The following is a 56570-nucleotide window of genomic DNA, read 5'->3' on the forward strand; positions in this document are numbered from 1 at the left end:
TGTGCGGCTTGACAGAGCCCGGCTTGCACAGGACCTGACCACGCTCGACGTCGTCACGCTGAATACCGCGAACCAGGGCGCCGATGTTGTCGCCTGCCTGGCCCTGATCGAGCAGCTTGCGGAACATTTCAACGCCGGTAACCGTCGTCTTCTTCGTATCACGAATGCCGACGAACTCGACTTCTTCGCCAACCTTGACGATACCACGCTCGACGCGGCCCGTCACAACCGTACCACGGCCGGAGATCGAGAACACGTCTTCGACAGGCATCAGGAACGGCTGGTCGATCGGACGCTCAGGCGTCGGGATGTAGGCGTCAACAGCAGCCATCAGCTCGCGGATCGAGTCTTCGCCGATGGTCTTATTGCTGTCATTGAGTGCAGCAAGTGCAGAGCCCTTGACCACCGGGACGTCGTCGCCCGGGAAGTCGTAGGACGACAGAAGTTCGCGAACTTCCATCTCGACGAGCTCGAGAAGCTCGGCGTCGTCAACCTGGTCGACCTTGTTCAGGAACACAACGATCGCCGGAACGCCAACCTGGCGGGCGAGCAGAATGTGTTCGCGCGTCTGCGGCATCGGGCCGTCAGCAGCCGAGCAAACCAGGATCGCGCCGTCCATCTGTGCCGCACCCGTGATCATGTTCTTCACATAGTCAGCGTGGCCGGGGCAGTCGACGTGGGCGTAGTGACGAGCTGGCGTCTCATATTCAACGTGTGCCGTCGAAATCGTGATGCCGCGTGCCTTTTCTTCCGGTGCAGCGTCGATCTGGTCATACGCCTTGAACTCACCGAAGTACTTCGTGATCGCTGCCGTCAGAGACGTCTTGCCGTGGTCAACGTGGCCAATCGTGCCGATGTTAACGTGCGGCTTATTGCGCTCAAACTTACTCTTTGCCATTTGAATGCTTCCTGTGAACGTAAATGAGTGACCCCGGCGAACCGGTTTAGTGCCGCCGTTTAAGGCTTTCATCGCATTTGCGCAAGACTTAATTGCAGGCCCTGTTCTTGGTGAAGTATGGCCGATGACGGGCAGTGAGCGGCCCTCGGCACAGATTCACCGCGAAGGTTTCGCCGGCCGATCCGGAAAGACGTAAAAGCATTTGCCGGTTCAGCAGCTTAGATAGGGATGCCGAGGAAATAGTTCCAGATGCCGGCAGCGGGATTGCACCCGCGCTTATCAAGCCGATGGCGCCCCGCCAACGCAAAGCGCCCTCTCCGATAAAGGGAAAGGGCGCTGAAAGCCACGATCTCAGTGATCGCTTGTCTACAACGTAAACTTATGGCGCCGCTCCAGATGCAGCGCGCCATAAGCCTGCTGCAATCAATCGAGCAGATCGGCCGGCACCTTGCCGCCATTGTCCGAAAGCTTCTTCAGCAGTGCCTTGTGCAGGAAGATGTTCATCTTGGCGGAATCGCCCGCATCGCCGGTATAGCCCAGCTCCTGTGCGAGCTCCTTGCGTTCCGTAAGGCTCGCATCCATCCCGAGCGCCTTCATCAGATCCACGATCGAATGTTTCCAATCGAGTTTCTGACCACTCTTTTTCACGGCCGCGTCGAGGATCGAAGCGATATCCACAGGGGACGCCGATGTCGTTGAGGCCGGCGCGGTTGCAGCTGGCGTCGTCGGCGCGGAAGATGAAGGTGCCGTGCCAGTTGTGGTGGTTGGCGTTGCCGTGGGAGAAACTTCGGCAGCCTTTGCCTCTCCCCAGATTGCATTCTTGATCTTGTCGAAGATACCCATGTGCACTCCCCCTTTTCGGTTGGCTCACAAATATCTACCGCTCATTAAAATATAAGCAACCCCTCACGTCAAAGATGCATAGCTGAATATCTTATGACCTCTGAAGATTCATCAGGACCGGTTCTTGCAAGATCTGCCAGTTACGCCGGATTCATCCGCGTTAAAACCACGGCGATGGCCCTAGGGGCCGACCGCGGGATATCTGCCCTGGATACGGCAGATATCGCCCCGGGGCCACGGCAGCAAAGATCCGCATTGCGATTACTCCGCTATCGACTTTACAAACAGAACGTGCATTGATGAGACATCGACCGTTTGGAGATTTGAGATGGCATTAGCTCAACTGACAAGTGCGGACGTGAGCATTGGCACGATCTACGTAAATCCACATAATGTGGTGTACGTTGCAGCCGGACAGAAATACACCGTTCTCGCCACAACGGTGTCCAATCCAAACGGCGTGCCGCTTCTGCTGTATGTCGCTGATAGCGTCGAGCAAGTGAGGCAGAAGCTCAACATTGCCATGGGCAAAGTGCTCGCTCCCGCTTGATAGCGGCGGATACCTTCGGCACGAGCTTGATCTCATCTGGCATCACCGGATCGACGTGACCCGGGCTGGTTGTCGTTGACCGACCCGAGGCCGAGACCCTATTCGGGAATACGATCCCATCGCTCAAAACGCACAAGACCAACGCTACGACGGCGCGTGATTTGAACGGCTGTCCACTGAAGGCAGCAGCATTGTCAAAAGTCGCAGCCGACATACGACGATACGCGATATAACCAATTGATTGAAAATTCTGGAGCGGGTAGCGGGAATCGAACCCGCGTATTCAGCTTGGAAGGCTGCTGCTCTACCATTGAGCTATACCCGCGGGTGGTCAAGATCCGGTCCGGAATGGTGGAGGGAGTTGGATTTGAACCAACGTAGGCTGAGCCAACGGATTTACAGTCCGTCCCCTTTAACCACTCGGGCATCCCTCCAGTATTCCGACTGGATCTTGCGACCAAGCTTGCTAGACCGGGCGTCGCCGCTGCGATCTGCGCCGCGTATATGACCGGCCCGTTTCCGTCTGTCAACACAAGGAATTGCCAAAAATGGCGAAAAAATTTCAGCCTTGGGAAAAACCCGTGGATGAAAGAGGACTATGCGCTCCGAGGCGCTGCCGCTATAAAGCCGCATGAGCAAAGACAGAACCTCCGGCCCTTCAGGCCCAGAAAACACCGCTGACGACAAATCGGCCAAGGACACACACTACGCCACCCTGCGGCGGGCGCATCGCGACGCCAAGCGCGAGCGCGGCGAAATTCCGACACCTGTGCCGCAGAAACGCAAACGGCCCGGCGCGGACGACTGGAAGCCGCCGGCGCTCGCTCCCGATCAGGTCTATCTCTATGGCCTGCACACGGTTCGCGCGGCCCTTGCCAATCCCGAGCGGAAAAATATCAAGCTTTCGACGACGCAGAATGCGCTGGTACGGCTGGAGATCGGCCCCGTCGACGCACTCGGCATTCCCTTCGAGATCGTCTCGCCGCAGGATATCGACAAGGTGCTCGGTCCTGAAGCCATCCATCAGGGCGTGATGCTGGAAACCCGCCCCCTGCCCGTTCGCCGCCTTGAAGCGCTGAAAGACAGCCCGCTGCTGCTGGTGCTCGACCAGGTGACCGATCCGCACAATGTCGGCGCGATCATGCGCTCGGCCGTCGCGTTCGACGCCGCCGCCGTCATCACCACGCAGCGTCACAGCCCGACCGAATCAGGCGTGCTGGCGAAATCCGCCTCCGGCGCGCTGGAACTCATCCCTTATATACAGATCACCAACCTTGCCGACGCGCTCGGCGAGCTGCATCGCCTCGGCTTCGTCAGCATCGGCCTTGATTCGGAAGGACCGGCGCCGCTTGAAGGCACGTTTTCGGGCGAGAAGGTCGCTCTTGTCCTCGGTTCGGAGGGTAAGGGGCTGCGCCAGAAGACGCGGGAAACCGTGAATGCGCTGGCGCGCCTCGACATGCCGGGCGCGATCAAGTCACTCAACGTCTCGAACGCGGCCGCGATCGCGCTTTATGCGGCACGGTCCTATCTGAGAAGCTAGCGGCACGACGCTGTCGCAGCAGATTTTGGGGGAATTTGCCTTGATCCGTAGTTTTGGTCTCGCGGCGGCCTTTTCCGCCGTCATCCTCGCCGTCGGCCAACCGGCTAGCGCTGCCGATGACGAGCTTGTGCAGGCACAGGCGGGCACTTGGCTGCTAGCGCCCGAGAGCGGCGCCAAGGGCTGCCGCCTCACCTTCGAGACCGCGAAAACGGCCGGTGGCTATGCCATCAGCGGCGCGGATGCCTGCGCAACCGCCCTGCCCGCGCTTGCCAAGGCGAGCGCCTGGAATTTCACCGACGACGGCTCGCTCACCATCAGCGATGCCACGCAGAAGGTGCTGCTTCGCCTTCAGGAAGAGGAAGGCTCGCCCTGGGAAAGCGAAGGGAGTGATCCGATGTGGCTGCTGCCGGCGCTTGGCGATGTCGACCATGTGCCCACCACCGCAAGCCTGAGCGGCGTCTGGCAGGTCCGGCAGCCGGATGGCAAGGCCATGTGCGATGTCACGCTGACCAGCGAGACCGACAAGGACGGCACGCCGAAAATGTCACCAGGCGAAGACTGCCCCGCCAACATTGCCGATCTCAAACTTTCCCTTTGGGCCATGGAAGGTTTCGGGCTGGTGCTGATGGGAGGCGACGGCTCCTCACTCTCCTTCGATATGCAGCCGGACGGCAGCTTCAAGACATCCGACGAGGAAGAGGGAGAACCGATGCTGCTGGTGCGCAAGCAAGGCGGCTAAAAATCCGATACCCAGCTACGGGTTGAAATCCCCGCAATATGACTATCTAACATTAGATAAATCTAAAACTGATTGAGATAAGACATATCGCAAAACGGGCGCGGCGTGCATGATTCCATCGAATATCCGTAAATTCATCTTCCACGATTTGCGAAGTGTTGAAGGATATATCGATCCGCCCGATGCCCTTGTTTATCTGTCCATCCTGGAGCGCCAGCGCGAGCATGGATTGGAAGGCGGCGTCGCTGAAATCGGCGTATATTTCGGCCGCTCCTATTTTCTCCTGAAAAAGATCACCTCGCCGGACGACCGCGTACTCGGCATCGATCTCTTCGACATCGGCGAAATGTCGAACGGCACCTCCGAGCAATACCGCTCGTTCCTACGGAATGGCGACCGTCTTGGCCTGTCAGTCGACAAGGATCTGCTGGTCGTCGGCGATAGCGCGGAACTGTCACCGCAGGACGTATTGGACAAGGTTGGCAAGGTGCGCTTCTTCAGCATAGACGGCGGCCATACATTGGCGAATCTGGAAGCCGACTGCAGACTGGCAAAAGAGACGATCGCCGATCATGGCGTCATAGTCTTCGACGACACCTTCAATCCCGCCTGGCCGGAAGTGACCGTCGGTGTCGCCGATTTCCTGCGCAACAACGATCAGGGCTTCTCGGCCTTCTGCATGACGAAATACAAGACCTACGTCTGCCGGCGCGAATTTTACGACTTCTACCGCGCAGCAATCCTGCGGGCGCCGCATCTCAGAGCCTTCGAACGGGCTGAAACGCACTTCCTGGGATCCGACGCCATCCGCCTGCATAATCCCTTCGGCCGGCGTATTCTCTATGAACTCATGACCCGCTCAGGCATGGGCGCCCTATCGGAGCGCGCCTACCGCTGCCATTAAACAAGGTCTCGCTTAGCGAAGCACAATCGGCTGCGGATGCCAGGCCGATTGTTGCCAAAGGGATCGCTGGGTGACCGGACATCCCTCCTGCAGCTTCGACCAGGAGGTGACGTTGAGGTTCATCTCACACTGGGCAAGATAGCTCTTGCCGTCGACGGTCATGCAGGCGATCTCCCCGATGGCATGCTGTTTTCCATCGCTGTTCTTGCAGTAGCAATCCTGGCCGGCCAGTGCCGGCACACTCGCAATCATCGCGCTCACAACGAGCGGCAGTCCCAAGACGATATGCCTGAATGCCTTGTGCATGGCCATTCCCTCGTCCGCAGTCGGAAGAGAAAGTGTATGCCCATTTCAGGCATTGTAAATACGCCCACATTCGTAGCGGATTCGCGCTGCGTAGGCCGTATCGGGCTTGCGATGCCCGGTTAGTGAACCGCCGGATCGGAATCGTCAAAGAACGTCTTGATGCCGTCGCGGGCGACCGTCGCCAGGAACTCGTCAAACGCCTCGCGATCGGTCGCAAAAGGCTCTTCCCATTCGATCAGGTCTTCATCAGGCGTGATCACTTCCATCCGCCAGTCCTGCTGGGTGCCCGCCGGACGGAAGATATCCACGAGCACGGTCATCCCGTCCTCGGTGAATTCGCCTGAGAGTTCGGAATGTTCAAGTTTGGGCTTCTTGGGCTTACCGGTCATATTTTTTCACACCTAGCAAAAAATAGAATCGCATGTCGGCGATCATCATGAATACCCAAAGGATGACATTTCCAATCATGCCGGCGCAAATGCCTTCTCGCGCTGGGCGATCTGGCAGCCAACTCATGAGATGTTTCGTCACTGGGAAAATGTGGTGCCCCCGCCAGGGTTCGAACCCGGGACCCCCTGATTACAAATCAGGTGCTCTACCAACTGAGCTACAAGGGCACAACGGCATGCCAAGTAGCAGATTTTGATCTCCTGTAAAGAGGAAAATCGGCTCTTCCGCCTCGATCCGGCAGATCGGCCATCCCCTTGTGGATTCACCAGTCTTTGCAAAACGTCTTGTCGCATAGGGGGAATATCATTTACCTAGTATGACCGTTTAAAGGACGTTGCATGTCACGCGCTTTTCAATCTGTTTGTTTTCTCGCCTCGACCGCGCCGGAAGCCCAGGCCGCACAAGAGGAGCTGATTCGCCTCTATGGCCAGACGCCGCAGGCGAATGCCGATATTGTCGTGGCGCTCGGCGGCGATGGCTTCATGCTGCAGACGCTGCACACGACGATGAACTCCGGCAAGCGTGTCTATGGCATGAATCGCGGCTCCATCGGTTTCCTGATGAACGATTATCGCACGGAAAACCTGCTGGAGCGCATTGAGGCCGCGGTCGAGAACGCTTTTCATCCGCTGCAAATGACCACGCGCAATGCGGATGGCAGCAGCTGCGTCGCGCTCGCCATCAACGAGGTGTCGCTGTTTCGCCAGTCCTATCAGACCGCAAAGCTGAAGGTCGAGATCGACGGCCGCGTCCGCCTGCCGGAATTGATCTGCGACGGGCTGATGGTGACGACGCCGGCCGGTTCCACCGCCTATAATCTGTCCGCCCATGGCCCGATCCTGCCCCTGGAAGCGCCGCTGCTCGCCATGACGCCGGTCAGCGCCTTCCGCCCCCGCCGCTGGCGCGGTGCCCTCCTGCCGAACAAGGTAACGGTCGATATCACCGTGCTCGAAGCGGAAAAGCGCCCGGTCAACGCCGCCGCCGATAATACCGAGGTCAAATCGGTCGTCGGCGTTCGGATCACCCAGAGCGAAGACACGACGGCGCGCATCCTGTCCGATCCGGACAGGTCATGGTCCGACAGGATCCTGGCGGAACAGTTTTCGGGTTGAGGATTGCTATAAAAAAAGCCCCGTCTCCGGGGCTTTTCTTTGATCAAACAAATCCTGATCTCAATCCACGTCGTCGACGACGGCATCGGCTGCGCCGCTGATGCGGTGGGCAAGCGCTGCTTCCATGAACTCGTTGAGATCGCCGTCGAGGACGTCGTCCGGAGCGGTGCTGGTGACGCCGGTGCGCAGGTCCTTGACGAGCTGGTAAGGCTGCAGGACGTAGGAGCGGATCTGGTGGCCCCAACCGATATCGGTCTTCGACGCGGCTTCGGCGTTGGCCGCCTCTTCCCGCTTCATCAACTCCGCTTCATACATGCGGGCGCGCAGCATGTCCCACGCCTTGGCGCGGTTCTTGTGCTGCGAGCGTTCCTGCTGGCACTGCACGACGATGCCGGTCGGGATGTGCGTGATACGCACGGCCGAATCGGTCGTATTGACGTGCTGGCCGCCGGCGCCGGACGAACGATAGGTATCGATGCGGCAGTCGCCTTCATTGATATCGATCTGGATCGAGTCGTCGACAACGGGATAGATCCAGATCGACGAGAAGGACGTGTGACGGCGCGCGTTGCTGTCATAGGGCGAGATACGCACCAGGCGATGAACGCCCGATTCGGTCTTCAGCCAGCCATAGGCATTGTGGCCCTTGACCAGAAGCGTCGCGGACTTGATGCCGGCTTCTTCGCCGTCATGAACTTCCAGAAGCTCCACCTTGAAACGCTGGCGCTCGGCCCAGCGTGTGTACATGCGCAGCAGCATGTTCGCCCAGTCCTGGCTCTCGGTGCCGCCAGCGCCGGAATGGACTTCGACGTAAGTGTCGTTGCTGTCGGCTTCGCCTGACAGCATGGCTTCCACCTGCCGCCGCGCAGCCTCGGTCTTCAGCGCCTTCAGTGCCTCTTCGGCCTCGCGGACGACGTCGGCATCGCCCTCTTCTTCGCCAAGCTCGATCAGCTCGACATTGTCGGCAACCTGCTGCTCAAGCGCGCGCACACCGCTGATGCCATCGTCAAGCTGCTGACGCTCGCGCATCAGCTTCTGTGCTTCGGTGGCATCGTTCCAGAGGTTCGGATCCTCTGACTTATTGTTCAACCAGTCCAGTCGTCTTACCGCTTGATCCCAGTCAAAGATGCCTCCTCAGCAGGCTTATGGCCTGCTTGGTTTCGTCGACAATTTTCTCGATTTCCGCTCGCATGTTCCTGCTTCTTTATTCGGCTGTTCGATGTGAACCGCTGTTCAATTCAAAGAGTGCTGGTGACATAGATACACATGCCGCGGCTGTAAAGCCCCGCGGCATGTTCATTAAACAAATCCGATGGGATCAGAAGAGGCCGCCAGAACCTGATGTGACCGCCTGGTTGGCCTGCGGCGAGGTTCTGAGAATCTCCTCGGGCGCAACCTGTGCCGAAGCATCGCCGCCGCCAATGACCGTGAAGGTCGTGGCCGGGCCGGTGCCGGGCTTGAAGGCTTCCATGATGGCGTTCGGATCGCCGGGCTGAGCGGCCATGCCGGTTCCTCGATTGACCGCCGTGATCGTCATGCCCGCCGGAACCTGGAACTTCTGCGGCGGCTGGCCCTGGGTGGCGGCCTGCATGAATTCGTTGAAGATCGGCGCGGCGAGCGAGCCGCCGGTACCGCCGCGGCCGAGCGTGCTCGGCGTATCGTAGCCGATATAGAGGCCTGCAACGAGGCTCGGCGTGTAGCCGACAAACCAGGCGTCCTTCTCGTCATTGGTCGTACCGGTCTTGCCGGCGACATCGGTGTTCAGCTTGATCTTGCCGGCAGCTGTGCCGCGAAGGATCACGCCCTGCATCATCGACGTGACCTGATAGGCCGTCATCGGATCGAGCACCTGTTCGCGATTGTCGGCGATCACGGGCTCGTCCTGGTTTTTCCATTCGCTGACATTGCAGGCTTCGCAGACGCGCTCTTCATGCTTGAAGATGGTGGCGCCATAGCGGTCCTGAATGCGGTCAATCAATGTCGGCTTGATCTGCTTGCCGCCATTGGCAATGACCGAATAGGCCGAAACCATGCGCAGCACCGTCGTTTCTCCAGCGCCGAGCGACATGGCAAGCACCGGATTCATACGGTCGTAGATGCCGAAGCGATTGGCGTACTCGGCAACCAGCGGCATGCCCATATCGGCGGCGAGGCGCACGGTCATCAGGTTGCGCGAATGCTCAATGGCAAAGCGAAGCGTATGGGCACCACCGCCCTCGCCTTCATAGTTCGTCGGTTTCCAAACGTCGCCATTGCTGAGGGTGATCTGCAAGGGGTCATCGAGAATGACCGAAGCCGGCGTGTAGCCATTGTCCATAGCCGCGGCATAGACGAAGGGCTTGAAGGACGAGCCGGGCTGGCGCTTGGCCTGGGTGGCGCGGTTGAATTCGGATTGCGAATAGGAGAAGCCGCCGACCATAGCGAGCACGCGGCCGGTATGCGGATCCATCGCGACGAGGCCACCCTGCACTTTCGGCGGCTGGCGCAGGCGATAGGTGCTGGAATCCGCGCCGCCGGTCTTCTGGGCGAAGATCACATCGCCGGGGCTCAGCACGCCGCTCGGCGATTTCGCCGTCTTGCCGCCCGCCAGGCGAAACGCCCAACGCATATCGGCGGCAGCTATGACACCACGCTTGCGCTCGGTCGCAACCCTGCCGGCGGCATCGACGCTCGGCTGCAAGCCGATATCCACCGCCTGGTCGGATACGGAAAGCACCACGGCAAGCTGCCACTCCGGAACGTCATTCAACGTCGGAATCTTGGCAAGCTCCGGACCCCAGTCCTGCGACGTGGCGATCTGCTTGATCGGGCCATGGAAACCACGGCGCTCGTCATAGTCAATGAGGCCGTCCTGAAGCGCCTTGCGCGCTTCGAGCTGCAATTGCGGATCAAACGAGGTGCGGACGGAAAGGCCGCCCTCATAAAGAGCCTTCTCTCCGTATTGGTCGATCAACTGGCGGCGAACTTCCTCGGCAAAGAAATCCGAGGCGGCAAGCGACGGCCCATTCTTCGGCGGCACGACGCCGAGGGACTGCTTCTTGGCCTCTTCCCCATCGCTCTGGCTGACATAGCCATTCTCGACCATGCGGTCGATCACCCAGTTGCGGCGGGTCATCGCAGCTTCGGGATGGCGGAAAGGATTGTAATTGGCCGGCCCCTTGGGCAGCGAGGCGAGATAGGCCGAATCGGCAATGGTCAGTTCGTTGACCGACTTGTCGAAATAAGTGAGCGCGGCACCGGCGATACCGTAGGAATTCAGGCCAAAATAGATCTCGTTGAGATAGAGCTCGAGGATCTTGTCCTTGCTGTAGGCCTGCTCGATGCGGAAGGACAGGATCGCTTCCTTGATCTTGCGGTCGAAAGTCTGGTCGGCCGAAAGCAGGAAGTTCTTGGCAACCTGCTGCGTGATGGTCGACGCGCCGACAAAGCGGCGGCCGGAACCGATATTCTGCAGGTTGACGGCAACGGCGCGCAGCAAACCACCGACATCGACGCCGGGATGATTGTAGAAATTCTTGTCTTCAGCCGAGAGGAAAGCAGCCTTGAGGCGGTCGGGAATGGCTTGAATCGGGATAAACAGCCGATTTTCCCGCGAATATTCCTTCATCAGCGCGCCGTTGCCGGCGTGGATGCGCGTCGTTACCGGCGGCGCGTACTTCGCCAGGACCTCGTAGTCCGGCAGATCCTTGGAGACGACGCTCAGATAAATGGCCGCCGCAGCCGCAACACCCAGGAACAGGATGCAGCCCAGTCCAAAGAAATATCCTATCAGTCTGACCATATGATGCTACCGGTGCTTCTTCTTCATGCGGCACATATACGAAACCATCGCATATTTACGGGCGTTTTGCACGCTGACGGTGTTAATGCAAGACGGCAACAACACAAAGCCGTGCATGCCGTCCGTGGGCTAACGATACTTCGCTGTAACGGCGGGAATGTGAGCAAAATAGGGCTCCTGCCGGTATTTGCCATTTCATCCCGGCCTATTAGCAGCGGCTGTTACATGGAAGACACGAACCGCGCCCGCCGTCCATACCCTTTTAACCGCCATTCGCAACGATCGAAGCGCGATATTGTTTGACCGCATTGGTCAACTGACCCACCAGCTTCTGCCGCCAATCGGGATCGAGCAGCAGCTTCTCGTCGTCCTTGTTCGACAGGAAACCCAGTTCGAGCAGAATGGAAGGCACGTCCGGCGCCTGCAATACGCGGAATCCGGCGTGACGATGCGGATTGTTGATCATGGCGATCTGGCCGTTGAAGGAGGTCAGCACATCCTGCGCCAGGGATATGGAAAAAGCCTGCGTCTCTCGCCGGGTCAGATCCATGAGGATATCAGCGACGGCGGCGGGCTGGGTCTGTGTCTCGGCGCCGGCGAGCTGATCGGAATTGTTCTCGCGGTCGGCCACTTCGCTGGCGAGCTTGTCGGACGCCTTGTCGGAGATGGTGTAGACCGTCGCGCCGCGAATATCCTTCTGTTTCAACGTATCGGCATGCAAGGATATAAAGAGCGAGGCGTGGTTTTGCCGGGCGATGGTCACCCGTTGCGACAGCGACAGATATTCATCCTTGTCGCGCGTGAGGAACGCCTTGATGCCGGGCTGGGCATTCAGCCTGTCAGCCAGAAGCTTGGCGTAGGCGAGCGTGATTTCCTTTTCCTGCGTGACACCATCGCTGGCGGTCGCGCCAGTGTCGATACCGCCATGGCCCGCATCGACGGCCACGAGGAAGACGCTCGGATCAGGCTTTTCCATTGGAACCACCGGGCCGACATCCTTGGCGGTATCATCATTGGTCCAGCTCTGCTGCTTGACGAGTTCCGCGAATTGGCCGGCCGGCAGCATTTCCGCATCGAGTACAAGACGATGCCCCTTGCCATTTTCGTCGGGCTGCACCTTGGCCATCACCAGCTTTACGGGTTTGGTTGCCGTCAGCACGATGCGGGCGCTGTCCTGATCCATGGTGCCGTAGCGGATATCCTTGAAGAGACCGACCGGCTTCAGGTCGGCAGCCGGAAAGCCAAAGGCGGTTGCCGGAAGATCGATGACGACGCGCACGGGGTTGTCGAGATAGTGCACGGAAAAGCTTGGCTCGCGGTCCATGTCGATGACGATGCGGCTGCGAGCATCATCTCCGGCAATGCGGGCACCATAGGCAAGCACAGGATCGGCAGCGGCCTTAGCCGCCGCAAGCGGCGAAACGACTGAAAGAGCCGTCACAGCGAAAGCCGCTAATGCAATTCGCAAGGCCCTCAAGCCACTCTCCGCTGCATGCCGCTATCCCTTTAACAACTGTCCGTCGCGCCCCATATTGATTCCGACGTTGTTTTTGAAGTCCCAAAACGACGCGAAAGCCATCGGTGGCGCGATATTTGTGATGTGACGCGCGCCGGTTGAGGAATCGGAAACGCAGTCTCCGCACCTTCATCATCCGACGAATCCATCAATATTATGGCATACTTGGCTTTCCCCTTGCTATTGTGACAGATAAAACATACAACGCATATTAGGGTATAAGTGTTGACGGGATAGAGTCGCCGCAAAGGCAGCCGCCTTAGAGTACTAGGCGCCATCCGCGGCCGTCATCCGCCGTCTCCAGTGCTTCTACCCCCATACTGGATATCTGGGTTTCCGGTTTTGCGCGGGAAACTCATCGGTGGATAGCCACCAAACGCTCTTTAGAGAGCACATTCATCGGACCCGATTGTGGGTCTAAGGCATTGTCGATCTCGCTTGGTTACGGATGTTACCGCAGCAGCTTTCTCAAGAAGTGAACAGACCCCGGGGAACTAACGTCCCGGCTGCTGTCTGGCTGTTGTCATCGCAAAACAACCAATCGCGACTTTCATTATCCGGTGCAGCAGTGGTGGATTGCATCCAGCCTGTCTCAATGACAGGCCGGACCCTTTCCGCATGCCGGCGCCGAGGAGCACAACTTTCATGGCAGACAAAATGCTTATCGACGCGTCTCACGAGGAAGAGACGCGCGTTGTTGTCGTTCGCGGGAACCGCATAGAAGAATTTGACTTCGAGTCGCAGCACAAGAAGCAAATCCGCGGCAACATCTATCTCGCCAAGGTAACCAGGGTAGAACCCTCGCTACAGGCTGCTTTCGTGGATTACGGCGGCAACCGGCACGGCTTCCTGGCCTTTGCCGAAATCCATCCCGACTATTACCAGATCCCGCTCGCCGACCGGCAGGCGCTCTTGAGGGCGGAAGCCGAAGAGCATCGCCGCGACGACGACGTCGAGCACGTCGAAACGGCGCTCGATCTTTCGCAGCAGGACCAGCCGGATATCGGCATCGTTGAGAAGGATGAAGCCCCAGCCGCCATCGCGGAAGAAGCCCCTGCCCTCGAGGCAACTGCTCCTGCCGAAGAAGCGGAAGCTCCGGTCAAGAAGGCCAAGCCGCGCCGCAGCCGCAAGAAAGTGGTCGCGGAAACTCCTGCCGACGACGCGCCCGTTGCCGAGGCAAAGGTCGATGCTCCCGGCGAAGACGAGGAAGGCCCCTCCGGCGAAATGGCCGCGATGGTCGAAACCGACTCGATCTCCGAAGATGTCGACGTTTCCAAGCGCCGTCATGATGATGACGACGATGATGATCACGACCATGAAGAGGAAGTGATCGAATCCGTCGGCGCCGAAGACGCGATGGAAGAGGTTCCGGACCGTGTGCAGCGCAAGCCGCGCAAGCAGTATCGCATCCAGGAAGTCATCAAGCGCCGGCAGATCCTGCTGGTGCAGGTTGCCAAGGAAGAGCGTGGCAACAAGGGTGCGGCTCTCACCACCTATCTGTCGCTTGCCGGCCGCTATTCGGTTCTGATGCCGAACACGGCGCGCGGCGGCGGCATTTCCCGCAAGATCACCAATCCGCAGGACCGCAAGCGCCTCAAGGAAATCGCAAAGATGCTCGAAGTGCCGTTGGGCATGGGCGTCATCCTGCGTACCGCTGGCGCTAACCGCACCAAGGTCGAAGTCAAGCGCGACTTCGAATATCTGATGCGCCTGTGGGAAAACGTCCGTACGTTGACGCTCGCTTCGACCGCTCCCTGCCTCGTCTATGAAGAAGGCAGCCTGATCAAGCGCTCGATCCGCGACCTCTACAACAAGGACATCAGCGAAGTCATCGTCTCCGGCGAGGAAGGCTACCGTGAAGCAAAAGACTTCATGAAGATGCTGATGCCGAGCCATGCCAAGGTGGTTCAGCCCTATCGCGACATCCACCCGATCTTCTCCCGCTCCGGCATCGAGGCGCAGCTTGACCGCATGCTGCAGCCGCAGGTCACGCTGAAGTCCGGCGGTTACCTGATCATGAACCAGACGGAAGCGCTGGTTTCGATCGACGTCAACTCCGGCCGCTCGACCCGCGAACATTCGATCGAGGATACGGCGCTTCAGACCAACCTCGAAGCCGCCGATGAAGTGGCTCGCCAGCTTCGCCTGCGCGACCTTGCAGGCCTGATCGTCATCGACTTCATCGACATGGAAGAGAAGCGCAACAACCGCGCTGTCGAGAAGAAGCTGAAGGAATGCCTGAAGAACGACCGCGCCCGCATCCAGGTCGGCCGCATCTCGCATTTCGGTCTTCTGGAAATGTCGCGCCAGCGTATCCGTGCATCGGTTCTGGAAAGCACCACGCAGGTCTGCTCGCATTGCGGCGGCTCCGGCCATGTGCGCTCGCAGTCCTCGGTCGCGCTGCATGTTCTGCGCGGGATCGAAGAGTATCTGCTCAAGAACACGACGCACGACATCACCGTCCGCACGACGCCTGAAATCGCGCTTTACCTGCTCAACCACAAGCGTCAGACGATCGTCGATTATGAGAGCCGCTTCGGCGTTGCCATCATCATCGGCGCAGACAATGCCGTCGGTGCACAGCATTTCGCGATCGATCGCGGCGAGCCGGTGGAAAATCCGGTGAAGATCGAAACCCTGTTCAACTTCGCCGCCATTCCGGAGGATGATGACGACGATATCGTCATCGAGGCCGATGAGGACGAAGACGAAGAACTGGAAGAAAAGGCAGCCAGCGTCGAGCAGGCGCCCGTTGCCCGGTCTTCCGAGACCAATGACGGCAACCGCAAGCGCAAGCGCCGCCGCCGTCGTCGCGGTGGTCGCGGCAACGAAGTCCAGACAGCCTCCCAGCCCGGAGACACCTCCGCCGAAGACGGCGATGAGGATGGAGATGAAGGCGACGAGGACGATAACAACGAGAACAGTGAAGTCTCGGCCGTTTCCGGCAGCGACGAAGACGCTCAGCAGAAGCGCAAGCGCCGCCGCCGTGGCAAGCGTGGTGGTCGCCGCAATCGTGATGGCGAAGGCGAAGGCAATGAATTGGCTGCCGGCGAAGAATCCGGTTCCGACGAAGGCGCTGACGGTGAGGATGATGGCGAAAACGACGTCGCTGTGACAGTCGCCGAAGGCGAAGCTGCCGTCGAAAGCCAGCCGGCCATGGCCGCTGTCGAAACGGCATCCACCGTCACCGAAGACGTAAAGCCCGCCAAGAGCCGCAGCCGTCGCAAGCCGAAGGCGGAAGCATCGCCTGTTGAAGCTCCAGTTGTCGAAGCCGCACCTGTCGCTGACGCCGAAGCTGAAACGGTTACCGAAATCGCAGTCGCTCTCGACACCCCGGCCGAACCGGTCGTAGCCGCGGAACCAGAAGCGGCCAAACCGGCACGTGCCAACCGCGAATCGAACGTCTCGTCCTCCTCCGAGCCGGTGGTCAAGTCCACCCGCACCAACGAGGGCACCGATAGCGACGGCAAGCCGAAGAAGGCTGGCTGGTGGCAGCGCCGCGGCTTCTTCTGAACGCTGCTGTTCGGAACGAATTAAAAAAACCGGCCGTGGTGACACGGCCGGTTTTTTGTTTTGAAAGACTGTAAGAACGTCACGACAGGCCATTTTCCCAAACCCACCCTCGCTCTTCGACAGGCTCAGAGTGAGGGTTAGTCTTTCAAGCTGAGGGCGACGGGCTAACCTTCAAGCTCAGGTGACTGCTGATCTTCAAGCTTGGAAATGGAGCTCTTTTGGACAAGCCAGAACACTCTCCCAGCCTCACCCTGAACTTATCGAAGGGCGATGCGGCCCGATTGGCGGGCCTTCCGCTCCTCACGGTTTGATTCAAGAGCTTCCTGAAATACCTTCAGAACCCATCGCAAGTGACTGATATAGGATTCTATTTCAGCCAGGCCGCCATGCGTTCCACGGCTTCCTCGATCTCCGCATTCGAGCCGGCATAGGATAGGCGCATCGCACGGTGTCCCTCGATCGGATCGAAATCGAGGCCGGGCGTGGCGGCGACGTTGATGTCTGCCAGCATCTTGCGGGCAAAGGCCATGCTGTCGTTGGTAAACCTGGTCACGTCGACATAGGCGTAGAAGGCGCCATCCATCGGCGAGGCGATGGAGAAGCCAATTTCGGGCAGGCGCTGCGTCAGGAAATCGCGGTTGCGGCGATAGCTTTCGCGATAGGTGTCCAGCTCGGCCCCTGCCCCGAGCGCTGCCGTGGCAGCAATCTGCGACAGTTCCGGCGCCGAGATGTAAAGGCTTTGGGCGACGCGCTCGACGGGTCGCACCAGCCGCTCCGGCAGCACCATCCAGCCGATGCGCCAGCCGGTCATGCAATAGTATTTCGAAAAGGAATTGATGACGATCGCCTCGTCGGTCAGTTCCAGCGCGCTCGTCTCCTCGCCGACGAAGGTCAGGCCGTGATAGATCTCGTCGGAGATGAATGCGATCGAGCGATCGGCGCAATAATCGGCAAGCGCCTTCAGCGCCGCCCTGCCCGTCACCGTACCGGTCGGGTTGGCGGGGCTTGCGAGCAGCACGCCCTTCAGCCGCTTGCCGCTGGCCACCTGCGCCGCCTCCAGGCTCTCCGGCGTCAGCGTGAATTGCGTCTCGGCCGTGACAGGCACCTCGACGACATCGAGCCCGAGGGCGGCAAGGATGTTGCGATAGGCCGGATAGCCGGGTCGGGCGATTGCCACACTGTCGCCGGGATCGAACAGCGTCAGGAATGCGAGATTGAAGCCGGCCGAGGAACCGGTGGTAATGGCGATCCGCGCGGGATCGATCTCCAGCCCATGCCGCGTCCGGTAATGGCCGGCGAGCGCCTGCTTCAGCGCGAGCGTGCCGAGCGCATCGGTATAGCCGATGCGGCCATGATCGAGCGCCGTGCGTGCCGCCTCAAGCGCTGCGCGAGGTGTAGGATGCGACGGCTGGCCGACGGCCATGGAGATGACCGCGTGCCCCGCCTGCCGGCGTCGCGTCGCCTCCGCCAGCACGTCCATGGCATGGAAGGGTTCGACATCGCTGCGTTTGGATAGGGAAAACAAGGTCAATTCTCTCTTCATATCGGATTGGCGTGTGACAATTGCCGCAATATCGGCCTGTTCACAATCCCGCGATTGCGGCTTCGCCGTGAAAATTCCTGTTTCTGGAAATAAGCATGCACCGTAAATTGCCGATACCTATTTGCAGACTTTAACCTGCCGGTGCTATGTCGCACGCGACGATGAAGTCTTAGCATCGACTCTAACGAGGACCCAATGACCCTTTTTTCGAAAACCCTGCTGACGGTTTCGGCGGTCGCCATTGCCGCATCGCTCGCCTTCGTCCAGCCCGCCGCCGCGCTGGATGATCAGCAGAAGAAGGAGTTCGGGGAATTCATCAAGGAGTATCTCGTCGAGCACCCGGAAGTCCTGCTGGATGCACAGGCGGCGCTTGAGAAGAAACAGGAGGCAGCGCGCCTCGCCCAGTCGAGCCAGGCAGTCACCCAGAACAAGGACGCCATCTTCAACTCCAAGAACGATGTCTCGATCGGCAATCCGAAGGGCGACATCACCGTCGTCGAGTTCTTCGACTATAATTGCACCTATTGCCGCCACGCGCTTGGCGACATGGATACCCTGCTGAAGCAGGACACGAACGTGCGCTTCGTGCTGAAGGAATTCCCGATCCTCGGACCGGATTCCGTTGCGGCATCAAGGGTCTCCGATGCTTTCCGAAAGCTCGCGCCTGAGAAATATGCCGCATTCCATCGCGCCCTGCTGGGCAGCGACGGCCGAGCATCGGAAGACAGCGCCATTGAAGTCGCGGGTTCGCTCGGCGTCAACGAGTCAGCGATCCGCGCCGAGATGGCCAAGAGCCCGAACACCGATTCGGTCAAGGCCACCTACCAGCTCGCCACCGATCTCAACGTCACCGGTACGCCGGCCTATGTCATCGGCAACGAGACGATCTCGGGCGCCATTGGCCTGGAGGCCATCCAGCAGAAGATTGCCAATGTCCGCAGTTGCGGCAAGACCACCTGCTGAACCAATTGGCCTGACCATCCCGAGCGACCTCAGGCAGGCAGCATGCTGAAGGACGCTCGGGCCTTCACGAAACCGAACCGCTTCCGAATTGAGCGCAAAATCGCCAAAATCGGGGCGTTTCCACATCAGACATGCACACCCTCTTATCTGGGGGCTTTCCTCTAGGCCCTCGGGAGTCTATAGGTTGCGCTGCACTTTGACGGAACCTCTGATGGCGCAAACCATTTTCGTCCTGAACGGACCCAATTTGAATGCCCTTGGCAAGCGCGAGCCGGGCATCTATGGCGGCAAGACACTCAAGGATATCGAAGCCGATTGTAAGTCCGTGGGCGAAAGTCTGGGCTTCGTCATCGATTTCCGCCAAAGTAATCATGAGGGCGTGCTGGTCGATTGGATGCACGAAGCCGGCGACACTGCCGTCGGCGTCGCGATCAATCCTGGAGCCTACGGCCATACGTCGATCGCGCTTCATGATGCAATCCGAGCCATCTCGGTTCCAGTGGTGGAGGTTCATATTTCCAACATCCACGCACGCGAAGAATTCCGGCACAAATCGATGATCGCGCCCGCCGCCAAGGGCATGATCTGCGGTTTCGGGCCTCACAGTTACATCCTGGCGCTGCACGCGCTGAAATCCATCACACAATGACAAGAATTACAGGGCACAAGATCCATGGCTGAAAAGAAAACGGGTATCGACCAGGCGCTGATCCGCGACCTCGCCAATATTCTCAACGAAACCGATCTGACCGAGATCGAAGTCGAGCAGGAAGATCTGCGTATCCGCGTTTCCCGCGCTGGCACGACGCAGTATGTTCAGGCGCCGATCGCAGCCCCGGCCTATGCCGCAGCGGCTCCTGCTGCCGCCCCCGCAGCCGCCGCTCCGGCTGGTAAGGTGCGCAATCCTGATAGCGTCATCAGCGCTCCGATGGTCGGTACAGTCTATCTGGCGTCCGCGCCGGGTGCCGCCGCCTTCATCCAGGTCGGCTCCGTCGTCAAGGAAGGCCAGACGCTGCTCATCATCGAAGCGATGAAGACGATGAACCAGATCCCCGCGCCGAAGTCCGGAACCGTGACCGAAATCCTCATCAAGGATGGAAGCCCGGTCGAATACGGCGAAGCCCTGGTGGTCATCGAGTAAGCCCATGCCCATGATTTCGAAGATACTCATAGCCAATCGCGGAGAGATCGCCCTTCGGGTGCTACGCGCCTGCAAGGAGCTTGGCATCGCGACCGTTGCCGTGCACTCGACAGCCGACGCCGACGCGATGCATGTGCGTCTGGCGGATGAAAGCGTATGCATCGGCCCGCCGCCGTCACGCGAAAGCTATCTCAACATCCATCAGATCGTTGCCGCCTGTGAGATCACCGGCGCCGACGCCGTGCATCCGGGCTATGGGTTCCTGTCGGAGAACGCCAAGTTCGCCGACATCCTCGATGCACATGGGATCACCTTCATCGGCCCGACGGCGGACCATATCCGCATCATGGGCGACAAGATCACCGCCAAGACGACCGCGCAGCAGCTCGGTATTCCCGTCGTTCCGGGTTCGGACGGCGAAGTGAAGACCGAAGAGGAAGCGCTGAAGACGGCCAAGGAAATCGGCTATCCCGTGCTGATCAAAGCGACCGCCGGCGGTGGTGGTCGCGGCATGAAGGTTGCCCGCACGGAAGCGGACGTTCTCGAAGCCTGGTCGACGGCACGTACCGAGGCGGCTGCCGCCTTCGGCAACGAATCCGTCTACATGGAAAAATACCTCGGCAAGCCGCGCCACATCGAAATCCAGGTGTTTGGCGACGGCGAAGGCAATGCCATCCATCTCGGCGAACGCGACTGCTCGCTGCAGCGCCGTCACCAGAAGGTTTGGGAAGAAGCCAATTCACCGGCGCTCAACGTCGAGCAGCGCATGAAGATCGGCCAGATCTGCGCCGACGCCATGATGAAGCTGAAGTATCGCGGCGCCGGCACGATCGAATTCCTCTACGAAAATGGCGAGTTCTATTTCATCGAAATGAACACCCGCCTGCAGGTGGAGCATCCGGTCACGGAAGCGATCACCGGCATCGATCTCGTGCACGAACAGATCCGCGTCGCCTCCGGCGGTGGTCTGTCGGTGACGCAGGACGAAGTGCATTTCCATGGTCATGCCATCGAATGCCGCATCAATGCCGAGGACGCGCGCACCTTCGTACCCTCCCCCGGCACGATCACGCATTTCCATGCCCCCGGCGGCCTTGGCGTGCGTATCGATTCCGGTGCCTATCAGGGCTACAAGATTCCGCCCTACTACGACAGCCTCATCGGCAAGCTGATCGTGCACGGCCGCACCCGCGTCGAATGCATGATGCGCCTGCGCCGCGCGCTGGATGAATTCGTGGTCGATGGCATCAAGACCACCCTGCCGCTGTTCCAGGATCTGGTTTCCAATCAGGATATCGCTAATGGCGATTACGATATCCATTGGCTGGAAGACTACCTGGCGAAGACCTCGGTCTAATCGCCCATGGCACGGCCGCGCGGCAGAAATCCCGGCATTACTCCGGAAATTCTGCTGCGCGCCTATTCCATCGGACTCTTCCCGATGGCGGAATCGGCCGATGACCCGGAAATCTTCTGGGTCGAGCCGGAACTGCGCGGTGTCCTGCCGCTCGACGCCTTCCATATTTCCAAAAGCCTGGCGAAGACCATCCGGCAAAAGCCCTTCGATATCCGCTTCAACACGGATTTCGACGCCGTCATCGCCGCCTGCGCCGAGCAGACCAGCGGCCGGCCCAGCACCTGGATCAACAAGACGATCCGAGCGCTCTATTCGACCCTCCACCATATCGGCCACGCCCATTCCGTCGAGGCATGGGACGGCGACATGCTGGTCGGAGGGCTCTACGGCGTATCGCTCGGTTCGGCCTTCTTCGGCGAGAGCATGTTCTCACGCCGCACGGATGCCTCGAAGATCTGCCTGGTACATCTGGTCGAGCGCCTGAGAGAGCGGAGCTTCACCCTGCTCGACACCCAATTTACCACCGAGCACCTGAAGACATTCGGCGCGATCGATATGCCGAAGGACGAATATGCAAGGATGCTGGAAAAGGCGATGGAATCGCCCAATTTGAGCTTCTCCGACAGTTAAGAATCTCCACTTAAGCATTGATTTAAATCATCAGTCCGCTAGTTTCGGCTCGACAGCCGGGGGTAGTATCTTGAAGAAATATCTTGCAATCGCTTTTCTCGCCGCACTGGCCGCAACGCAGGCCGAGGCGAAATCCTTTCACGACATGTTCGGCGCCGATGTGCCTGAGGGCGACGCAGGCACCGTGCTGAAGGGACTCGATTTCCAACAAGGCGCGATCAAGCTTTCCGGCGCCAACGCCACGCTGAATGTTTCTGATCAGTTCTACTACCTCAATCCGCTGGATACGCGAAAGGTGCTGGTCCAGCTCTGGGGCAACCCGGATAGCGCTGCCAGCAACACGTTCGGCATGATCTTCCCGGCGAAGTATTCGCCGATCGATCCGCGCTCCTGGGGCGCGGTTATCGATTATGACGGCAGTGGCCATGTCTCCGACGACGATGCCGCCTCGACGGATTACACAGCGCTGCTGAAACAGATCCAGGACGGGATCCAGGAGAGCAATCCGGAGCGCGAGAAGGCAGGCTACGATCCAATCACGCTGGTCGGCTGGGCCGAGCCGCCACATTATGACAAGGCGACCCACGCCCTCCACTGGGCGCGCGACCTGATCTTCGGCAAGGATCCGAACGCTCCGCACACACTGAACTATTCCGTGCGTGTCCTTGGCCGCGAGGGCGTGACGGAGCTTGATTTCGTCGCCGGGCTCGAGCAGCTGCCGGAGATTAACGCGGCCATCCCCAGCGTCATCAACACCGTGCAGTACGACAGCGGCAAGCGCTATGCCGACTTCGTCAACGGCGACAAGATTGCCGCCTACAGCATGGCGGGCATGATTGCCGCCGGTGCCGGTGTGAAGATCGCGGCAAAGCTCGGCTTCCTCGCCGTCGTCCTCGGCTTCTTCAAGAGCTTCGGCGTGGCGCTTCTGGCGCTGAAGAAGGGCTTGATCGTCGTCGTCGCCGGCGTCGTTGCAGCCGGGCGTAAACTCCTCGGCCTATTTCGCCGCAACAAGAACACCGACGCGTAAGAACGCTTCCGGCCGGTTTCGTCCACAGAAGGACAGCCGGCCATTCTGCGCCTTCACGACTTCAAATTATGGTTGTGATCTGCTATCGCTCGACGCGAAGAGTGTTGGCGCGTCGAGGTTTCACTTTGCCTTCATAAATACCGGTCTCATCCAATTTCACCCCGTATGTCAGGGCAGCGCATCGCCGCCCGGCGTATGATCATGTTCATCGGGTGGTGGCCTGAGACCGGTTTGGCATTGTTGACATGCGCCTTGCGCAGCCATTGCTGTCTCAGCTCTTCATCTGTCCTAGACATCGCCACACCGCGCCCGTGAAGGGCTTGTCTTGCCGCCAGCTTGGTGAACTTCCGAACGGAAGACCAAGACGGTATGTGCACTATTCTAAAGGTCCGCTGGACCATTAATCCTCGAACTGCGCCTCAGCCATGGATCGCCTGCAGCGGTTGCGGAGGTCTCAAGCCCTTCAGATCCAGCAGCAAGATCAGGCTCAACGCCAACGGCAAGAAACTCGACGCCTGGCTCGTCTACAAATGCTCGGCCTGCGACAAGACATGGAACCGAACGCTCTTCGAGCGCCCAAATGTTCGTGGCATTGCCCCAGCTACGCTTGAGGCACTGCAAAGCAACGATCCCAACTGGATACGGACTCAGGAATTCGATCTCGATGCATTGAGACACAAGGCTCAGCGCATCGACGAATTCGCCGATGCCGATGTTCGAAAGGACGTGTTGGGCGAAACGGACGGCTGGACAAGGCTGGAAATCGAGCTGGTGCTCACGGTTCCCATCAACATGCGCATGGACCGTCTTCTCGCTTTCGAACTCGGCATCTCGCGCTCCCGGCTTCAGGCATTGCACGAAGGCGCGAAGCTACAAATCCATCCGGATCGCGCCGATGCCATGCGGCGAAGGGTCAAGGACGGCATACGTATTGCCCTTGACCTCACGGACGACACCGACCGGCTTCCGATCGGGCAAGCTGCCATGTCGCCGCGAGAGAATGACTAACGACATAACCCGCAGAAGGTCACTTCTGCGGGTGAGACTAACGGCACTATCGATGTTTGAATCAAAGCGCTTTACTTCGCGCCGGCACTATCCGGCGGCGGGATATCCGACTTCTGCTTGCACTCTTTCAGCCAGACGTCATAGATCGGATGCTCGACGGCGTTGAGGCCGGGGCTGTCGGCGAACATCCAGCCGGTGAAGATGCGGCGAATGCGGCGGTCGAGGGTGATCTCGTCTACTTCGACGAAGCCGTCGACCTTCTGCTGCTCGGTGTCATCGCGCGAATAGCAGGCCTTCGGCGTCACCTGCAGGGCGCCGAACTGCACGGTCTCGTTGACATAGACATCGAAGGTGGTGATGCGGCCGGTGATCTTGTCGAGGCCGGAGAAAACGGCGACGGGATTGGAAATACGCGCGGCTTCGGCGGCTTGTGGCAACAGAACTCCCGCGGCAAGGGCAAGAACTGCTGCCGATATCGCACGCAAAGTAGCGCTCCGCGTGAAAAACGTCATATCCGCCAATCTCCGCTTGGTCTCGGTCAAAGCGCCGAGCACGAGCCGGCATGTTCTGCGCCTATAGGCCAATTGTGGCCAAAGGACGAGCCGGCTACCTATGCTCAGTTGCCCGGCGTCCAGGCGTCATAATCGCCGGTCACGCGCGGACGTTCGCCGGCAACGGCGAGCGAGCCCGGAGGACGATAGGCCTGCGGCGAGCCAGTCGGATTGGCGCGATGCGAGATCTGCCATTCCTTGGCGACATAATTGTCCTTGGTCGGCGGAACGTCGGTGCGGTGATGCATCCAGCCGTGCCAGCCCGGAGGAATGGAGGAAGCCTCTGCATAACCCTTGTAGATCACCCAACGCTTGGGAAGACCGTAGGACGACATACCGCCCTCGTAATAGACATTGCCCAATTCATCCTCGCCGACGCGCTTGCCGAACCGCCATGTCGCAAAGCGGGTGCCCATCGTCTGACCATTCCACCAAGTGAAGGTTTGCAGGAGTAAATTCCACATGTCTTTTCCTTGTGCCCGCAAAAAGGCGAGCGATACCAGAATTCGATCCTTCGCTTATGCCGCCACTGGACTTGCTTGTCCAGTGATTCCAGCGGGAAAAGCGGTCATTTCAAAGCCATCTTGAAGCCGAGATGGCTCGGCTTGAAACCCAATCTCTCATAGAAACGATGGGCATCCTTGCGCACGGCGTTCGATGTCAGCTGCACCAGCCGCATACCGCGACTTTTTGCCTCGCCAATGCAGAAATTGATCATCGCGGCGCCGATCCCCTGCCCGCGCAGATCGCCGCGCGTCTGTACGGCTTCAATGATCATTGCGCTGGAGCCACGACCGGTCAGCGACGTCGTGATCATCGTCTGGAACGTGCCGACGACTTCGCCGGCCAGTTCGGCGGCGTAAAGTGTCTGGTCGGACGAGGCTTCGATCGTGCGGAAAGCCCGGAAGTAATCGTCATAGGCGGATGGATTGGTGGTATCGCCGTGGCCGCCGACAGCATCGGCGGCGAAGAGCGCGATCAAGGCGGGAAGGTCAGACTCACGGGCTTCACGAATGATCAAATCGGCGCTGTTCATGATCGACCTGCCTGAGCTTTCAGTGGTTTTCGAGAGGCTTCTCGAATATCAGCGCCGGGATGCCCGATTGTTCATTCCCGCAGTTTTCCGTGCGGCCGACTTCGATGAAGCCATGCGTTTTATAGAAGGCGATCGCCGGATCGTTCTGGGGATCGACTTCGAGCCGCATAACCTCGGCATCCGGAAAGCAGGTTTCCAGTTCAGCGAAGATGTCGCGGCCGATGCCCTGTCGCTGACAGCGCGGGCTGACATAGAGCATGTAGAGCATGACGGTCTTCGCCAGCTCGGTCGACATGGCGGCATAACCCATGCCGCCGATGTTCTTGCCGTCGTCCGCCACGAGAAACTCGGAATTCTTTCCGGCGAGCCGCATCCTCAGAGACTGGAGAGAATGCCAGGAACCATGCAGCTCGCTGACCTTGTCTGCGCCGTAGAGCCGGTCGTAGGTCGCATGCCAGGTTTCGCGCAAGAGAGCACGGACCTTTTCGAGATCCTGCTCGCCGGCGGTGCGGACGAAATACACCCGACTATTCCTCTTCGATGCCGAGCTTGGCCTTGACGAGGGCCTGCACGGCCTGCGGATTGGCCTTGCCGCCGGTCGACTTCATCACCTGGCCGACGAACCAGCCGGCAAGCGTCGGCTTGGCCTTGACTTTGGCGACCTGATCCGGATTTGCGGCGATGATCTCGTCGACAGCCTTTTCAATCGCACCGGTGTCGGTGACCTGCTTCATGCCGCGAGCTTCAACGATCTCGGTGGGATCGCCGCCTTCGGTGAGCACGATCTCGAACAGGTCCTTGGCGATCTTGCCGGAGATGGTTTCGGCCTTGATGAGGTCGATGATCGCGCCGAGCTGGGCGGGCGAAACCGGAGTCTCTTCAATGTCTTTGCCGGTTCTGTTCAAGGCGCCCAGCAAGTCGTTGATCACCCAGTTTGCAGCCATCTTGCCGTCACGGCCAGCCGCGACCGTCTCGAAATAATCGGCAATCGCCTTTTCCGAAACCAGCACGGAGGCATCGTAGATCGACAGGCCGAGGTCGCGCACGAAGCGCTCCTTCTTGTCGTCCGGCAGCTCCGGCAGATGTGCCGCAAGCTCGGTGACGAAGGCATCGTCGAATTCGAGCGGCAACAGGTCCGGATCGGGGAAATAGCGATAATCATGCGCGTCTTCCTTGGAGCGCATAGATTCAGTTCTTCCGGAGCTCGGATCGAACAGGCGGGTTTCCTGGTCGATGGAACCGCCGTCTTCCAGAATGCCGATCTGACGACGGGCTTCGTATTCGATCGCCTGGCCGATGAAGCGGATGGAGTTGACATTCTTGATTTCGCAGCGCGTGCCGAATTCGCCGCCCGGACGACGCACGGAGACGTTAACGTCGGCGCGCATCGAGCCTTCGTCCATGTTGCCGTCGCAGGTGCCGAGGTAGCGCACGATCGAACGCAGCTTGGTCATGTAGGCCTTGGCCTCATCCGACGAGCGCATGTCCGGCTTGGAGACGATTTCCATCAGCGCCACGCCCGAACGGTTGAGATCGATGTAGGACATGGTGACGTGCTGGTCGTGCAGCGACTTGCCGGCGTCCTGCTCCAGATGCAAGCGCTCGATGCCGATCTCGATATCCTCGAACTGGCCCTGGCGGTCTGGGCCGAGCGAGATGACGATCTTGCCCTCGCCGACAATCGGATCCTTGAACTGCGAGATCTGATAGCCCTGCGGCAGGTCAGGATAGAAATAGTTCTTGCGGTCGAAGATCGAACGATTGTTGATCTGCGCCTTCAAGCCAAGACCGGTCCGCACGGCCTGCTTGACGCATTCCTCGTTGATGACGGGCAGCATGCCAGGCATGGCGGCATCGACCAGCGAGACGTTGGAATTCTGCGGCTTGCCGAACTCGGTCGAAGCGCCGGAGAAGAGCTTGGATTTGCTCAACACCTGGGCATGGACTTCCATCCCGATAACAATCTCCCAATCGCCGGTGGCACCGGGAATGAAGCGCTTCGGATCTGGGGTACGGACGTCGACAAGGGTCATGGGAAGCTCTTGAAATGCTGTTCTTCTGAACTTTGTGAGGTAGAGCAATTGGCGGGGCGGCGCAAGACTTTCGGCACCGCTCCGGCGCTATAAGCCCGAACCATATGTCCCGTCGCTGCCGTCAACCAACGCTTTCGAAAGTCCGATCGTCGGCACGTCGCGATCGAGCTTCGGAGAATAGACGACGGAGAGCCAATGGATGGCATAGCCATGGGCCTTGAAGAAACCGATCGCCTCGCCGTTGTCGGCATGGGTCTGCAACGAGACCCTTTCCAGCCCCTGCTCCAGAACATCCTCTTCGATGCGCGCCAGCAACGCCGAGCCGAGCCCCTGGCGCAGATAGTCGGGATCGATCCAGAAATCGGAAATGGTCTCATCCAGCGCTTCGCGCGCCGCCCAGCCGGCGACCTCCCCGTTCAGTTCGACGACGGTGATCGTCAACCAGACATCGCGGGTGAAATTCGAAAAGGCTTCGCTGGCGCTTTCCAGCATCGCCTCGGAGCCGCCGATCGAGCCCATGGCCTTGCGCCACGACCGCAGGCCGATATTGGTCAATACCTCCGTTTCGCCCTCGCGCGCATTGCGAATATGGATCATCGAGCCCCCGATGTTTTCAGCAGTAAAACACCGGCCCGCAGCTTTTGCCAGCCATATGTGAGCAGGCGCACCATAGCAGCCCGTGCCCCACGAGAGCGCAACTTGACCGCCAGCTGCAACCTGTTTTAAAAATGCGGCATCAATGGAGTTTTAATGTCCAACTCGTCTGAGTCCCGGTAAAGGCCCCGCTCGCAAGTCTTCTTGTGCGCTGGGCCAGAAAACGAAGCCCCGGCTTCCCTAAAGGGAGCGCCGGATCGTTTTGTTGCGCCTTGCGGCGCTTTCCGGATCTTGAAAACCATGGACATTTCCCGCGCAGAACAGCGCATCCTGCATCTGCTCGCCCAGGGCGGGCGCATCAAAATCATTCGTTCCGAAACCAAGAAGATCGAGGCGGCGAGCTGCTTCACCCGCGACGGCTGGCTCTATCCCGGCTTCGACCTCACGCTCTTCCGCAAGCTCAAACACTTGAAGGCCATCAAGTCCTCCGGCGGGCATCCCTATCGGATTACCGAACGAGGGCTGAGGCTGGTGAGGGCGCAGTTGGATAATCGATAGAGAAAACGTGAGAGCCGCCCGATCGGGGCGGCTCTTTCCTGCTGATGCGACTCATCTGGCGAAGCGCTCGTGGCGATTAGAACGCCCTGATGATCTCCGCCACCTGGCTGCCCAAACGATCGCTGTCCTTCTGCACCCCGGCGCGTTTTTCACCAACGGCAGCGATTTGGTCTTCGCTGTCCGCCAGAGCCTTCAAATAGCGCTTCTTCAAATCGCTATTCTCCGGCACAGCGCCGATATTCTGTCTTATCCGCTCCTGGTCATTGGTGAGTTTCTCTATTTCGTTATCGAAACTCTCCAGATCATTCTGGGCGGCGACCTGCTGTTTACGCACCTCCGCCAGGTTTGCGAGCTTGTCCGTTAGTGCCGTGTCATGGGCCGAGGCCGACCATCCAAGCAGCATGTCCGGCTGCGCATCGACCAGGGCGTAACTGTTGCTCTGAAGTTGCTCGTCGACCGCCGTCAAAGTTTTTTCCGTAGCCGCCGGAACAACCGTCTTGAGCCGCTGGTGTGTTGCCGTCTTACCGAAGCTTTCGCTCGACGAAAATGACCAACCGTCCCTGATCGGGTGCTCGACGATGACAGTCCTATCGCCGTCAAGCGCCCCCGAAACGGTGTATGTCGTCGTCTGGCGATATTTGACGACCGCTTGCATCACGCCATCCGAAACCTTCAGAGAAGCAATCTCCTCCGTCGGCGTCTGCTGCTCGCTGATCGATACCTTTCGATCGGTCGCAAAACTGGCGAGACGCGTGTCACCCTTGGGCAGCGCGGATAGCTGGGAATCACCGACGTAGCCGATCTTGCTGTCGTACAACGTGAGAATTCCCGCCGGCATGCTGACACCCGCGGTGTTCTTGAGCATCACGGCGGCGATCGGATTGCGGAAGGAGCTGCCCGCTCGATACATGTCCACCATATCCGCATCCAGTTCCACATCCACGATCGGCACCGACAAGGAGTCGCCATTTGCCAGATCGTAAGTCCCTGGAAGTTCAAAAGTCGCCGAGATATCGCTTTCGGTCGCAGCGGTCGGATTGGCTGCAGCCATTTGCATTGGCACCGCCGGCCTTCCCAACTCGTCAGCCATATATGCCGACGCCTGTGCCTTTCTGCGGACACCCCCCATCGTGGCCTCGGCAGGCGCGGGCGCTGCTCGTCCCTCGACATCCGAGGATAGACTCTGCCTGTTGGACAGGTCTCCACTATCGGGATCAGAGACATTGTTCGAAGCCGTGTCGACCGGCACCTCTTGCCGCTCTCGCCAATAGAGCTGGTGCAGGCCCTGCTTCAGCGTCACCGGCTCGGCAGAAGTCAACGTAAGTTTTACGCCCTTCCAATCTTCGCCACTGGCGTTTTCCAGCACGGTCCATGCCTGCAAACGCGCTTTGCCATTTCCTTCGGTCACAACCTTATAAGCTGTTTTCCAGATCGGTGACGGAACGACATAGGTTAGACCGATATCGCCGGCGCTCTTCGCACCGTTCACCCTGATATCGATGGTGCGGGTGCTGTCGTTCTTGGCACGGGCAATGGCTCCTGCCGCTTTGGCAACCTTTGCTCTCATGTCGGCATCGTCAATCCGGACGGACGCATCCTCACCAAGGGCCAGCGTCTCCACCGCACCATCCTTGTCAAGAACGGTCAGCAAGTGAATTGTCGCATTCTCGCCGGCCTTCCTGATCTCGATCCCGAGAATGTCTCCCTCGACGGTTTTTCCGCCGCTGGTTACCGAGACCCTGGCGCCCTGTATCGATGTCAGAAGCGACGGCACAGATGAGAGCGCTTCCGGCGTGAACGGCAGGCCCTTGAAGGTCTCCTGCAACGGCTGCGGCCCTGCCAGCGAAATGCCCGCCACCGAGCCCTCGGTCCCATTGACCACAAGGCTCTTGAGCATGTCGTCGACCTGATCGAGCGGCACCTCGAGCCGGGCTACGCCGTCGCTATCGACCACTGCTGATCGAGAGACCTCGGCAAGGCCGCCCGACGACAGGGTAATGGCACGAATGGCCCCATTGTCGGCCGCCAGCGAAACCACTGGAATTGCCACGCTGAGAAGCAGGATCGCCGAAACTTGCTTGAGCATGAAGAGACCTTCCGAATCGGTTGCAAATGATAAGACCAAGCGGCTCATTGCAATTTATGATCGAATTTCGGTCCAAAGTATGATCCTGCCCGGGCGGAATATTGGCATGTTCGGACAGGCAAAGAATTCGTTACGGGCTGCGTCTATGACGCTGGCGTTCCTGAAATTCGCATCCAGCACATCGTCGCTCAGTCAGCCGGCAAAGCCAACCGCGCCGACAGCTTCATGGTCGGCGACGGTCATGGATCTCGAGTGAGGTTGCTCACCACCACTTCGTAGGCGTGAACTTGCCGGCGGCCTGTTCGATGACATGTGCTGTCTTGAACAGCGTTTCTTCGTCGAACGGCTTGCCGATGACCTGCAGGCCGAGCGGCAGGCCCTTGGAATCAAGGCCGGCGGGAACGGCGATGCCGGGGAGACCAGCCATGTTGACCGTCACCGTGAAGATGTCGTTGAGGTACATCTTGACCGGATCGGAGGCGAGGTCCTCGTCGGCGATGCCGAAGGCGGAGGATGGTGTGGCGGGTGTCAGGATGGCGTCGACACCGGCGTGGAAGGCGAGTTCGAAGTCGCGCTTGATCAGCGTGCGAACCTTCTGGGCGCGCAGGTAATAGGCGTCGTAATAGCCGGCGGAGAGCACGTAGGTGCCGATCATGATGCGGCGCTTGACCTCGTTGCCAAAGCCGGCAGCACGGGTCTTCTCGTACATGTCGGCGATGTTCTCGCCGTCGACGCGCAGGCCGTAGCGCACGCCGTCATAACGGGCGAGGTTCGACGATGCCTCGGCGGGGGCGACGATGTAATAGGCCGGCAAGGCGTATTTCGTATGCGGCAGCGAGATGTTGACGATCTCGGCGCCGGCATCCTTCAGCCAGGCGATACCCTGCTGCCAGAGCGTTTCGATCTCGTCCGGCATGCCGTCGACGCGGTATTCGTTCGGAATTCCGATCTTCATGCCCTTCAGCGACTGGCCGAGCGAGGCTTCGTAGTCCGGCACCGGCAGATCGACCGAGGTCGTGTCCTTGGCGTCGATGCTTGCCATCGACTTCAGGAGGATCGCGGCGTCGCGGACATCGCGAGCAATCGGGCCGGCCTGGTCGAGCGACGAGGCGAAGGCGACGATGCCCCAGCGCGAGCAGCGGCCATAGGTCGGCTTGATGCCGACCGTGCCGGTGAAGGCGGCGGGCTGGCGGATGGAGCCGCCGGTGTCGGTGGCAGTCGCACCTGCGCAAAGGTGTGCGGCAACCGCAGCGGCCGAACCACCCGAAGAACCACCCGGAACGAGCTGCTGGTTCGAGCCGTTGGCGCGCCAAGGGTTGATCACCGGGCCGTAATAGGAGCTCTCGTTGGAGGAGCCCATGGCGAACTCATCCATGTTGAGCTTGCCGAGCATGACAGCGCCGTCGTTCCAGAGGTTCTGGGTCACGGTCGATTCGTAGCGCGGCTCGAAACCGTCGAGAATGTGGCTGCAGGCCTGGGTGTGGATGCCTTCGGTACCGAAGAGATCCTTGATCCCCAGCGGAATGCCTTCCAGCGCACCGGCCTTGCCGGCGGCAAGACGGGCGTCGGAGGCCTTCGCCATATCTCGCGCCTTTTCCGGCGTCACCTTGATGTAGGCATTGAGCTGATCATTAACCGCATCGATCGTCGAGAGATAGGCCTCGGTGAGTTCGGTAGCGGTGATATCCTTGGCGCGCAGCTTGTCGCGGGCTTCGGCAATGGTCAGGCTGGTCAGTTCGCTCATCTTGTTTCGCTTCAGATCTTTAAAAAGGGCAACGGGTCGGAACAGGCTCGAAGCGAGCCCTTATTCGACGACTTTGGGCACCAGGAAGAAATTCTGATCGGTATTCGGCGCATTGGCGACGATGTCGGCGGCCTTGCTGCCGTCGGTGACTTCGTCCGTCCGCTTCTTCATCGCCATCGGTGTGACGGAAGTCATGGCCTCGACGCCATCGACATTCACTTCGGAGAGTTGCTCGACGAAGCCCAGCATGCCATTCAGCTCGCCCACCATCCGCTGCGCTTCGTCTTCATTGACGGCGATGCGGGCAAGATGGGCGACGCGTTTAACGGTGGCAAGATCGACGGACATGGCATTCTCCGGATAGGATTTTTCCTATCGCTATAAAGGCCATGTCCGCCATACGCAACGGGTATCGTTATGCGGAAATGCTCTCGCCCGGCTTCGGCGCCGCGACCGCCGTCTTCGAACCTTCCAGACCGGCGATGAACTTTTCCGGGGTCTGGTCGATGATCGGGAAGGTGCCGTAGTGGCATGGAATGGCGGTCTTGAAATTGAAGAAGCGCTGGCAGGCGAGCGCCGCAACAGCGCCACCCATGGTGAAGCGGTCGCCGATCGGCACGATGCCGATATCGGGCTGATGCAGTTCATTGATCAGGCCCATGTCGGAGAAGATGTCCGTATCGCCCATGTGGAACAGCGACGGCTCGTCGTCGAAATGCAGCATCAGGCCATTCGGATTGCCGAGCGCGTGCGACACGCCGTCTTCGGTGATCTGGGCAGAGGAGTGCAGCGCGTTGGTAAAGGTCGCGCTGAAGCCGCCGAGGGAGACGGTGCCGCCGGTATTGCCCATTTCCAGCTTCTCGACACCCTTGCTGCCGAGCCAGGCGGCAAGATCGGCGTTGGCGAGAACGACAGCGCCGGTATCCTTGGCAATCTGAACGGTATCGCCGACATGGTCGCCATGGCCATGGGTGAGCAGGATATGCGTGACGCCCGCCGTGGCCTCCTTGAGGTCGATCCCGGCGGCGGCAAAGGAGGAGTTATAGCTGAGGAATGGGTCGATAAGAATTTTAGCCTTGGCCGTTTCGAGACGGAAAGCAGAGTGGCCGAGCCAAGTGATCTTCATGGATTTCTCCTTAATACTTGATTTGAAATGCAAGACTGGTGTTAGGACATATCCGAAACCGTCACAAAGAAAAGCAGCATGGACTTCACTTTGTTTTGACGGGGAGACAAGAGCCTATGACCACACTGACCATCGAAGACCTTGCCGTGATGCTGCTGCCCGGACAGGCGATTGCCGGGCTTGATCTCGGCACCAAGACGATCGGCCTTGCCATGTCCGATCTCGGTCGCCGGTTCGCCACGCCGCGCCCGGTCATCAAGCGGGTGAAATTCACCCAGGACGCCCAGACGCTGCTTGCTTTCGCCGAGAAGGAAAAGGTCGCCGCCTTCGTTATCGGACTGCCGATGAACATGGATGGGTCGACGGGGCCGCGCGTCCAGGCGACGCGAGCCTTCGTGCGCAGCATGGCCGACAAGACCGCCCTGCCCTTCGTCTACTGGGATGAGCGGCTGTCAACGGTCGCAGCCGAACGGGCACTACTGGAAATGGACGTATCGCGCGCCAAGCGGGCCGAGCGCATCGACTCGGCCGCCGCAAGCTTCATTCTTCAAGGAGCCTTGGACAGGCTCTCTGCTCTCGGCAGGCCGGCCTTTCCAGACCTCGATTCCTGACGGCGCTTCCACCACGCCAGAATCTCGGCGCGCTTGCGAAAGGCAAGGATCGAGAAAACCAGCAGAGTGTCGAAGGCAATGGCGCGGGCCACCAGCGGCGGAATGCTCTCCGGCGGGATGCCGAGGATATTGCCATAGATATGGAAAACGAGGTCGTGCATCTGGCGCGTGAGCATGAAGATGCCGAAGCTCATGTCGTAGTATGACAGGTAATACCACGCCCCGAGGAACGAGACAGGCGCGGCCCAGAAGATCAGCACCCACTTCATGCGGTTCCCCTTCGACGCTGATAATGCGTCGTTCCAGTCGAAAGGACTAGCCAGTTCGTCAGTGCCATGGCGCTCAACACCAGCGCCGGCACCGTTATATCTAGTGCCAGAATGGCGAAGAACATCATCGCCGCGATGAGAAACGCGATTTTTGCGGGTCTGGACCCCATGGCTGCACACTTATTGGTTAACAATCAGTCTGCGCACAGTGGCGAGTTAACCGATGCGGCGCAATGTAAACCAATTGTTAAGGTTAACGGCCGGGCGCGGCTGTGGATATCTCCCGCACGATCAGAACATCAGCCGTAAACGCCGCGCACGATACGCCTCAATGCCGTGGCCGCCTTCTCCCAATCCTTCGATGTTTTCAGCGCAAGACCGGCGCATTGGTCACCGACGGCAGCGGAGAGCACAAGATGCTGTATGGCCGAGAAGATCAGCGCATTGACGGCGACCGCATCGATCCCCTTCGGTGGCACCAGCGAGCCGCGCATGCGCTCGATCCAACCGCCAAGCGCTTTCGAACGCGCTTCCGAAAGCCGGCGCACCTGCTCGGTGTTCTCGGACACTTCCCAGGCGACGATGCGGCGCATCAGCGGATCGGCGCGCAGCGCATCGAGGAAAAGCAAGGCCAGCCGCTCCATGAGGTCACCATAGGTCAACAGGAACACGCCGCCGGTATCGTCGGGGATACGATCCTTCACCCAGCTTCCGAGATCCGTGCCGATCGCCTCCACCAGCCCGTCGAGGCCGCCGTAATAGCGGTAGATCAGTTGCTTGTCGCAGCCGGCGCCGCGGGCGACCGCGTTGATGCCGAAATTCTGGAACCCCTCTTCCGCCAGCAGCCGTTTGGCGGCATTCAGAATCGCCTGCTCGGTGGCGGCGCGATTGCGGATTCGCTTTTCCGGCTCGACGGGTGTTTCGATCGGTTTTTTCAGAACGGCGTTTGCGCTCGGCATCGTATCGGCTCCAGTCAGTCACCGACCGGTGAATAACAAGCCAAGCACAAGCGAACAATGACGCGACGACCGTGGAGGTGTCTTAAACTCGGGAATCCACAGATTAGAGATATTGGCCGAACCAGACGGTACTCGGCGAGGCAAGTTCCGGCGGCAACTCCACCTGAGTAAACCCACGCGACGCCCAGAATCGAATCCCGCTGTGATTGCCCGCGCTCGCGCCGAGATGAACGCCTTTGACACCCTTGTCGCGGGCGTTCGACAGCCATTTGTCGAGAAGAGCGCTGCCGATGCCCTGCCCCTGCGTGCGTGGCAGAAGGTTCATATGGATATGGGCGGAAAACCGGTCGGTGAGAAAGGCCGGCACTCGTTTCGGATGGTGGATCGCATAAGTGCGCCGCTGATCCGCATTCCAGGTCGAAGGATCGCCCGATGGCTCCGGATAGCGCTCACGCAGCTCCGGCCACCATTCGCGCTCCAGCCTTTCCTCGAAAGCAACCGTGTCGAAGACGCCGGCGATATAACCGCAAACACCCTCATCGTCCTCAACAATAAAGACGGTATGTGGGCTGAGGACCGCATAGGGCACAGAATAAATATGCCCAATCATCCGCCCATCGCGATGAAGCGCTGTGGCATCCTTGCCGGCATCGCCGGTGACCAGCGAGATGATGTAGAGCTGGTTGATGTCGTCGGGTTGGACGGGGCGGAGGTTGATCATGGAGGCCTCTTCCATAGGTCTTAAATTATGCGCGCGACGGATCGATCGGGGCCGATGAGCTCCGTCAGAGATGAAGGCCCACGTCCATTCGCTGATGCAATATACGAATGACGGCAATCTCCGTATCCTGCTGTCGATAGTAGATCACATGGGACCCGACGACGTATTTGAAATAGCCCTCGCGAATGTCAGCATAACGACCAACCTTGAGACCAGACGCAAGGCCCTCAAAGGCATCGAGGATACCGGCATGGTAGGTCTCCGCCTGCTTTACCGACCAGTTTTCAGCGGTGTAGCGCCAGATCTCCTCAAGATCCGCCTCTGCAAGAGGTGATAAGACATACCGGCCCGACTTACTCGCCATATGTAGCGCGCATCCGCTTCAGGAATGCGGCATTGTCGAATGGAGTAGGCTTCCCGGACTCTTCTCCGGCGATCAATGCGCCCTGAAGAGCCTTGACCTTGGCTTCGTGCTCTTCCAGCAAACGCAACCCTGCCCGAACGACATCGCTGGCGGAGCCATATCGGCCCGTCTGCACTTGAGCATCGATGAAGGTATTGAAGTGGTCACCAAGCGAAACAGATGTGTTACGGGCCATGAGCAGCTCCCTTGCTGATACCATTATATAATAATTATTGGCATCACATCAACAGACGCCGCCTCAGACCCGCGGCGTCAGCGGAACGACAGCTCAAGTCGCCGGCGGATACAGCAGATCGACGATGTAGCTCGCATCGAAGCGCGCATCGAGCATGCCGTAGGTCGAGCGCCAGCCGCCTGCTAGGCGGGTTTCGATGAAAGCGTCGGCGATCTTGCCTGCGCCCAGTCGATAGAGTTCGGCGGCACCGGCGGCGAGCGCCATTTGCTCGATCAGCAGGCGGGCAGCACCCTCGTCCTGTTCACACAGCGCCATGGCGGCGCGGAGCACGTCGATGGTTTTCTTGCCGGCCGGGCCGAGATCGCGGGCAAGGCCGGCAAAGACGGTTTCGAACAGGTCCCTGCCCCGGTTCAGCACGCGAAGCACGTCGAGCGCCATGACATTGCCGGAGCCCTCCCAGATCGCATTGACCGGCGCCTCGCGGTAATGCCGTGCGATCGGGCGTTCCTCGATATAGCCGCTGCCGCCGATGCACTCCATCGCCTCGTAGATCAGCGCAGGCGCAATCTTGCAGCACCAGTATTTGGCGACCGGCGTCATGACGCGGGCATAGGCGGCGTCTTCGCTGCTGCTGCTGGCCTTGTCGAAGGATTCGGCCAGGCGGAAGGCGAGCGCGGTCGCGGCCGCGACATCGAGCGCCATATCGGCCAACACACGCGTCATGATCGGCTGCTGGACCAGCGTCTTGCCGAAGACGCTGCGGCCGCGCGTATGATGCACGGCCTCGGCGAGCGATGCCCGCATGATGCCGGCAGAGGCCAGCGCGCAATCGAGGCGCGTCAGCGTCACCATGTCGAGAATGGTGCGGATGCCGCCGTCGGGAGCGCCGAGCAGGAAGCCGAAGGTATCGCTGAACTCGACTTCGGAAGAGGCATTAGAGCGATTGCCGAGCTTGTCCTTCAGCCGCTGGAATTGCAAGCCGTTGGCGGAGCCGTCTTCGAGCAGGCGCGGCACCAGGAAGCAGCCCATGCCGTCCTTGGTTTGCGCCAGCATGATGAAGGCATCGCTCATCGGCGCCGACATGAACCATTTGTGGCCCGAGAGCCGATAGATGCCGTCGCTGACCTTGTCTGCGGTCGTCCTGTTGGCGCGTACATCCGTACCGCCCTGCTTTTCCGTCATGCCCATGCCGATGGTGACGGCGGACTTTTGCATGGCCGGCTTGTTGGACGAATCATACTTGCGCGACAAAACCTTCGGCGCCCAATCCTTCTGGACGGCCGGAGACGCCATCATCGCCGCGACCGAGGCGCTGGTCATGGTGAGCGGGCAGAGATGGCCGCATTCGAGCTGCGCCGTCAGGTAGAAGCGCGCGGCGCGAACCTTGTGCGACTGGCCTTTCGCGTCCGGATCGGCCTGGGCATCCCAGATCGAGGAATGCAGGCCCGCCGACATCGAGCGGCGCATCAGCGCATGCCAGGCCGGATGGAATTCGACCACGTCCAGACGCTCGCCGCGCGGGCCATGGGTGCGCAGTTGCGGCGCGCCCTGGTTTGCCATGCGCGCCAGTTCCTGCGCCTCGTGGGAGGTGACGTAGCGGCCCATCTGCTCCAGGTCTTCGCGCGTCGAGCGCGGCAAGTTGGAGGTCAGATCGACGATCAGCGGATCGGAACGATAGGCATTGATGCCGGACCAGAGGCTCGGTTGGTTCAGTTCGGCAAAAGTATCGTCATTCCGGGTCGATTGGGTCATATTTCGCTTTTAGAGCAAGAGGATTGCAAAAGGAAACCTGAAGTTTCGGCTTTTGAGATTAGCGCTGTAACGAGATTCGAATCAAATTGCATGGGGAACAAATGCGCTTATCCAAAGCCCGCGCTTGCCCCTGAGCCACTCCCTCTTTATAGACCCCCTGACGAAATTCAGAGGGCAGCTTCATGGTCTTCTTTCCCCACCGCCATCTCATCGGCATCAAGGGCCTCACCGAGCAGGATATCACCTATCTTCTCGACAAGGCCGACGAGGCGGTGAAGATCAGCCGTCAGCGCGAAAAGAAGACATCGACGCTTCGCGGGCTGACGCAGATCAATCTCTTTTTCGAGGCCTCGACCCGCACGCAAGCCTCTTTCGAGCTGGCCGGCAAGCGGCTTGGCGCCGACGTGATGAACATGTCGGTCGGCAACTCCTCGGTGAAAAAGGGCGAGACGCTGATCGACACGGCGATGACGCTGAATGCCATGCGCCCCGACGTGCTGGTCATCCGCCATTCCAGCGCCGGCGCGGCGGCACTGCTGGCGCAAAAGGTCTCCTGCTCGGTGGTCAATGCCGGCGACGGACAGCACGAACATCCGACACAGGCGCTGCTCGACGCACTGACCATCCGCCGCGCCAAAGGCAAGCTGTCGCGCATCATCGTCGCGATCTGCGGCGACGTGCTGCATTCACGCGTCGCCCGTTCCAACATTCTGCTGCTGAACGCCATGGGCGCGCGCGTCCGGGTCGTCGCGCCCGCAACGCTCTTGCCCGCTGGGATCGCCGATATGGGCGTAGAGGTCTTCCATTCGATGAAGGAAGGGCTGAAGGACGCTGACGTAGTGATGATGCTGCGCTTGCAGCGCGAGCGCATGTCCGGCGCCTTCGTACCGTCCGTGCGCGAATATTATCATTTCTATGGTCTCGACGCCGAGACGTTGAAGGCGGCCAAGGAGGATGCGCTGGTCATGCATCCCGGTCCGATGAACCGTGGCGTCGAGATTGCCTCGGAAGTCGCCGATGGCCCGCAAAGCGTCATTGCCGAGCAGGTGGAAATGGGTGTCGCGGTGCGTATGGCGGTCATGGAGACGCTGCTGGTCTCGCAGAACCAGGGGCCGCGCACCGAGGGAGCTGGCGCATGAGCAACTCGATCGTCCTCCAGAACGTTCGCATCATCGACCCTTCGCGCAATCTCGACGAGGTCGGCACGATCATCGTCGAAAACGGTCTCATCGTCTCCGCCGGCAAGGATGCGAAAATTCAGGCCGCTCCGAAGGGTGCCGAGGTGCGCGATTGCACCGGCCTTGTCGCCGTTCCCGGCCTGGTCGATGCCCGCGTGCATGTCGGCGAGCCCGGCGGCGAGCATCGCGAGACCATCGCCTCGGCAAGCCGCGCGGCCGCGGCCGGCGGCGTGACTTCCTTTATCATGATGCCGGACACCGATCCGATCATCGACGACATCGCGCTGGTCGAATTCGTCAAGAAGACGGCGCGCGACACGGCTGTCGTCAATGTCTATCCGGCAGCGGCACTCACAAAGGGCCTCGCCGGCGAGGAAATGACGGAAGTGGGGCTCCTGCGCGAAGCCGGCGCCGTCGTCTTCACCGACGCGCATTCCGGCGTCCACGACACGCAGGTTCTCCGTCGGATCATGACCTATGCGCGCGAATTCGGCGCCGTCATCTCCTGCGAGACCCGCGACAAATATCTCGGCGCCAACGGTGTCATGCATGAGGGACTGTTTGCCAGCTGGCTCGGTCTTTCCGGCATTCCGAAGGAAGCCGAACTCATTCCGCTCGAGCGCGATCTGAGGATCGCCGCCCTGACCCGCAGCCATTATCACGCGGCGATGATCTCCGTGCCGGAATCGGCGGAGGCCATCCGCCTCGCCCGCTCGCGCGGCGCAAAGGTTACCTGTGGCATCTCGATCAACAATCTGGCGCTGAACGAAAACGACATCGGCGAATACCGCACCTTCTTCAAGCTTTACCCGCCGCTGCGCTCGGAAGACGACCGCTCGGCGATGATCGAGGCACTGGCGGACGGCACTATCGACATCATCGTCTCGTCGCATGATCCGCAGGATGTGGACACGAAGCGTCTGCCGTTCGGAGAGGCGGAAGACGGTGCGGTCGGGCTGGAAACGTTGCTCGCTGCCGCACTTCGCCTGCATCATAGCGGCCAGGTCAGCCTGATGCGGCTCATCGACGCCCTGTCGACGCGGCCGGCGCAGATCTTCGGCCTCGATGCCGGCACGCTGAAGCCGGGCGCGAAGGCGGATATTGCCCTGATCGATCTCGACGAGCCTTGGCTTGTCGCCAAAGACATGCTTCTGTCGCGCTCGAAGAATACACCGTTCGAAGACGCAAGAATGAGCGGCCGGGCCGTTGCGACCTATGTCGCGGGCAAGCTGGTTCACAGTCTGTAGGCAAAGCTGGGGCTTATGGAGAATAAGACGTGATGGCGCAATTCTGGACATGGCAGCTCTCCCCGCAGACTGCACTCGCAGCAGCCGTCATCGGCTACCTGCTCGGCTCCATTCCTTTCGGTTTGATTCTGACGCGCATGGCCGGTCTGGGCGATGTCCGCAATATCGGCTCGGGCAATATCGGCGCAACGAATGTGCTGCGTACCGGCAACAAGGGTCTGGCAGCGGCAACGCTGCTCCTCGATGCCTTCAAGGGCACGGCGGCCGTGCTGATCGTCTGGCATTTTTTCGGTGAAGACGCGGCCATACTTGCCGGTTTTGCCGCCTTCATCGGCCATATCTTCCCGGTCTGGATTGGGTTCAAGGGCGGCAAGGGCGTTGCGACTTACCTGGGCATTCTGCTCGGTCTCGCGCCATTCATGGCCTTGATCTTTGCCATCATCTGGCTGGTCATCGCCTTCACCACCCGCTACTCCTCTCTTTCCGCGCTGGTTGCAACCCTTGTCATTCCGGTTGCATTGTGGATACTGGGCGCCGACAAGATCGCCGCCGTCATGGCGCTAATGACCGTCATTTCCTGGTACAAGCACCGGGCCAATATCGTCAGGCTGACAGCCGGCAGGGAAACCAAGATCGGAGCGAAGGGATAATGGTCGCAGGCAGCGCAGGACGAACCGGAATTGCGCTGACGGAAAAACAAAGGATCGCCTGGCTCAGGCTCATCCGCTCCGACAATGTCGGCCCCTCGACCTTTCGCGATCTCATCCAGCATTATGGCTCCGCCGAAGCCGCGCTCGCCGCTTTGCCGGACCTTTCGCAACGCGGTGGCGCGACGCGAGTAATCCGCATCGCCAGCGAGCAGGATGCGCTGCGTGAGCTGGAGGCGGTGCACCGTTTCGGCGCCCGCTTCGTCGGCATCGGCGAACCGGGCTATCCGCAGGCCCTGAAAGAGATCGACGGTGCGCCGCCGCTTCTGACTGTCAAAGGCAATCTATCGATGGCGGTTCGGCCAGCCATCGGTATCGTCGGCTCGCGTAACGCCTCGATCAGCGGCGCCAAATTTGCGGCCATGATCACCCGCGCCTGTGGCGAGGCGGGCTATGCCGTCATCTCCGGCCTCGCTCGCGGCATCGATACGGCGGCGCATCGCGCCAGCCTTCAGACCGGCACCATCGCCGCCATGGCCGGTGGGCTCGACCAGCCCTACCCGCCCGAAAATGTCGGCCTGCTGAATGAGATATGGGACGGCAACGGCCTTGCCGTCAGTGAAATGCCATTCGGCTGGGAACCGCGCGCGCGGGATTTCCCACGCCGCAACCGGCTGATCGCAGGCATTTCCCTCGGCCTCGTCGTGGTCGAGGCGGCGACGCGCTCCGGCTCGCTGATCACCGCGCGCCTTGCCGGCGAATTCGGCCGGCTGGTCTTTGCCGTGCCCGGCTCGCCGCTCGATCCGCGCTGTGAGGGCACCAACGGCTTGCTGAAGGACGGCGCGATCATCGTCACCCGCCCGGAGGATATCGTCGAGGCGCTGCGGCCGCTGGCCGAACCCGACCTCTTCCGCCCACAGCTTGCCGAGGCCCCGGTTGAAAAGAACGACAAAGCGCTGTCGCCTCCACCCGACGATACCGACCGCGACCAGATCGTCGACGCGCTCGGGCCGACGCCCGTGGAAATCGACGATATTATCCGGCATACCGGCGCGTCGGTGTCATCGGTTCATTCCGTGTTGCTCGAACTGGACATGGCCGGCCGGCTGCATCGGCATCCTGGCGGGCTGGTGTCTATATCAATGCTGGATTGAAAGCATGACAGATCATCCCGATATGATGGCTACACCGCTTCCGGAAGCGACCACAGACATTCTTTCGGGATGTAACACAGATGCCATCCGGCACGGATCGTGGCATCGAGCCGACGGCAAAAATCGACATCGCCTCTTGACCGCGACGAATTCCCTGTCCATGTCGAAAGGCCGGGGAGCGAAAATACCCGGTCTCTCCCGCGCCTTTTTCCGGCGCGACCTCTTATTCAGAGAATTATGATGAACGTTGTAGTGGTGGAATCGCCTGCCAAGGCCAAGACAATCAACAAATATCTGGGACCCGGATATACGGTTCTTGCTTCCTTTGGCCATGTGCGAGACCTGCCCGCCAAGGACGGCTCGGTCCTGCCCGATCAAGACTTCGAAATGCTGTGGGAAGTCGACCCCGCCTCGCAAAAACGCATGAAGGACATCGCCGACGCGGTGAAATCCTCCGACGGCCTGTTTCTCGCGACCGACCCGGATCGCGAAGGCGAAGCGATTTCCTGGCATGTTCTCGATCTTCTCAACAAGAAGCGCGTCATCAACGGCAAGCCCGTCAAGCGCGTCGTCTTCAATGCCATCACCAAGAAGGCCGTGCTCGACGCAATGGCCGATCCGCGCGATATCGACGTGCCGCTGGTCGACGCCTATCTCGCCCGCCGCGCTCTCGACTATCTCGTCGGCTTTAATCTGTCGCCGGTGCTCTGGCGCAAGCTGCCGGGTGCTCGTTCGGCTGGCCGCGTCCAGTCGGTGGCGCTTCGCCTCGTCTGCGACCGTGAATCCGAAATCGAACGCTTCATCTCGGAAGAATACTGGAATCTCTCGGCGATCTTGAAGACACCGCGTGGTGACGAATTCGAGGCCCGGCTGGTGGCTGCCAACGGCAAGCGGCTGCAGCCGCGCGCTATCGGCAACGGCGAAGAGGCCGGCAATCTGAAGGCGCTTCTGGAAGGTGCCTCCTATGTCGTCGACACCGTCGAGGCAAAGCCGGTCAAGCGCAATCCGAGCCCTCCCTTCACAACCTCCACCCTGCAGCAGGCCGCTTCCTCGAAGCTCGGCTTCTCGGCTTCGCGCACCATGCAGGTGGCGCAGAAGCTGTATGAAGGCGTCGACATCGGCGGCGAAACCGTCGGTCTCATTACCTATATGCGTACGGACGGCGTGCAGATGGCGCCGGAAGCGATCGACGCGGCACGCACCGCCATCGCCGATCAATTCGGCAACCGCTACCTGCCGGAAAAGGCACGCTTGTACTCGACCAAGGCGAAGAACGCCCAGGAAGCGCACGAAGCAATCCGTCCGACCGATTTTGATCGTACGCCGGATCGCGTCCGCAAGTACCTGGATGCCGACCAGCTGCGGCTTTACGATCTCGTCTGGAAGCGTGGCATCGCCAGCCAGATGGCCTCGGCCGAGATCGAACGCACCACCGTCGAGATCCTCGCCGACAATGGCGGCCAGAAGGCTGGCCTTCGCGCAGTCGGTTCGGTGATCCGCTTCGACGGCTTCATTGCCGCCTATACCGACCAGAAGGAAGACGGCGAGCAGAGCGACGATGCCGACGACGAGGATGGTCGTCTGCCGGAGATCAATGCGCGCGAAAACCTCGCCAAGCAGAAGATCAACTCGACGCAGCATTTCACCGAACCGCCGCCGCGCTATTCGGAAGCGTCGCTGATCAAAAAGATGGAAGAGCTCGGCATCGGCCGCCCGTCGACCTATGCGGCGACGCTGGCGACGCTGCGCGACCGCGATTATGTGACGATCGACAAGCGCAAGCTGCTGCCGCAGGCCAAGGGCCGGCTGGTGACCGCCTTCCTCGAAAGCTTCTTCACCAAATACGTCGAGTATGACTTCACCGCCGATCTCGAAGAAAAACTCGACCGCATCTCGGCCGGCGAGTTGAACTGGAAGGACGTGTTGCGCGACTTCTGGCGCGACTTCTTCGCCCAGATCGAGGACACCAAGGAGTTGCGCGTCACCAATGTGCTCGACGCGCTGAACGAGGCGCTGGCGCCGCTGGTCTTCCCGAAGCGCGAGGATGGCAGCGATCCGCGTATCTGCCAGGTCTGTGGCACGGGCAACCTCTCGCTGAAGCTCGGCAAATACGGCGCCTTCGTCGGCTGCTCGAACTATCCGGAATGCAATTATACGCGCCAGCTTTCCTCGGAAGGCGGCACGGAAGCGGAGGCCTCGGGGCTCAACGAACCGAAGGCGCTCGGCACCGATCCGGTGACCAACGAGGAGCTGACGCTGCGTTCGGGCCGTTTCGGACCCTATATCCAGCGCGGCGACGGCAAAGAAGCCAAGCGCGCCTCGCTGCCGAAGGGCTGGAAGCCGGAAGATATCGACTATGAAAAGGCCATGGCGCTGATCTCGCTTCCCCGCGATATCGGCAAGCATCCCGAAAGCGGCAAGATGATCTCGTCCGGCATCGGCCGTTACGGGCCTTTCCTGCTGCACGACGGCAGCTACGCCAATCTCGAGACCGTGGAAGACGTCTTCACCGTCGGCCTCAACCGCGCCGTGACCGTGCTTGCTGAAAAGCAGAGCAAGGCAGGCGGCGGACGCGGCACGCCCGCGGCCTTGAAGGATCTTGGCGCGCATCCCGACGGCGGCGGCTCGATCACCGTTCGCGACGGCAAATACGGCCCCTATGTCAATTGGGGCAAGGTCAACGCCACGCTGCCGAAGGGTTCCGATCCGCAGGCCATCACGGTCGAGGAAGCCCTGGCGCTGATCGTTGCCAAGGCCGGCAAGTCCGGCGGCGGGAAGCCTGCCAGAGCGCCCGCGAAGGCGAAAACCAAGACGGCAGCGGCCGCCAGCAAGACGACGAAGACCACCGCCAAGCCGAAGGCCAAAGCGGCCACCAAGGCGAAGACAACGAAGAAGAGTGCAGAGTGAGCAGAGAACCACGCGGCAGGAATTCATCGCCGGAGCACCGCTCCGGCAAGGTTGGCCGCGTGACAAAGAACAGCGGCGATGCGGAGCCGATGGCAGCGATCATTCACGGCGTCCTGCCGCCGCGCGAAGTTCTCCTGCGCTTTATCGCCGATCATCCGCAGCAGGCGTCCAAGCGTGAACTCGCCAAGGCCTTCGGGCTGAAGGGCGAGGCCCGCATCGAACTCAAGAGCCTCCTGCGCGAGCTTGAACAGGACGGTATGGTGCAGAAGAGCCGCAAGTCGCTCATCCGCCCCGGCGCACTGCCGCCGATCGCCGTTCTCGACATCACCACGCGCGACAAGGACGGCAGCCTGATCGGCCGACCGACCGAATGGCCGGAAGAAAACGGCGTGGCCCCGGCCGTGATGATCAAGCAGTCCTCTTCGCCCGCCGGCCGCAACGGCAAGGGCAAGGCGCCCGTTGCCGGCATGGGCGACCGCATCCTCGCCAAGATCTTTTCGGCCGTCGATCGCGGCGGCCCTGCCTATACCGCGCGTATCATCAAGGTCATCGACAAGCGCCAGGGCGCGTCCATGGGCGTCTTCCGCGAAACGCCGGGCGGCGGCGGGCGGCTGATGCCGATCCAGCGACGCGGCGAGGAAATGGTGATCGATCCGGAATATACCAGCGACGCCAAGGATGGCGATCTGGTCGAAGTCGAAGTGGCGCGCCTTGGCCGTTTCGGCCTGCCCCGCGCCAAGGTTCTGTCGATCGTCGGTTCCGTCGCCTCGGAAAAGGCGATTTCGATGATCGCGATCTATGCACATGGCATTCCGCATGTCTTCCCGCCGGCCGTCATCGCCGAGGCGGATGCGGCCAAGCCCGCCACCATGTCGCATCGCGAGGACTGGCGCAGCCTCCCGCTGATCACCATCGATCCGGCCGACGCCAAGGACCATGACGACGCCGTCTATGCCGAAATGGATCCCTCGCCCGATAATCCCGACGGCGTGATCGTCACCGTCGCCATCGCCGATGTCTCCTGGTATGTGCGCCCCAATTCTCCGCTCGACCGCGAGGCCCTGAAGCGCGGCAATTCGGTCTATTTCCCGGACCGCGTCGTGCCGATGCTGCCCGAGCGCATCTCCAACGATCTCTGCTCCCTCAAGGAAGGTGTCGACCGCCCTGCCCTTGCCGTGCGGATGATCTTTTCCAAGGAAGGCCGCAAAGCTGGCCACACCTTCCATCGCATCATGATGAGGAGTGCCGCCAAGCTGTCCTATCAGCAGGCGCAGGCAGCGATCGACGGCCAGCCGGACGACAAGACCGGACCGATGCTGGAGCCCATCCTGAAGCCGCTCTGGCACGCCTACGGGATCATGCAGCGTGGCCGCGACAGGCGTCAGCCGCTCGAACTCGACATGCCCGAACGCAAGATCCAGCTGAAGCCGGACGGCACGGTCGATCGCGTCATCGTGCCGCCGCGCCTCGACGCTCATAAGCTCATCGAAGAAATGATGATCCAGGCGAACGTGGCCGCCGCTGAGACGCTGGAGAAGAAGAAGCAGGCGCTGATCTATCGCATCCATGACGGCCCGTCACTTGCCAAGCAGGAAGTGCTGCGCGAATTCCTCGCGACGCTCGACATCTCGCTTGCCAAGGGCGGTAATGTCCGCGCCAACAGTTTCAACGGCATTCTGGCCAAGGCCGAGGGCACGCCGCACCAGACCATGGTCAACGAGATGGTGTTGCGCTCGCAGAGCCAGGCGATCTACAGCCCCGACAATATCGGCCATTTCGGCCTGAACCTGATGAAATACGCGCATTTTACTTCGCCGATCCGCCGCTATGCGGATCTGATCGTGCATCGTGCCCTCGTCGGCTCGCTGGGCTTGGGCGAAGGCGGCATCACTCCGGACGAGGAAGCAGCGCTCGACGATATCGCCGCCGAGATCTCCACCTTCGAGCGCCGCGCCATGGCCGCCGAGCGCGAGACGGTCGATCGGCTGATCGCCCATCATCTTGCCGGGCGCGTCGGCGAGGAATTCGAGGCCCGCGTCGGCGGTGTGACCAAGTCGGGACTTTTTGTCACCCTGCCCGACTATGGCGCCGATGGTTTCATCCCTATATCCACACTCGGCTCCGACTATTTCATCTATGACGAGGCACATCAGGCGCTGACGGGTGAAAAGACGGGGCTCGGCTTTCGCCTTGGCGATAGCGTGACGGTGCGGCTGGCGGAAGCGATCCCGCTTGCCGGCGCCCTGCGCTTCGAAATGCTGAGCGACGGCCGCGCCATGCCGACAGCGGTGCGCTCCTTCCACAAGGCGACCCGCCGCAACAAGAGCCCGGCGCGCAAGGCACCGGGAACGAGACCACCGCGCGGCCGCCGATAGACGGCGGCTGCCGGCAGGAAGGAAACGTTCATGACGAGCAGCCCGTCCGATTCCACGATCCGCTACGGCGGTCCCGACGAGGCTGAACGACCGCTGGGACGCTCCATCATGCGCGGTTTACTGAACCGCTGTCCACGCTGCGGCACGGGCAAGCTCTTCCGTGCCTTCCTGAAACCGGTCGACCAGTGCGCGGCCTGCGGCGAGGAGATATTCCACCAGCGCGCCGACGATCTGCCGCCCTATCTGGTGATCCTTGTGCTCGGGCATGTCGTGGTCGGCGGCTTTATGATGACGGACATGGTTTTTCATCTGCCCGTCTGGGTCCATCTCGCCATCTGGGCACCGATCACAGTGATCACCGCGCTGGCGATCATCCAACCGATCAAGGGTGGCGTCATCGGTCTGCAATGGGCGCTCAGGATGCATGGCTTCGGCGGCCATGACGACAGCCCGGATGAGTGGGATCAGGGGAACGGCCGCTCTTGAACACCGTATTCGATCGGATATTGCCAGCCTTGTCGGCCGGCCAGGGTCGGCATGTGCCGCTACGCCCTTCAGCCATGATCGGTATCGAATCATCCCATATTGGTGATTCGCGCGAATTGCCGGATCTCCCACGGCTTGACATCGGCGGCGTTTCTTGTCTGAACATGCCGGGCGTCGAAAGGATCATTCTGGAGGGTACGACCGATCCCATGAAAGCCGAACCGTCACCTGGATTTGGCCGTGCCGTGCCTTTCTATCCCCCCGCGTCGCGAATGATTCGTTCGCCAAATGCTCTAAGGATCAATTCATGACTGAACCGACGAACGGCAAGGCCGGCCATGTCGAAGAAATTCATTGGCCTTCGCTCGTCGCCGCTATTTCGTCCGTTTCCGCTGTCGGCATCGCCATCGGCCTCGGCCTTCCGCTTCTCAGCATCATCCTGGAAAAACGCGGCATTCCCTCGAGCCTGATCGGGCTGAACACGGCGATGATGGGGGTCGCTGCGATGATAGCGGCCCTGATCACCACCAAGCTCGCCCACCGCTTCGGTGTGGTGCAGACGATGATCTGGGCCGTCGTGCTCTCCGCATTGAGCTCGCTCGGCTTCTATTACGCCGAGAGCCTGGTCCTCTGGTTTCCGCTGCGCCTGATCTTTCACGGCTCGACGACGACCCTGTTCATCCTGTCGGAATTCTGGATCAACGCGGCCTCCCCACCCTCCAAGCGCGGCTTCGTGCTCGGCATCTACTCCACGGTCTTCTCGCTCGGCTTTGCCGCCGGTCCCCTGCTGTTCTCGCTGGTCGGCAGCGAGGGACTGATGCCGTTTGCCATCGGCGCCTGCATCATTCTCGCCGCAGCCATCCCGATCTTCATCGCCCGCAACGAGAGCCCGATCGTTGACGAAAAGCCGGAACTGCACTTCGTTCGCTACATCTTCCTGGTGCCGACAGCCACGGCCGCCGTCTTCGTGTTCGGCGCAGTGACGGTCGGCGGCGGATCGTTGTTCACCAGCTATGCGACGCGCCTCGGTTTCAACGAATCACAGGCAGCCCTGCTGCTGACCGTCATGGGCGTCGGCAACTTCATCTTCCAGATCCCGCTTGGGCTGCTTGCCGACCGTATGCGCGACAAGCGGCCATTGCTGTCGATCATGGCAACGATCGGGTTCGTTGGCGCGCTTCTGCTGCCCTCGCTGGCCTCGAACTGGATGCTTCTGGCGGTCATCCTGCTGTTCTGGGGCGGCTGCGTCTCCGGCATGTATACGGTGGGCCTCAGCCACCTGGGAACGCGCCTGACGGGCTCTGATCTGGTCGCCGCCAACGCCGCCTTCGTTTTCTGTTATGCGATCGGCATGGTCCTCGGCCCGCCGACCGTCGGCACCGCCATGGATATTGCCAGCCCCAGCGGTTTTGCTTGGGCGATCGCCTTTTTCTTTGGCCTTTATGTCCTGCTTTCGGGGATACGGCTGCTTTTCATGGGCAACAGAGGTTGACTTTTCGGGCGCGATTTGTATTTTCGCGCCAGAATTTGCCGTGGACCTCCGCACTGGCCGTCCACGGCTTTCATTTTTCTTAAAGGCAGGACGACCATGGCCAAGGCTACCACTATCAAGATCAAGCTGCTGTCGACGGCCGACACCGGTTTCTTCTACGTCACGACGAAGAACAGCCGTACGATGACTGACAAGATGACGAAGACGAAGTACGACCCGGTTGCTAAGAAGCACGTCGAATTCAAGGAAACGAAGATCAAGTAAGTTTCCTAAACTTCTGGTTACAGCAAAAGGCGCAACCGCAAGGTTAGCGCCTTTTTCTTTTTCAGCCCTTCTTCCCTGTGCAAAACTTCGCGAAGACGCCGCTGATCAGCAAAATCTAAAACGCATCCCACTGATATTTATGAGCAAAGAAAAACGCCGCCTTCCATAGGAAGAGCGGCGTTTTAAATCGGGGGCCGGCTAGCCTGCAAAACGGCACGAGGAACCGCTTGAAATTGCCTGCCAGCCGACCGACCCCACGACCCAGGAGATGCGGCGGACCTGAGCATCATGGGGTATTCTCAAACCCTTGCGGGCTATCTCTGTACGGGACTAAATTTGCCCGAAATCGAAAGAAAATCAACAAATTCTTAATGATAAAAAATTCTCGTCTGGCCGAATGGTTAAAATTCCCGGTTTCGCCCAGTTCTATCCCTTGAAAAGATAACAATCCCCAAGCGAGTACATCGCAAAAAACGAAGAGATAATTAGCGTATGCATAGCAAATTCAAGCGAGAGATATTTAAAGACGATTTCATACTATAATGACAGCCATATTATGAGTGGCATACTCATGGTTCTCTATCAGCTCAAACTCCGAGCCATCAAGAATATCGCGCGCAATACACTATTGTGCATTTGATCATTGCCGGCAGGCGGGTATTTCCGTCAAATTATACGACAATTATAGCGTTTATTCTGCAGTACTGATCCGTTCACATATAGCTGTGGACCCATGGTTATAAATTTTAGATCGCTGCTCAAAATTCTGAAAAGCCCGTGGATATTGAGGGGCCAAGGAATTGAGCACTGGATCAGTTCGGATCAGGCTGCCGCAGCAACAACGCGATTGCGGCCTGCCTTCTTAGCTTCGTAAAGGGCGAGATCGGCCTGCTTCATCAACTGCTCGGGCGTCTCTATGGATTCCAGGCGGGACGAAATGCCGAAAGAGGCGGTGATATTAAGCGCGGCTCCCGCTTCCCGCAGCGTGACGGGCGCGGTTTCCACCGCGGCGCGCAGACGCTCGGCAACGGCGGCAGCAACCTCCGGAGGCGTATCCGGCATCACCACGACAAATTCCTCGCCGCCATAGCGACAGGCCAGATCGGCGCCACGAACGGTGGAGCGGATACGAGCGGCAAATTCCTTGAGCACCTCGTCGCCGGCATCATGACCATAGGTATCGTTCACCAGCTTGAAGCGGTCGATATCGGTGATCAGGATTGAGAGCGGCCGGCCACGCGCCAGCGAGCGGTTGAAGAGGATCTTCAGGTGATTGTCGAGATAGCGCCTGTTGTTCAGCCCGGTAAGCGCGTCGGTGACGGCAAGCTCGATCGTATGTTGTACGCTGGCGCGCAGACGGTCGTTGTAGCGCTTGCGGCGGATCTGCGTCAGGCTGCGGGCAACCAATTCGTTCGGATCCAGCGGCCGGACAATGTAATCGTTGACGCCGAGATCGAGCGCCCGGACGATCATCTCGTCGGCCCCCTGCTCCGTCACCAGCAGCACCGGCAGGAAGCGCGTGCGCTCCAGCGAACGAAGCTGTGAGCAAAGCCGCAGCGGATCATAGTCTTCGAAATTGGAATTGACGATGACGAGCTCGAACGGCTTCTCCGCGGCCTCGAACAGGGCCGCCTGCGGATCGGACGTCGCCGTCACCTGGGCGATCGGTTTCAGGGCGCGGACGATGCGCTCCTGCGAATTGGCCCGGCCGTCGACCAGGAGGATATGGCCGGTTTCGTCAATACGGCCATCCCCCAGGCGCAGCAGATCCTCGATGCCGAGATTGCGGGCCGTCTCATTGCGCATGCGCAGCTCGTCGCTCAGCGTCTTCAGCCGCAACAGGCTCTTGACGCGTGAGATGAGCTGCAGGTCGTTCACCGGTTTGGTCAGGAAATCGTCGGCACCGGCCTTCAGGCCGCGCACGCGATCGGCGGGCTGATCCAGCGCCGTGACCATGACAACGGGGATATGCGAGGTGCGCGCATCGGATTTCAGCCGTTCGCAGACGTCGAAACCGTCCATACCGGGCATCATGATGTCGAGCAGGACCAGATCGACCTGCGTGCTGTCGCAGATGGCCAGCGCCTTCAAGCCGTCCTCGGCCGTCAGCACCTCGAAATACTCGGCCAGCAACCGCGCTTCTAGAAGCTTCACATTGGCCGGGATATCGTCAACTACCAGGATGCGCGCCGTCATCAGTCGTTCCCCACGCTCACGCGTCGCCCAGGTAAGTCTTGATGGTCTCGATGAATTTCGGAACGGAGATCGGCTTCGAGACATAGGCCTCACAGCCGCCCTGACGAATGCGCTCTTCGTCCCCCTTCATCGCAAAGGCGGTGACCGCGATCACTGGGATGACATGCAGATCGTCATCCTCCTTCAGCCATTTCGTCACTTCCAGTCCCGAAACTTCGGGAAGCTGGATATCCATGAGGATCAGGTCCGGGCGATGTTTGCGAGCCAGATCAAGGGCTTCCATACCGTTCCGCGTCTGGATCGTCGTGTAGCCTGACGCCTCGATCAGATCGCGAAAGAGCTTCATATTCAGCTCGTTGTCTTCTACAATCATCACTTGCTTAGGCATGGAGAGCTGTCCCTGCATTCGGTATTGCATCCACTTGCTGAAAATATAAGGTCGCGACAAATCGATTCCAAAAATATTTGAATCGGACTTTAGCGGCATTTGGTTGAAAAATAGGTAACTTACCTCTCAAAATGCAAAGTAACTTCAAGAACTCGAAGAAGGCCGCCGCCGACCCGCAAGAGACTGCGATCGCGGTGCTTGGCTGGCTCGCCCACGAGCCTGATATGTTCGGTCGTTTCCTGGCACTGACCGGCGTCGAGCCGGCACAGGTGCGCAACGCCATCAACGAACCGGCCTTTCTCGCGGGCATGCTGGATTTCCTGATGAACCATGAGCCGACCTTGCTTGCCTTCTGCGAGGCAAGCGGGATGGCGCCAGAGGCCGTTATGGCGGCCGCGGCGCATTTCTCGCCGCCTGGCCTCTCCTCGGGGGAATATTGACCATGGACGCCCCGCTCGAACTTGATATGTCGCATGTGCGCCTGGGAGACCGGCCGCTGGTCGTCTGCGACGTCGATGATGTCGTGCTGCATTTCTTCGCGCCTTTCCTGGTCTTTCTTGATGCCGAGGGCCATGAATTCCTGCCGCGTTCCTTCCGGCTGACCGGCAATATCATTTCGAAAGCCAACGGCATCGCTTTGGAGGAAAAGGACGTCCATCGCCTGATCGAGGCCTTTTTCGAGGCGCAGGAGCAGTGGCAGACGCCTCTGGACCGCGTCGTCGATGCCCTCGGTGACTTTTCCAAGAACGCCGACGTCGTTTTTCTCACCGCCATGCCGCCGCAATTCTCGGCCCAGCGCCGCCGCCTTCTCGACAGGCTCGGCCTTATCTATCCGCTCATAGCCTCGCTGCAGCCGAAGGGGCCGATCCTGCAGACCCTGCATGGCGGCCGCCCTCTTCCCGTCGCCTTCGTCGACGATATGGCGCACAATCTGCATTCGGTTCGCGATCATGTCGAAAGCTGCCTGCTGATCAATCTGAGGCCGGATTCGATCGTGCATCGCATGGCCCCGACCGTGGCCGCCGATATTCCCCAGACGAACGACTGGGCTGAGGCGGCGCCATTGATCCACGCCCATATCGCCCGCTGAACCCAGCCGCGGTGCCATCAGAGAACAAGGCGCATCAAGGGTCGCCCATCCTTTCGTTTTGCCACCTCGGAAAATCCGGCCGCCTCGAATATCCGCAGCGATCCGACATAGAGGCCGACGGATTTCGACTGTTTCGTCCGTTCGATGGGACAGCCTTCAAGAATGCGCGCGCCGGATGCCTTGGCGAAATTCACCGCCTCCGACAGCATGCGGTGGCTATATCCCTTGCCGCGATCGCGCGAATTCATGAAGAAACAGCTCACGGCCCAGACCGAGTCGTCTTCGGCATCGGCGGGATCGAGCGGCCGTGACACGGTTTTCGGGGAATTCCATTTCGGCAGTTCCGAGCGCGGGCCGACCTGTGCCCAGGCGACCGGGCGTTCGCCGATATAGCCGAGAATGCCGGGCGACGGACCGGCAGCGACCCTTGCCTGCATGAACGCCTTCTTGGCATCACCATCCATCGTCTTCCGCTCAGATGTCGGAATGCGGAAATGGGTGCACCAGCAACCATAGCAGGCGCCGCTCGGGCCGAAGAGCGTCTCGAAATCACCCCAGCGATCCGACGTCAGGGGCAGCACTTTCAATTCCTCCAACATCCCCTCCTTCGGCGTTTTTCCGCCTTGAGACTCGCGAGCTTAGAACATAAGGTAGCGATGTTCAATTTTTGTTCTCGTTTCATGACCAGCGCGCCCGACAAAATTTCCGGTTTTTGCCGCGATTGCTTGAGCGAGCAATTGAGCGAGCGTGCGCGCTGTCGTGCCTGCGGCAGTCCGCGCCTCGTCTATCACCGCGAACTCTACGACCTGACGCTGGCGCATATCGATTGTGACGCCTTCTATGCCTCAATCGAGAAGCGTGACAATCCGGAGTTGGCCGACAAGCCAGTCATCATCGGCGGCGGCAAGCGCGGTGTCGTATCCACTGCCTGCTATATCGCCCGCATCCATGGTGTCCGATCGGCCATGCCGATGTTCAAGGCGCTGGAGGCCTGTCCGCAGGCGGTCGTCATTCGCCCGAACATGGAGAAATATGTCCGCGTCGGCCGCGAGGTACGCACGCTGATGCAGGAACTGACGCCGCTGGTGCAGCCGCTTTCGATCGACGAGGCCTTTCTCGAGCTTGAGGGCACGCAGCGCCTGCATCATGATCCGCCGGCGCGGATCCTCGCCAAATTCGTCAAGCGTATCGAGAGCGAGATCGGCATCACCATCTCGGTCGGTCTTTCCTATTGCAAGTTTCTCGCCAAGGTCGCCTCCGACTTGCAGAAGCCGCGCGGCTTTTCCGTGATCGGCCGCGAGGAGGCATTGTCGTTTCTGGAGCCGCGTTCGGTGACGACCATCTGGGGCGTCGGCAAGGCCTTTGCCGCGACGCTGGAGCGCGACGGCATCCGCACCATAGGCCAGTTACAAACCATGGAGGAAGGCGACCTGATGCGCCGCTATGGCGTCATCGGCCAGCGACTTTTCCGCCTGTCGCGCGGCGTCGATGACCGCACGGTACATCCGAACGAAGCAGCCAAAAGCGTCTCGGCAGAGACGACCTTCTTTGAGGATATCTCACGCCATGAAGATCTCGTGCCGATCCTGCGCGATCTCTCGGAAAAAGTATCGCGACGCCTGAAACGCGGCGACATTGCCGGGCACACCGTCGTGTTGAAGCTGAAATCGGCGGATTTCAAAAGCCGGACCCGCAACCGCCGCCTGGAAGACCCGACCCAGCTTGCCGACCGCATTTTTCGTACCGGCCTGCGGCTCCTCGAACATGAGACCGATGGCACGAAATTCCGCCTGATCGGCATCGGCGTCACCGATCTCTGCGATGCCGCCCGCGCCGATCCGCCGGATCTGATCGACGAACAGGCGAGCCGCCGCGCGGCAGCCGAGGCGGCAATGGACAAGCTCAGGGAAAAATTCGGCAACAAGACGGTGGAAACCGGCTACACATTCGGCGGCAAGCGCGGGACGTGAGAGAGGGGCGGCAGCATGTCCGGCTCCTCATCGAAAAGTGCTGCGCGATTGGCAAGCGCCTGTTCGTAGTCCGGCCTGACCGCAATCGCGTCGTCATAGCTCGCCAGCGCCTCGTCAGGACGTCCCAGATGGCGCAAGGCGTTGCCCTTGTTGTTGTGGGCAACCGCATGGTCCGGCTCCAGGGCGATCGCGCGATCATAACGGATGACGGCCGGCTCGAAATTCCGGGTCGCGGCAAGGATATTGCCGTAGGTGCAATGGGCGGCAGCGGAATCGGGGCGAAGCTCCAGCGCCCGCGCGATCTCGGCCTCCGCCTCCCCGGCCTCGCCGCGCAGCAGCAGGAGTATGCTCAGCCGGCGCGCGGCATCGAAATCTCCGGGATTTTCAGCGATCGCGGCGCGGCATTGCCTTTCCGCCTGGACGCGATCGGTAGATCCCTGCTCACCAGCCGGGGCATCATCGGACCAGAGTGTCTGCCAGAGAGTCCGCGACGCTGCGATATCGCGATAGAGCGCCAATGCCTCGCGATGCGCAGGCTCGACGGCAAGGATCTGCCGGCAGCCGATCTCGACATCGCTCTGATCGCCGTCAGCATGAAGGCCTTTCACACGGGCAAGCACAAGCGGCAGACTATGCGGATCCAGCCGCTCGCCGAGGTTCCACCCCGTCCTTGTGTCGATCCTATAGTGCTCCAGGCGCCGACTGACGGAACCAAA

At 60.2% G+C, this 56570-nt stretch carries 56 protein-coding genes and 3 tRNA genes (1 of these 59 running past the window's edge); 28 read left to right on the forward strand and 31 right to left on the reverse strand.

What is annotated here, in order from left to right:
- Positions 1 to 898: elongation factor Tu (gene tuf, locus PMI03_RS08450; RefSeq protein WP_007691949.1), on the reverse strand; the 898-nt coding region annotated here is incomplete at its 3' end.
- A gap of 423 nt (positions 899 to 1321) precedes the next feature.
- Complete coding sequence (locus tag PMI03_RS08455; protein ID WP_007691951.1) at positions 1322 to 1741, reverse strand: DUF3597 domain-containing protein; 420 nt, start codon at positions 1739 to 1741, stop codon at positions 1322 to 1324.
- Positions 1742 to 2069: 328 nt separating this feature from the next.
- Here PMI03_RS08455 and PMI03_RS08460 point away from each other — a divergent pair, with 328 nt between their 5' ends.
- On the forward strand, positions 2070 to 2291 hold the full coding sequence (locus PMI03_RS08460) for a hypothetical protein (protein ID WP_007691953.1): 222 nt from the start codon (positions 2070 to 2072) through the stop codon (positions 2289 to 2291).
- A gap of 251 nt (positions 2292 to 2542) precedes the next feature.
- Here the strand turns inward: PMI03_RS08460 and PMI03_RS08465 are convergent.
- Positions 2543 to 2616, reverse strand: a tRNA-Gly gene (locus PMI03_RS08465).
- Positions 2617 to 2640: 24 nt separating this feature from the next.
- Positions 2641 to 2725: transfer RNA gene (locus PMI03_RS08470), tRNA-Tyr, on the reverse strand.
- A gap of 197 nt (positions 2726 to 2922) precedes the next feature.
- Here PMI03_RS08470 and rlmB point away from each other — a divergent pair.
- The 3 genes from rlmB to PMI03_RS08485 all read left to right on the forward strand — a co-directional run bounded on the left by rlmB (position 2923) and on the right by PMI03_RS08485 (position 5474).
- Positions 2923 to 3831 carry a 23S rRNA (guanosine(2251)-2'-O)-methyltransferase RlmB gene (gene rlmB / locus PMI03_RS08475; protein WP_007691954.1) on the forward strand — a complete coding sequence of 303 codons (909 nt, stop codon included), beginning with the start codon at positions 2923 to 2925 and terminating at the stop codon, positions 3829 to 3831.
- A 40-nt stretch (positions 3832 to 3871) separates the two neighbouring features.
- Entirely contained in the window at positions 3872 to 4570 is a 699-nt protein-coding gene (locus tag PMI03_RS08480) for a protease inhibitor Inh/omp19 family protein (RefSeq protein ID WP_007691957.1), read from the forward strand.
- Between the two features lie 109 nt (positions 4571 to 4679).
- A complete protein-coding gene (locus PMI03_RS08485) occupies positions 4680 to 5474 on the forward strand; it encodes a class I SAM-dependent methyltransferase (protein WP_007691959.1) in 795 nt (264 codons plus the stop codon).
- Between the two features lie 12 nt (positions 5475 to 5486).
- Here PMI03_RS08485 and PMI03_RS08490 read toward each other — a convergent pair whose 3' ends face one another.
- From PMI03_RS08490 to PMI03_RS08500, 3 genes are all read right to left on the reverse strand, one after another.
- On the reverse strand, positions 5487 to 5780 hold the full coding sequence (locus PMI03_RS08490; RefSeq protein ID WP_007691961.1) for a hypothetical protein: 294 nt from the start codon (positions 5778 to 5780) through the stop codon (positions 5487 to 5489).
- Between the two features lie 119 nt (positions 5781 to 5899).
- On the reverse strand, positions 5900 to 6169 hold the full coding sequence (locus PMI03_RS08495; protein WP_007691964.1) for a hypothetical protein: 270 nt from the start codon (positions 6167 to 6169) through the stop codon (positions 5900 to 5902).
- 152 nt (positions 6170 to 6321) lie between these two features.
- Positions 6322 to 6397: transfer RNA gene (locus tag PMI03_RS08500), tRNA-Thr, on the reverse strand.
- A 171-nt stretch (positions 6398 to 6568) separates the two neighbouring features.
- On the opposite strand from PMI03_RS08500, the gene PMI03_RS08505 reads away from it, so the two are divergent.
- Entirely contained in the window at positions 6569 to 7342 is a 774-nt protein-coding gene (locus PMI03_RS08505) for an NAD kinase (RefSeq protein ID WP_007691966.1), read from the forward strand.
- Positions 7343 to 7402: 60 nt separating this feature from the next.
- Here the strand turns inward: PMI03_RS08505 and prfB are convergent.
- The 3 genes from prfB to PMI03_RS08520 all read right to left on the reverse strand — a co-directional run bounded on the left by prfB (position 7403) and on the right by PMI03_RS08520 (position 12564).
- Positions 7403 to 8534, reverse strand: a protein-coding gene (prfB, locus tag PMI03_RS08510; RefSeq protein ID WP_110924596.1) for a peptide chain release factor 2 whose coding sequence is annotated in 2 segments (ribosomal slippage) — positions 7403 to 8464 and positions 8466 to 8534 — 1131 coding nt in all. Because the reading frame shifts where the segments join, the coding sequence is not laid out codon by codon here.
- Positions 8535 to 8660: 126 nt separating this feature from the next.
- A complete protein-coding gene (locus tag PMI03_RS08515; RefSeq protein ID WP_007691969.1) occupies positions 8661 to 11123 on the reverse strand; it encodes a penicillin-binding protein 1A in 2463 nt (820 codons plus the stop codon).
- Positions 11124 to 11385: 262 nt separating this feature from the next.
- Positions 11386 to 12564 carry an N-acetylmuramoyl-L-alanine amidase gene (locus PMI03_RS08520; RefSeq protein ID WP_234711650.1) on the reverse strand — a complete coding sequence of 393 codons (1179 nt, stop codon included), beginning with the start codon at positions 12562 to 12564 and terminating at the stop codon, positions 11386 to 11388.
- A 720-nt stretch (positions 12565 to 13284) separates the two neighbouring features.
- Here PMI03_RS08520 and PMI03_RS08525 point away from each other — a divergent pair.
- Positions 13285 to 16152 carry a ribonuclease E/G gene (locus PMI03_RS08525; RefSeq protein WP_007691973.1) on the forward strand — a complete coding sequence of 956 codons (2868 nt, stop codon included), beginning with the start codon at positions 13285 to 13287 and terminating at the stop codon, positions 16150 to 16152.
- A gap of 367 nt (positions 16153 to 16519) precedes the next feature.
- Here the strand turns inward: PMI03_RS08525 and PMI03_RS08530 are convergent, their stop codons facing one another.
- The gene (locus tag PMI03_RS08530) at positions 16520 to 17677 is read right to left on the reverse strand and encodes a pyridoxal phosphate-dependent aminotransferase (RefSeq protein ID WP_037220825.1); all 1158 of its coding nucleotides are present in this window, start codon (positions 17675 to 17677) and stop codon (positions 16520 to 16522) included.
- Positions 17678 to 17890: 213 nt separating this feature from the next.
- Between PMI03_RS08530 and PMI03_RS08535 the strand changes: the two genes are divergently transcribed.
- The 7 genes from PMI03_RS08535 (at position 17891) to PMI03_RS08565 (ending at position 23821) form a co-directional block, all read left to right on the forward strand.
- Positions 17891 to 18658 carry a DsbA family protein gene (locus PMI03_RS08535; RefSeq protein WP_007691975.1) on the forward strand — a complete coding sequence of 256 codons (768 nt, stop codon included), beginning with the start codon at positions 17891 to 17893 and terminating at the stop codon, positions 18656 to 18658.
- Positions 18659 to 18869: 211 nt separating this feature from the next.
- Positions 18870 to 19307: a type II 3-dehydroquinate dehydratase gene (gene aroQ, locus PMI03_RS08540; protein ID WP_007691976.1), complete on the forward strand. Its 438-nt coding sequence runs from the start codon at positions 18870 to 18872 to the stop codon at positions 19305 to 19307.
- A 24-nt stretch (positions 19308 to 19331) separates the two neighbouring features.
- Positions 19332 to 19799 (forward strand): acetyl-CoA carboxylase biotin carboxyl carrier protein, encoded by a 468-nt coding sequence (gene accB, locus PMI03_RS08545; protein WP_007691977.1) that lies wholly within the window; start codon positions 19332 to 19334, stop codon positions 19797 to 19799.
- 4 nt (positions 19800 to 19803) lie between these two features.
- Complete coding sequence (accC, locus tag PMI03_RS08550; RefSeq protein WP_007691978.1) at positions 19804 to 21156, forward strand: acetyl-CoA carboxylase biotin carboxylase subunit; 1353 nt, start codon at positions 19804 to 19806, stop codon at positions 21154 to 21156.
- Positions 21157 to 21162: 6 nt separating this feature from the next.
- Positions 21163 to 21786, forward strand: coding sequence for a leucyl/phenylalanyl-tRNA--protein transferase (gene aat / locus PMI03_RS08555; protein WP_007691979.1), 624 nt, complete (start codon positions 21163 to 21165; stop codon positions 21784 to 21786).
- Positions 21787 to 21856: 70 nt separating this feature from the next.
- The gene (locus PMI03_RS08560; RefSeq protein ID WP_007691980.1) at positions 21857 to 22813 is read left to right on the forward strand and encodes a DUF2167 domain-containing protein; all 957 of its coding nucleotides are present in this window, start codon (positions 21857 to 21859) and stop codon (positions 22811 to 22813) included.
- A 369-nt stretch (positions 22814 to 23182) separates the two neighbouring features.
- A complete protein-coding gene (locus PMI03_RS08565) occupies positions 23183 to 23821 on the forward strand; it encodes a DUF1062 domain-containing protein (protein WP_007691981.1) in 639 nt (212 codons plus the stop codon).
- A gap of 71 nt (positions 23822 to 23892) precedes the next feature.
- On the opposite strand, the gene PMI03_RS08570 is transcribed toward PMI03_RS08565, so the two are convergent.
- The 6 genes from PMI03_RS08570 to PMI03_RS08595 all read right to left on the reverse strand — a co-directional run bounded on the left by PMI03_RS08570 (position 23893) and on the right by PMI03_RS08595 (position 28038).
- A complete protein-coding gene (locus PMI03_RS08570) occupies positions 23893 to 24333 on the reverse strand; it encodes a DUF2155 domain-containing protein (protein ID WP_007691982.1) in 441 nt (146 codons plus the stop codon).
- A gap of 104 nt (positions 24334 to 24437) precedes the next feature.
- Positions 24438 to 24836: an NADH:ubiquinone oxidoreductase subunit NDUFA12 gene (locus tag PMI03_RS08575; protein ID WP_007691985.1), complete on the reverse strand. Its 399-nt coding sequence runs from the start codon at positions 24834 to 24836 to the stop codon at positions 24438 to 24440.
- A 104-nt stretch (positions 24837 to 24940) separates the two neighbouring features.
- Positions 24941 to 25408, reverse strand: coding sequence for a GNAT family N-acetyltransferase (locus tag PMI03_RS08580; protein ID WP_007691987.1), 468 nt, complete (start codon positions 25406 to 25408; stop codon positions 24941 to 24943).
- 19 nt (positions 25409 to 25427) lie between these two features.
- The gene (locus PMI03_RS08585) at positions 25428 to 25931 is read right to left on the reverse strand and encodes an N-acetyltransferase (protein ID WP_007691990.1); all 504 of its coding nucleotides are present in this window, start codon (positions 25929 to 25931) and stop codon (positions 25428 to 25430) included.
- 4 nt (positions 25932 to 25935) lie between these two features.
- Positions 25936 to 27441 carry an Asp-tRNA(Asn)/Glu-tRNA(Gln) amidotransferase subunit GatB gene (gene gatB, locus PMI03_RS08590; RefSeq protein WP_007692006.1) on the reverse strand — a complete coding sequence of 502 codons (1506 nt, stop codon included), beginning with the start codon at positions 27439 to 27441 and terminating at the stop codon, positions 25936 to 25938.
- An 87-nt stretch (positions 27442 to 27528) separates the two neighbouring features.
- Entirely contained in the window at positions 27529 to 28038 is a 510-nt protein-coding gene (locus PMI03_RS08595) for a GNAT family N-acetyltransferase (RefSeq protein WP_007692008.1), read from the reverse strand.
- A 297-nt stretch (positions 28039 to 28335) separates the two neighbouring features.
- Here PMI03_RS08595 and PMI03_RS08600 point away from each other — a divergent pair, with 297 nt between their 5' ends.
- Positions 28336 to 28593, forward strand: coding sequence for a YjhX family toxin (locus tag PMI03_RS08600; RefSeq protein ID WP_007692010.1), 258 nt, complete (start codon positions 28336 to 28338; stop codon positions 28591 to 28593).
- 76 nt (positions 28594 to 28669) lie between these two features.
- Here PMI03_RS08600 and PMI03_RS08605 read toward each other — a convergent pair whose 3' ends face one another.
- The 4 genes from PMI03_RS08605 to PMI03_RS08625 all read right to left on the reverse strand — a co-directional run bounded on the left by PMI03_RS08605 (position 28670) and on the right by PMI03_RS08625 (position 33549).
- Positions 28670 to 30679: a DUF4139 domain-containing protein gene (locus PMI03_RS08605; RefSeq protein ID WP_007692012.1), complete on the reverse strand. Its 2010-nt coding sequence runs from the start codon at positions 30677 to 30679 to the stop codon at positions 28670 to 28672.
- 262 nt (positions 30680 to 30941) lie between these two features.
- Complete coding sequence (gene gatA / locus PMI03_RS08615; protein ID WP_007692013.1) at positions 30942 to 32423, reverse strand: Asp-tRNA(Asn)/Glu-tRNA(Gln) amidotransferase subunit GatA; 1482 nt, start codon at positions 32421 to 32423, stop codon at positions 30942 to 30944.
- A 60-nt stretch (positions 32424 to 32483) separates the two neighbouring features.
- Positions 32484 to 32771, reverse strand: coding sequence for an Asp-tRNA(Asn)/Glu-tRNA(Gln) amidotransferase subunit GatC (gatC, locus tag PMI03_RS08620; protein WP_007692014.1), 288 nt, complete (start codon positions 32769 to 32771; stop codon positions 32484 to 32486).
- 67 nt (positions 32772 to 32838) lie between these two features.
- Positions 32839 to 33549: a metal-dependent hydrolase gene (locus PMI03_RS08625; protein WP_007692015.1), complete on the reverse strand. Its 711-nt coding sequence runs from the start codon at positions 33547 to 33549 to the stop codon at positions 32839 to 32841.
- A gap of 116 nt (positions 33550 to 33665) precedes the next feature.
- Here PMI03_RS08625 and ruvX point away from each other — a divergent pair, with 116 nt between their 5' ends.
- The gene (gene ruvX / locus PMI03_RS08630; RefSeq protein WP_007692016.1) at positions 33666 to 34160 is read left to right on the forward strand and encodes a Holliday junction resolvase RuvX; all 495 of its coding nucleotides are present in this window, start codon (positions 33666 to 33668) and stop codon (positions 34158 to 34160) included.
- On the opposite strand, the gene PMI03_RS08635 is transcribed toward ruvX, so the two are convergent.
- The 6 genes from PMI03_RS08635 to PMI03_RS08665 form a co-directional block, all read right to left on the reverse strand.
- On the reverse strand, positions 34097 to 34429 hold the full coding sequence (locus PMI03_RS08635) for a DUF6105 family protein (protein WP_007692017.1): 333 nt from the start codon (positions 34427 to 34429) through the stop codon (positions 34097 to 34099). The genes ruvX and PMI03_RS08635 overlap by 64 nt on opposite strands.
- A gap of 299 nt (positions 34430 to 34728) precedes the next feature.
- Positions 34729 to 35388 (reverse strand): TetR/AcrR family transcriptional regulator, encoded by a 660-nt coding sequence (locus PMI03_RS08645; protein ID WP_007692018.1) that lies wholly within the window; start codon positions 35386 to 35388, stop codon positions 34729 to 34731.
- Between the two features lie 103 nt (positions 35389 to 35491).
- Positions 35492 to 36109 (reverse strand): GNAT family N-acetyltransferase, encoded by a 618-nt coding sequence (locus tag PMI03_RS08650; RefSeq protein ID WP_007692019.1) that lies wholly within the window; start codon positions 36107 to 36109, stop codon positions 35492 to 35494.
- Between the two features lie 64 nt (positions 36110 to 36173).
- Positions 36174 to 36473 (reverse strand): type II toxin-antitoxin system RelE/ParE family toxin, encoded by a 300-nt coding sequence (locus PMI03_RS08655; protein ID WP_007692021.1) that lies wholly within the window; start codon positions 36471 to 36473, stop codon positions 36174 to 36176.
- A complete protein-coding gene (locus PMI03_RS08660) occupies positions 36463 to 36708 on the reverse strand; it encodes a type II toxin-antitoxin system ParD family antitoxin (RefSeq protein ID WP_007692023.1) in 246 nt (81 codons plus the stop codon). The genes PMI03_RS08655 and PMI03_RS08660 overlap by 11 nt, the downstream gene beginning before the upstream one ends.
- A 93-nt stretch (positions 36709 to 36801) precedes the next feature.
- Positions 36802 to 38460, reverse strand: a complete 1659-nt coding sequence (locus PMI03_RS08665; RefSeq protein WP_007692026.1) for an acyl-CoA dehydrogenase family protein — start codon at positions 38458 to 38460, stop codon at positions 36802 to 36804.
- A gap of 182 nt (positions 38461 to 38642) precedes the next feature.
- Between PMI03_RS08665 and PMI03_RS08670 the strand changes: the two genes are divergently transcribed.
- From PMI03_RS08670 to rpmG, 10 genes are all read left to right on the forward strand, one after another.
- Positions 38643 to 39599: an aspartate carbamoyltransferase catalytic subunit gene (locus tag PMI03_RS08670; RefSeq protein WP_007692028.1), complete on the forward strand. Its 957-nt coding sequence runs from the start codon at positions 38643 to 38645 to the stop codon at positions 39597 to 39599.
- Positions 39596 to 40885: a dihydroorotase gene (locus tag PMI03_RS08675; protein ID WP_007692030.1), complete on the forward strand. Its 1290-nt coding sequence runs from the start codon at positions 39596 to 39598 to the stop codon at positions 40883 to 40885. The genes PMI03_RS08670 and PMI03_RS08675 overlap by 4 nt, the downstream gene beginning before the upstream one ends.
- Positions 40886 to 40917: 32 nt before the next feature.
- A complete protein-coding gene (gene plsY / locus PMI03_RS08680) occupies positions 40918 to 41535 on the forward strand; it encodes a glycerol-3-phosphate 1-O-acyltransferase PlsY (protein WP_007692045.1) in 618 nt (205 codons plus the stop codon).
- Positions 41535 to 42686, forward strand: coding sequence for a DNA-processing protein DprA (gene dprA / locus PMI03_RS08685; protein WP_007692047.1), 1152 nt, complete (start codon positions 41535 to 41537; stop codon positions 42684 to 42686). Before plsY ends, dprA begins: the two co-directional genes overlap by 1 nt.
- 240 nt (positions 42687 to 42926) lie before the next feature.
- A complete protein-coding gene (topA, locus tag PMI03_RS08690) occupies positions 42927 to 45593 on the forward strand; it encodes a type I DNA topoisomerase (RefSeq protein WP_007692049.1) in 2667 nt (888 codons plus the stop codon).
- On the forward strand, positions 45590 to 47968 hold the full coding sequence (gene rnr / locus PMI03_RS08695) for a ribonuclease R (RefSeq protein ID WP_007692051.1): 2379 nt from the start codon (positions 45590 to 45592) through the stop codon (positions 47966 to 47968). The genes topA and rnr overlap by 4 nt, the downstream gene beginning before the upstream one ends.
- Positions 47969 to 47998: 30 nt before the next feature.
- Positions 47999 to 48454 (forward strand): DUF983 domain-containing protein, encoded by a 456-nt coding sequence (locus PMI03_RS08700; protein ID WP_007692053.1) that lies wholly within the window; start codon positions 47999 to 48001, stop codon positions 48452 to 48454.
- Entirely contained in the window at positions 48451 to 48765 is a 315-nt protein-coding gene (locus PMI03_RS08705) for a hypothetical protein (protein ID WP_039973702.1), read from the forward strand. Before PMI03_RS08700 ends, PMI03_RS08705 begins: the two co-directional genes overlap by 4 nt.
- Positions 48762 to 49946: an MFS transporter gene (locus PMI03_RS08710; protein ID WP_007692056.1), complete on the forward strand. Its 1185-nt coding sequence runs from the start codon at positions 48762 to 48764 to the stop codon at positions 49944 to 49946. The genes PMI03_RS08705 and PMI03_RS08710 overlap by 4 nt, the downstream gene beginning before the upstream one ends.
- A gap of 96 nt (positions 49947 to 50042) precedes the next feature.
- Complete coding sequence (gene rpmG, locus PMI03_RS08715) at positions 50043 to 50210, forward strand: 50S ribosomal protein L33 (RefSeq protein ID WP_003547442.1); 168 nt, start codon at positions 50043 to 50045, stop codon at positions 50208 to 50210.
- Positions 50211 to 51032: 822 nt separating this feature from the next.
- Here rpmG and PMI03_RS08720 read toward each other — a convergent pair.
- Together PMI03_RS08720 and PMI03_RS08725 are read right to left on the reverse strand one after the other, a co-directional pair.
- Positions 51033 to 52406 (reverse strand): PleD family two-component system response regulator, encoded by a 1374-nt coding sequence (locus PMI03_RS08720; protein ID WP_007692070.1) that lies wholly within the window; start codon positions 52404 to 52406, stop codon positions 51033 to 51035.
- 16 nt (positions 52407 to 52422) lie between these two features.
- Positions 52423 to 52794: a response regulator gene (locus PMI03_RS08725; RefSeq protein WP_028754034.1), complete on the reverse strand. Its 372-nt coding sequence runs from the start codon at positions 52792 to 52794 to the stop codon at positions 52423 to 52425.
- A gap of 131 nt (positions 52795 to 52925) precedes the next feature.
- On the opposite strand from PMI03_RS08725, the gene PMI03_RS08730 reads away from it, so the two are divergent.
- Both PMI03_RS08730 and PMI03_RS08735 read left to right on the forward strand, forming a co-directional pair.
- Positions 52926 to 53234, forward strand: coding sequence for a DUF3572 domain-containing protein (locus PMI03_RS08730; RefSeq protein ID WP_007692072.1), 309 nt, complete (start codon positions 52926 to 52928; stop codon positions 53232 to 53234).
- A 2-nt stretch (positions 53235 to 53236) separates the two neighbouring features.
- Positions 53237 to 53884, forward strand: a complete 648-nt coding sequence (locus tag PMI03_RS08735; protein ID WP_007692073.1) for a hypothetical protein — start codon at positions 53237 to 53239, stop codon at positions 53882 to 53884.
- 17 nt (positions 53885 to 53901) lie between these two features.
- Here the strand turns inward: PMI03_RS08735 and PMI03_RS08740 are convergent, their stop codons facing one another.
- Complete coding sequence (locus PMI03_RS08740) at positions 53902 to 54483, reverse strand: hypothetical protein (protein ID WP_007692074.1); 582 nt, start codon at positions 54481 to 54483, stop codon at positions 53902 to 53904.
- 81 nt (positions 54484 to 54564) lie between these two features.
- Here PMI03_RS08740 and PMI03_RS08745 point away from each other — a divergent pair, with 81 nt between their 5' ends.
- Positions 54565 to 55854: a DNA polymerase IV gene (locus PMI03_RS08745; protein ID WP_012651239.1), complete on the forward strand. Its 1290-nt coding sequence runs from the start codon at positions 54565 to 54567 to the stop codon at positions 55852 to 55854.
- Here PMI03_RS08745 and PMI03_RS08750 read toward each other — a convergent pair.
- Positions 55824 to 56570 carry the 3' end of a GNAT family N-acetyltransferase gene (locus tag PMI03_RS08750; protein WP_007692079.1) on the reverse strand. The gene runs 1005 nt beyond the window's last position, so the window shows 747 of its 1752 coding nt (coding positions 1006-1752); its start codon lies beyond the right edge, outside the window; the stop codon is at positions 55824 to 55826. The genes PMI03_RS08745 and PMI03_RS08750 overlap by 31 nt on opposite strands.

Source organism: Rhizobium sp. AP16, from assembly GCF_000281735.1.
Classification (GTDB): Bacteria; Pseudomonadota; Alphaproteobacteria; order Rhizobiales; family Rhizobiaceae; genus Rhizobium; species Rhizobium rhizogenes.

Coding starts and splice junctions, on each gene's coding strand:
- PMI03_RS08525 (WP_007691973.1), top strand. CDS start 13,285: ATGGCAGACAAAATGCTTATCGACGCGTCTCACGAGGAAGAGACGCGC.
- PMI03_RS08595 (WP_007692008.1), bottom strand. CDS start 28,038: ATGATCCATATTCGCAATGCGCGCGAGGGCGAAACGGAGGTATTGACC.
- PMI03_RS08605 (WP_007692012.1), bottom strand. CDS start 30,679: ATGCTCAAGCAAGTTTCGGCGATCCTGCTTCTCAGCGTGGCAATTCCA.
- PMI03_RS08725 (WP_028754034.1), bottom strand. CDS start 52,794: ATGCCTAAGCAAGTGATGATTGTAGAAGACAACGAGCTGAATATGAAG.
- PMI03_RS08570 (WP_007691982.1), bottom strand. CDS start 24,333: ATGACGTTTTTCACGCGGAGCGCTACTTTGCGTGCGATATCGGCAGCA.
- PMI03_RS08485 (WP_007691959.1), top strand. CDS start 4,680: ATGATTCCATCGAATATCCGTAAATTCATCTTCCACGATTTGCGAAGT.
- PMI03_RS08505 (WP_007691966.1), top strand. CDS start 6,569: ATGTCACGCGCTTTTCAATCTGTTTGTTTTCTCGCCTCGACCGCGCCG.
- PMI03_RS08625 (WP_007692015.1), bottom strand. CDS start 33,549: ATGAAGATCACTTGGCTCGGCCACTCTGCTTTCCGTCTCGAAACGGCC.
- PMI03_RS08455 (WP_007691951.1), bottom strand. CDS start 1,741: ATGGGTATCTTCGACAAGATCAAGAATGCAATCTGGGGAGAGGCAAAG.
- PMI03_RS08730 (WP_007692072.1), top strand. CDS start 52,926: ATGCAAAGTAACTTCAAGAACTCGAAGAAGGCCGCCGCCGACCCGCAA.
- gatC (WP_007692014.1), bottom strand. CDS start 32,771: ATGTCCGTCGATCTTGCCACCGTTAAACGCGTCGCCCATCTTGCCCGC.
- PMI03_RS08635 (WP_007692017.1), bottom strand. CDS start 34,429: ATGAAGTGGGTGCTGATCTTCTGGGCCGCGCCTGTCTCGTTCCTCGGG.
- PMI03_RS08535 (WP_007691975.1), top strand. CDS start 17,891: ATGACCCTTTTTTCGAAAACCCTGCTGACGGTTTCGGCGGTCGCCATT.
- accB (WP_007691977.1), top strand. CDS start 19,332: ATGGCTGAAAAGAAAACGGGTATCGACCAGGCGCTGATCCGCGACCTC.
- PMI03_RS08740 (WP_007692074.1), bottom strand. CDS start 54,483: ATGTTGGAGGAATTGAAAGTGCTGCCCCTGACGTCGGATCGCTGGGGT.
- PMI03_RS08720 (WP_007692070.1), bottom strand. CDS start 52,406: ATGACGGCGCGCATCCTGGTAGTTGACGATATCCCGGCCAATGTGAAG.
- gatB (WP_007692006.1), bottom strand. CDS start 27,441: ATGACCCTTGTCGACGTCCGTACCCCAGATCCGAAGCGCTTCATTCCC.
- PMI03_RS08495 (WP_007691964.1), bottom strand. CDS start 6,169: ATGACCGGTAAGCCCAAGAAGCCCAAACTTGAACATTCCGAACTCTCA.
- aroQ (WP_007691976.1), top strand. CDS start 18,870: ATGGCGCAAACCATTTTCGTCCTGAACGGACCCAATTTGAATGCCCTT.
- PMI03_RS08700 (WP_007692053.1), top strand. CDS start 47,999: ATGACGAGCAGCCCGTCCGATTCCACGATCCGCTACGGCGGTCCCGAC.
- PMI03_RS08745 (WP_012651239.1), top strand. CDS start 54,565: ATGACCAGCGCGCCCGACAAAATTTCCGGTTTTTGCCGCGATTGCTTG.
- PMI03_RS08565 (WP_007691981.1), top strand. CDS start 23,183: ATGTGCACTATTCTAAAGGTCCGCTGGACCATTAATCCTCGAACTGCG.
- PMI03_RS08460 (WP_007691953.1), top strand. CDS start 2,070: ATGGCATTAGCTCAACTGACAAGTGCGGACGTGAGCATTGGCACGATC.
- PMI03_RS08660 (WP_007692023.1), bottom strand. CDS start 36,708: ATGGCCCGTAACACATCTGTTTCGCTTGGTGACCACTTCAATACCTTC.
- rpmG (WP_003547442.1), top strand. CDS start 50,043: ATGGCCAAGGCTACCACTATCAAGATCAAGCTGCTGTCGACGGCCGAC.
- PMI03_RS08490 (WP_007691961.1), bottom strand. CDS start 5,780: ATGCACAAGGCATTCAGGCATATCGTCTTGGGACTGCCGCTCGTTGTG.
- gatA (WP_007692013.1), bottom strand. CDS start 32,423: ATGAGCGAACTGACCAGCCTGACCATTGCCGAAGCCCGCGACAAGCTG.
- PMI03_RS08675 (WP_007692030.1), top strand. CDS start 39,596: ATGAGCAACTCGATCGTCCTCCAGAACGTTCGCATCATCGACCCTTCG.
- ruvX (WP_007692016.1), top strand. CDS start 33,666: ATGACCACACTGACCATCGAAGACCTTGCCGTGATGCTGCTGCCCGGA.
- PMI03_RS08575 (WP_007691985.1), bottom strand. CDS start 24,836: ATGTGGAATTTACTCCTGCAAACCTTCACTTGGTGGAATGGTCAGACG.
- PMI03_RS08670 (WP_007692028.1), top strand. CDS start 38,643: ATGGTCTTCTTTCCCCACCGCCATCTCATCGGCATCAAGGGCCTCACC.
- accC (WP_007691978.1), top strand. CDS start 19,804: ATGCCCATGATTTCGAAGATACTCATAGCCAATCGCGGAGAGATCGCC.
- plsY (WP_007692045.1), top strand. CDS start 40,918: ATGGCGCAATTCTGGACATGGCAGCTCTCCCCGCAGACTGCACTCGCA.
- PMI03_RS08735 (WP_007692073.1), top strand. CDS start 53,237: ATGGACGCCCCGCTCGAACTTGATATGTCGCATGTGCGCCTGGGAGAC.
- PMI03_RS08580 (WP_007691987.1), bottom strand. CDS start 25,408: ATGAACAGCGCCGATTTGATCATTCGTGAAGCCCGTGAGTCTGACCTT.
- PMI03_RS08515 (WP_007691969.1), bottom strand. CDS start 11,123: ATGGTCAGACTGATAGGATATTTCTTTGGACTGGGCTGCATCCTGTTC.
- dprA (WP_007692047.1), top strand. CDS start 41,535: ATGGTCGCAGGCAGCGCAGGACGAACCGGAATTGCGCTGACGGAAAAA.
- rlmB (WP_007691954.1), top strand. CDS start 2,923: ATGAGCAAAGACAGAACCTCCGGCCCTTCAGGCCCAGAAAACACCGCT.
- PMI03_RS08600 (WP_007692010.1), top strand. CDS start 28,336: ATGGACATTTCCCGCGCAGAACAGCGCATCCTGCATCTGCTCGCCCAG.
- PMI03_RS08650 (WP_007692019.1), bottom strand. CDS start 36,109: ATGATCAACCTCCGCCCCGTCCAACCCGACGACATCAACCAGCTCTAC.
- PMI03_RS08665 (WP_007692026.1), bottom strand. CDS start 38,460: ATGACCCAATCGACCCGGAATGACGATACTTTTGCCGAACTGAACCAA.
- aat (WP_007691979.1), top strand. CDS start 21,163: ATGGCACGGCCGCGCGGCAGAAATCCCGGCATTACTCCGGAAATTCTG.
- PMI03_RS08710 (WP_007692056.1), top strand. CDS start 48,762: ATGACTGAACCGACGAACGGCAAGGCCGGCCATGTCGAAGAAATTCAT.
- PMI03_RS08645 (WP_007692018.1), bottom strand. CDS start 35,388: ATGCCGAGCGCAAACGCCGTTCTGAAAAAACCGATCGAAACACCCGTC.
- topA (WP_007692049.1), top strand. CDS start 42,927: ATGAACGTTGTAGTGGTGGAATCGCCTGCCAAGGCCAAGACAATCAAC.
- PMI03_RS08655 (WP_007692021.1), bottom strand. CDS start 36,473: ATGGCGAGTAAGTCGGGCCGGTATGTCTTATCACCTCTTGCAGAGGCG.